Annotated in this window: 52 protein-coding genes and 1 tRNA gene; 19 read left to right on the top strand and 34 right to left on the bottom strand. The window is 72.7% G+C overall.

Features of this window, described 5'->3' with window-relative positions:
- Positions 1-607: 607 nt before the first annotated feature.
- The 5 genes from ACIQIB_RS33665 (at position 608) to ACIQIB_RS33645 (ending at position 6,408) form a co-directional block, all read left to right on the top strand.
- Positions 608-1,843, top strand: coding sequence for a branched-chain amino acid ABC transporter substrate-binding protein (locus tag ACIQIB_RS33665; protein WP_363607378.1), 1,236 nt, complete (start codon positions 608-610; stop codon positions 1,841-1,843).
- Between the two features lie 131 nt (positions 1,844-1,974).
- A complete protein-coding gene (locus ACIQIB_RS33660; protein ID WP_363607377.1) occupies positions 1,975-2,904 on the top strand; it encodes a branched-chain amino acid ABC transporter permease in 930 nt (309 codons plus the stop codon).
- Between the two features lie 5 nt (positions 2,905-2,909).
- Entirely contained in the window at positions 2,910-4,844 is a 1,935-nt protein-coding gene (locus ACIQIB_RS33655; protein ID WP_400762662.1) for a branched-chain amino acid ABC transporter permease, read from the top strand.
- A gap of 8 nt (positions 4,845-4,852) precedes the next feature.
- Positions 4,853-5,695 carry an ABC transporter ATP-binding protein gene (locus tag ACIQIB_RS33650; protein ID WP_400656738.1) on the top strand — a complete coding sequence of 281 codons (843 nt, stop codon included), beginning with the start codon at positions 4,853-4,855 and terminating at the stop codon, positions 5,693-5,695.
- The gene (locus tag ACIQIB_RS33645; RefSeq protein ID WP_400762660.1) at positions 5,692-6,408 is read left to right on the top strand and encodes an ABC transporter ATP-binding protein; all 717 of its coding nucleotides are present in this window, start codon (positions 5,692-5,694) and stop codon (positions 6,406-6,408) included. The genes ACIQIB_RS33650 and ACIQIB_RS33645 overlap by 4 nt, the downstream gene beginning before the upstream one ends.
- Positions 6,409-6,462: 54 nt before the next feature.
- Here the strand turns inward: ACIQIB_RS33645 and ACIQIB_RS33640 are convergent, their stop codons facing one another.
- The gene (locus ACIQIB_RS33640; RefSeq protein ID WP_400656714.1) at positions 6,463-7,122 is read right to left on the bottom strand and encodes an ANTAR domain-containing response regulator; all 660 of its coding nucleotides are present in this window, start codon (positions 7,120-7,122) and stop codon (positions 6,463-6,465) included.
- 100 nt (positions 7,123-7,222) lie between these two features.
- On the opposite strand from ACIQIB_RS33640, the gene ACIQIB_RS33635 reads away from it, so the two are divergent.
- Positions 7,223-7,296, top strand: a tRNA-Leu gene (locus ACIQIB_RS33635).
- A 118-nt stretch (positions 7,297-7,414) separates the two neighbouring features.
- Entirely contained in the window at positions 7,415-8,188 is a 774-nt protein-coding gene (locus ACIQIB_RS33630; RefSeq protein ID WP_400762685.1) for a transcriptional regulator, read from the top strand.
- A 54-nt stretch (positions 8,189-8,242) separates the two neighbouring features.
- Here ACIQIB_RS33630 and pyk read toward each other — a convergent pair whose 3' ends face one another.
- Complete coding sequence (pyk, locus tag ACIQIB_RS33625; protein ID WP_363607373.1) at positions 8,243-9,673, bottom strand: pyruvate kinase; 1,431 nt, start codon at positions 9,671-9,673, stop codon at positions 8,243-8,245.
- A 279-nt stretch (positions 9,674-9,952) separates the two neighbouring features.
- Between pyk and ACIQIB_RS33620 the strand changes: the two genes are divergently transcribed.
- The 4 genes from ACIQIB_RS33620 to ACIQIB_RS33605 all read left to right on the top strand — a co-directional run bounded on the left by ACIQIB_RS33620 (position 9,953) and on the right by ACIQIB_RS33605 (position 13,898).
- Positions 9,953-11,041, top strand: coding sequence for a hypothetical protein (locus ACIQIB_RS33620; RefSeq protein WP_400762658.1), 1,089 nt, complete (start codon positions 9,953-9,955; stop codon positions 11,039-11,041).
- A gap of 14 nt (positions 11,042-11,055) precedes the next feature.
- Complete coding sequence (locus ACIQIB_RS33615; RefSeq protein ID WP_400762656.1) at positions 11,056-12,711, top strand: VWA domain-containing protein; 1,656 nt, start codon at positions 11,056-11,058, stop codon at positions 12,709-12,711.
- Positions 12,698-13,252 (top strand): hypothetical protein, encoded by a 555-nt coding sequence (locus tag ACIQIB_RS33610; RefSeq protein WP_400762654.1) that lies wholly within the window; start codon positions 12,698-12,700, stop codon positions 13,250-13,252. Before ACIQIB_RS33615 ends, ACIQIB_RS33610 begins: the two co-directional genes overlap by 14 nt.
- Before the next feature lie 217 nt (positions 13,253-13,469).
- Entirely contained in the window at positions 13,470-13,898 is a 429-nt protein-coding gene (locus tag ACIQIB_RS33605) for a phage tail protein (protein ID WP_363607369.1), read from the top strand.
- 51 nt (positions 13,899-13,949) lie between these two features.
- On the opposite strand, the gene ACIQIB_RS33600 is transcribed toward ACIQIB_RS33605, so the two are convergent.
- Positions 13,950-16,931 carry an AAA family ATPase gene (locus tag ACIQIB_RS33600; protein ID WP_400762652.1) on the bottom strand — a complete coding sequence of 994 codons (2,982 nt, stop codon included), beginning with the start codon at positions 16,929-16,931 and terminating at the stop codon, positions 13,950-13,952.
- Between the two features lie 574 nt (positions 16,932-17,505).
- Here ACIQIB_RS33600 and ACIQIB_RS33595 point away from each other — a divergent pair.
- The 3 genes from ACIQIB_RS33595 (at position 17,506) to ACIQIB_RS33585 (ending at position 21,056) form a co-directional block, all read left to right on the top strand.
- Positions 17,506-18,225: a LuxR C-terminal-related transcriptional regulator gene (locus ACIQIB_RS33595; protein ID WP_400762683.1), complete on the top strand. Its 720-nt coding sequence runs from the start codon at positions 17,506-17,508 to the stop codon at positions 18,223-18,225.
- Between the two features lie 290 nt (positions 18,226-18,515).
- Complete coding sequence (locus tag ACIQIB_RS33590; RefSeq protein WP_400762651.1) at positions 18,516-20,354, top strand: bifunctional metallophosphatase/5'-nucleotidase; 1,839 nt, start codon at positions 18,516-18,518, stop codon at positions 20,352-20,354.
- Positions 20,355-20,486: 132 nt separating this feature from the next.
- The gene (locus ACIQIB_RS33585; protein ID WP_400762649.1) at positions 20,487-21,056 is read left to right on the top strand and encodes a Uma2 family endonuclease; all 570 of its coding nucleotides are present in this window, start codon (positions 20,487-20,489) and stop codon (positions 21,054-21,056) included.
- Positions 21,057-21,069: 13 nt separating this feature from the next.
- On the opposite strand, the gene ACIQIB_RS33580 is transcribed toward ACIQIB_RS33585, so the two are convergent.
- From ACIQIB_RS33580 to hisI, 20 genes are all read right to left on the bottom strand, one after another.
- Positions 21,070-21,861, bottom strand: a complete 792-nt coding sequence (locus ACIQIB_RS33580; protein WP_363607364.1) for a maleylpyruvate isomerase family mycothiol-dependent enzyme — start codon at positions 21,859-21,861, stop codon at positions 21,070-21,072.
- A gap of 152 nt (positions 21,862-22,013) precedes the next feature.
- Positions 22,014-23,471, bottom strand: a complete 1,458-nt coding sequence (locus ACIQIB_RS33575) for an aldehyde dehydrogenase family protein (RefSeq protein ID WP_400762648.1) — start codon at positions 23,469-23,471, stop codon at positions 22,014-22,016.
- A gap of 70 nt (positions 23,472-23,541) precedes the next feature.
- Positions 23,542-24,408 carry a helix-turn-helix transcriptional regulator gene (locus tag ACIQIB_RS33570; RefSeq protein WP_363607362.1) on the bottom strand — a complete coding sequence of 289 codons (867 nt, stop codon included), beginning with the start codon at positions 24,406-24,408 and terminating at the stop codon, positions 23,542-23,544.
- A 272-nt stretch (positions 24,409-24,680) separates the two neighbouring features.
- Positions 24,681-26,141: a glutamate synthase subunit beta gene (locus tag ACIQIB_RS33565; RefSeq protein ID WP_400762646.1), complete on the bottom strand. Its 1,461-nt coding sequence runs from the start codon at positions 26,139-26,141 to the stop codon at positions 24,681-24,683.
- A complete protein-coding gene (gene gltB / locus ACIQIB_RS33560; protein ID WP_363607387.1) occupies positions 26,134-30,735 on the bottom strand; it encodes a glutamate synthase large subunit in 4,602 nt (1,533 codons plus the stop codon). The genes ACIQIB_RS33565 and gltB overlap by 8 nt, the downstream gene beginning before the upstream one ends.
- A gap of 530 nt (positions 30,736-31,265) precedes the next feature.
- Entirely contained in the window at positions 31,266-32,003 is a 738-nt protein-coding gene (locus ACIQIB_RS33555) for a VIT1/CCC1 transporter family protein (RefSeq protein WP_400762644.1), read from the bottom strand.
- A gap of 144 nt (positions 32,004-32,147) precedes the next feature.
- Positions 32,148-33,146 carry a prolipoprotein diacylglyceryl transferase gene (gene lgt / locus ACIQIB_RS33550; protein ID WP_400762643.1) on the bottom strand — a complete coding sequence of 333 codons (999 nt, stop codon included), beginning with the start codon at positions 33,144-33,146 and terminating at the stop codon, positions 32,148-32,150.
- Positions 33,147-33,284: 138 nt separating this feature from the next.
- Positions 33,285-34,148, bottom strand: a complete 864-nt coding sequence (locus ACIQIB_RS33545; RefSeq protein ID WP_363607358.1) for a thioredoxin domain-containing protein — start codon at positions 34,146-34,148, stop codon at positions 33,285-33,287.
- A 52-nt stretch (positions 34,149-34,200) separates the two neighbouring features.
- The gene (locus tag ACIQIB_RS33540; protein WP_400762640.1) at positions 34,201-34,713 is read right to left on the bottom strand and encodes a MauE/DoxX family redox-associated membrane protein; all 513 of its coding nucleotides are present in this window, start codon (positions 34,711-34,713) and stop codon (positions 34,201-34,203) included.
- Positions 34,714-34,838: 125 nt separating this feature from the next.
- Positions 34,839-35,114: a hypothetical protein gene (locus ACIQIB_RS33535; protein WP_400762638.1), complete on the bottom strand. Its 276-nt coding sequence runs from the start codon at positions 35,112-35,114 to the stop codon at positions 34,839-34,841.
- 230 nt (positions 35,115-35,344) lie between these two features.
- The gene (trpA, locus tag ACIQIB_RS33530) at positions 35,345-36,154 is read right to left on the bottom strand and encodes a tryptophan synthase subunit alpha (RefSeq protein WP_363607355.1); all 810 of its coding nucleotides are present in this window, start codon (positions 36,152-36,154) and stop codon (positions 35,345-35,347) included.
- 2 nt (positions 36,155-36,156) lie between these two features.
- Complete coding sequence (trpB, locus tag ACIQIB_RS33525; RefSeq protein ID WP_363607354.1) at positions 36,157-37,407, bottom strand: tryptophan synthase subunit beta; 1,251 nt, start codon at positions 37,405-37,407, stop codon at positions 36,157-36,159.
- Between the two features lie 49 nt (positions 37,408-37,456).
- Positions 37,457-37,606 (bottom strand): tryptophan biosynthesis modulator TrpM, encoded by a 150-nt coding sequence (gene trpM, locus ACIQIB_RS33520; RefSeq protein WP_400656683.1) that lies wholly within the window; start codon positions 37,604-37,606, stop codon positions 37,457-37,459.
- Positions 37,607-37,616: 10 nt separating this feature from the next.
- On the bottom strand, positions 37,617-38,423 hold the full coding sequence (gene trpC / locus ACIQIB_RS33515; RefSeq protein ID WP_363607353.1) for an indole-3-glycerol phosphate synthase TrpC: 807 nt from the start codon (positions 38,421-38,423) through the stop codon (positions 37,617-37,619).
- Positions 38,424-38,616: 193 nt separating this feature from the next.
- Positions 38,617-39,057 carry a DUF2752 domain-containing protein gene (locus ACIQIB_RS33510; RefSeq protein WP_363607352.1) on the bottom strand — a complete coding sequence of 147 codons (441 nt, stop codon included), beginning with the start codon at positions 39,055-39,057 and terminating at the stop codon, positions 38,617-38,619.
- Positions 39,058-39,145: 88 nt separating this feature from the next.
- A complete protein-coding gene (locus tag ACIQIB_RS33505; RefSeq protein ID WP_363607351.1) occupies positions 39,146-39,391 on the bottom strand; it encodes an HGxxPAAW family protein in 246 nt (81 codons plus the stop codon).
- Between the two features lie 161 nt (positions 39,392-39,552).
- Positions 39,553-40,179: a TIGR02234 family membrane protein gene (locus ACIQIB_RS33500; RefSeq protein ID WP_363607350.1), complete on the bottom strand. Its 627-nt coding sequence runs from the start codon at positions 40,177-40,179 to the stop codon at positions 39,553-39,555.
- Positions 40,176-40,676, bottom strand: coding sequence for a Uma2 family endonuclease (locus tag ACIQIB_RS33495; protein WP_363607349.1), 501 nt, complete (start codon positions 40,674-40,676; stop codon positions 40,176-40,178). Before ACIQIB_RS33495 ends, ACIQIB_RS33500 begins: the two co-directional genes overlap by 4 nt.
- Before the next feature lie 32 nt (positions 40,677-40,708).
- Positions 40,709-42,229, bottom strand: a complete 1,521-nt coding sequence (locus tag ACIQIB_RS33490) for an anthranilate synthase component I (RefSeq protein ID WP_363607348.1) — start codon at positions 42,227-42,229, stop codon at positions 40,709-40,711.
- A gap of 40 nt (positions 42,230-42,269) precedes the next feature.
- Positions 42,270-42,641, bottom strand: a complete 372-nt coding sequence (gene hisI / locus ACIQIB_RS33485; protein ID WP_363607347.1) for a phosphoribosyl-AMP cyclohydrolase — start codon at positions 42,639-42,641, stop codon at positions 42,270-42,272.
- 153 nt (positions 42,642-42,794) lie between these two features.
- On the opposite strand from hisI, the gene ACIQIB_RS33480 reads away from it, so the two are divergent.
- Both ACIQIB_RS33480 and ACIQIB_RS33475 read left to right on the top strand, forming a co-directional pair.
- Complete coding sequence (locus ACIQIB_RS33480; RefSeq protein ID WP_363607346.1) at positions 42,795-43,358, top strand: hypothetical protein; 564 nt, start codon at positions 42,795-42,797, stop codon at positions 43,356-43,358.
- Between the two features lie 82 nt (positions 43,359-43,440).
- On the top strand, positions 43,441-44,079 hold the full coding sequence (locus ACIQIB_RS33475) for a TIGR03085 family metal-binding protein (RefSeq protein WP_400762635.1): 639 nt from the start codon (positions 43,441-43,443) through the stop codon (positions 44,077-44,079).
- A gap of 68 nt (positions 44,080-44,147) precedes the next feature.
- Here the strand turns inward: ACIQIB_RS33475 and hisF are convergent, their stop codons facing one another.
- The 8 genes from hisF to hisD are packed head-to-tail and all read right to left on the bottom strand — an operon-like array spanning position 44,148 to position 49,915.
- The gene (gene hisF, locus ACIQIB_RS33470; RefSeq protein WP_400762633.1) at positions 44,148-44,918 is read right to left on the bottom strand and encodes an imidazole glycerol phosphate synthase subunit HisF; all 771 of its coding nucleotides are present in this window, start codon (positions 44,916-44,918) and stop codon (positions 44,148-44,150) included.
- Entirely contained in the window at positions 44,915-45,346 is a 432-nt protein-coding gene (locus ACIQIB_RS33465; protein ID WP_363607343.1) for a RidA family protein, read from the bottom strand. The genes hisF and ACIQIB_RS33465 overlap by 4 nt, the downstream gene beginning before the upstream one ends.
- On the bottom strand, positions 45,343-46,068 hold the full coding sequence (gene priA / locus ACIQIB_RS33460) for a bifunctional 1-(5-phosphoribosyl)-5-((5-phosphoribosylamino)methylideneamino)imidazole-4-carboxamide isomerase/phosphoribosylanthranilate isomerase PriA (protein WP_363607342.1): 726 nt from the start codon (positions 46,066-46,068) through the stop codon (positions 45,343-45,345). The genes ACIQIB_RS33465 and priA overlap by 4 nt, the downstream gene beginning before the upstream one ends.
- A gap of 22 nt (positions 46,069-46,090) precedes the next feature.
- A complete protein-coding gene (gene hisH / locus ACIQIB_RS33455) occupies positions 46,091-46,726 on the bottom strand; it encodes an imidazole glycerol phosphate synthase subunit HisH (protein ID WP_363607341.1) in 636 nt (211 codons plus the stop codon).
- Between the two features lie 37 nt (positions 46,727-46,763).
- Complete coding sequence (locus ACIQIB_RS33450) at positions 46,764-46,916, bottom strand: hypothetical protein (RefSeq protein ID WP_363607340.1); 153 nt, start codon at positions 46,914-46,916, stop codon at positions 46,764-46,766.
- Positions 46,913-47,506, bottom strand: coding sequence for an imidazoleglycerol-phosphate dehydratase HisB (gene hisB / locus ACIQIB_RS33445; protein WP_363607339.1), 594 nt, complete (start codon positions 47,504-47,506; stop codon positions 46,913-46,915). Before hisB ends, ACIQIB_RS33450 begins: the two co-directional genes overlap by 4 nt.
- A 7-nt stretch (positions 47,507-47,513) precedes the next feature.
- Positions 47,514-48,611, bottom strand: coding sequence for a histidinol-phosphate transaminase (locus tag ACIQIB_RS33440; RefSeq protein ID WP_400656662.1), 1,098 nt, complete (start codon positions 48,609-48,611; stop codon positions 47,514-47,516).
- Positions 48,608-49,915, bottom strand: coding sequence for a histidinol dehydrogenase (gene hisD / locus ACIQIB_RS33435; protein WP_363607337.1), 1,308 nt, complete (start codon positions 49,913-49,915; stop codon positions 48,608-48,610). Before hisD ends, ACIQIB_RS33440 begins: the two co-directional genes overlap by 4 nt.
- A 91-nt stretch (positions 49,916-50,006) precedes the next feature.
- Between hisD and ACIQIB_RS33430 the strand changes: the two genes are divergently transcribed.
- The 3 genes from ACIQIB_RS33430 to ybaK all read left to right on the top strand — a co-directional run bounded on the left by ACIQIB_RS33430 (position 50,007) and on the right by ybaK (position 52,957).
- Entirely contained in the window at positions 50,007-51,587 is a 1,581-nt protein-coding gene (locus tag ACIQIB_RS33430; protein ID WP_363607336.1) for an oxidoreductase, read from the top strand.
- Positions 51,588-51,642: 55 nt separating this feature from the next.
- A complete protein-coding gene (locus ACIQIB_RS33425) occupies positions 51,643-52,380 on the top strand; it encodes an LON peptidase substrate-binding domain-containing protein (protein WP_400656734.1) in 738 nt (245 codons plus the stop codon).
- Between the two features lie 82 nt (positions 52,381-52,462).
- Positions 52,463-52,957 (top strand): Cys-tRNA(Pro) deacylase, encoded by a 495-nt coding sequence (gene ybaK, locus ACIQIB_RS33420; RefSeq protein WP_400656659.1) that lies wholly within the window; start codon positions 52,463-52,465, stop codon positions 52,955-52,957.
- 16 nt (positions 52,958-52,973) lie between these two features.
- Here the strand turns inward: ybaK and ACIQIB_RS33415 are convergent, their stop codons facing one another.
- The 3 genes from ACIQIB_RS33415 to ACIQIB_RS33405 all read right to left on the bottom strand — a co-directional run bounded on the left by ACIQIB_RS33415 (position 52,974) and on the right by ACIQIB_RS33405 (position 55,795).
- Complete coding sequence (locus ACIQIB_RS33415) at positions 52,974-53,864, bottom strand: hypothetical protein (RefSeq protein ID WP_400762631.1); 891 nt, start codon at positions 53,862-53,864, stop codon at positions 52,974-52,976.
- Between the two features lie 64 nt (positions 53,865-53,928).
- Positions 53,929-54,741, bottom strand: coding sequence for an ABC transporter permease (locus ACIQIB_RS33410; RefSeq protein ID WP_363607332.1), 813 nt, complete (start codon positions 54,739-54,741; stop codon positions 53,929-53,931).
- 55 nt (positions 54,742-54,796) lie between these two features.
- Complete coding sequence (locus ACIQIB_RS33405; RefSeq protein WP_363607331.1) at positions 54,797-55,795, bottom strand: ABC transporter ATP-binding protein; 999 nt, start codon at positions 55,793-55,795, stop codon at positions 54,797-54,799.
- Positions 55,796-55,974: the final 179 nt, after the last annotated feature.

Here is a 55,974-nt window from a genome sequence, read left to right as displayed (position 1 = left end):
GGAGCAGCGGAGGCCGCAGGCGCAGCAGAAGATGCCGTTCGCCGCGAGCGCGGGGCTTCCGGTTCCGACTGATCGTCACATCCCTTGTCCGCCCCCTTGTTTGACCTCCATCTGCCCTGGGCAGGCGTTGGAACAGACAAGGGGGCGGTGACATGTTCACACACTTGCAAAGATGTAACAGTACGTAACAAGTAGGAAATCCAAGCATTCGGCGGCTCCAGGGCCTCTCGGCCACCTCGGAGCCCCTCTCCAGCCCCTCCACTGTCCGATATCCGGACACCTGAGTTCGGCGCCAGTGCGGCGGACAGGCATGTCCGATTATCGAACAAGCCAGTAGTCACAAGCATTTCTGGGCCTTACAGTCGGCTACTGTCGAGTAGATCCCCGGCAGTTCCGGGTCGATCGAGCCAGAACGACCACATAATGAGACAGCTGCTCTGTGTGCTCATAACAAGAGAATCACAGCCTCGCCACATCACTGCCCGAGTAGCCCAGAGGCATCTAGAGTCACGGCCAGTCACCGCGCCACCGGATTGGGCCAGGCCCATCGCGCACCCCGGCTCCCGCCACTCAGGCGCGGCGCCTTCCTGAACCGAAGGGGACCCTCGTGCGTCATCGTTCAGCAGTTGTCGTGAGCATTGCCGTGATCGGCGCTCTCAGCCTCAGCGCCTGCGGCTCCCGCGACGATAAGAAGTCCGGTGACGGCAACAACACCGGCGGGGCCACCACCACCGTCACCATCGGCATCGACGCCCCGCTCACCGGCGACCTCTCCGCCCTCGGCCTCGGCATCAGGAACTCCGCCGAACTCGCCGTCAAGCAGGCCAACGAGAAGAACGAAGTCCCCGGCGTCACGTTCCAGATCAAGGCCCTCGACGACACCGGCAAGCCCGGCCCCGGCCAGCAGAACGCCACCCAGCTGGTCGCCGACAAGAGCGTCGTCGGCGTCGTCGGACCGCTCAACTCCAGCGTCGCCCAGTCGATGCAGCAGATCTTCAACGACGCCAACCTGGTCGAGGTCTCCCCCGCCAACACCGGCGTCGCCCTCAGCCAGGGCGAGAACTGGGCCACCGGCACGAAGGTCCGCCCCTTCAAGTCCTACTTCCGCACCGCCACCACCGACGCCGTCCAGGGCCCCTTCGCCGCCCAGTTCCTGGTCAACGACGCCAAGAAGACCAAGGTCTTCCTCATCGACGACCAGAAGACCTACGGCGCCGGCCTCGCCGCCACCTTCAAGGGCGAATTCACCAAGCTCAAGGGCACCATCGTCGGCGAGGAGCACGTCAACCCCGACGACCGCGACTTCTCCGCCATCGCCACCAAGGTCAAGAGCTCCGGCGCCGAAGCCGTCTACTACGGCGGCGAATACCCCGCCGCCGGCCCCCTCTCCCTCCAGCTCAAGGAAGCCGGCGTCAACATCCCCCTGATGGGCGGCGACGGCATCCAGAGCGGCGACTTCATCAAGCTCAACCCCAAGAGCCAGGGCGACTACGCCACCGCCGTCGGCCTCCCCGTCGACCAGCTCCCCACCGCCGCCAAGTTCATCGCCGACTACAAGGCCGCCGGCTACAAGGACGCCTACGAGACCTACGGCGGCTACGCCTACGACAGCAGCTGGGCCATCATCCAGGGCGTCAAGAACGTCGTGACCGCCAACGGCGGCAAGCTCCCCGCCAACCCCCGCGCCAAGGTCGTCGAAGCCGTCCAGAAGGTCACCTTCGACGGCGTCACCGGCAAGGTCTCCTTCGACGAGTTCGGCGACACCACCAACAAGCAGCTCACCGTCTACACCGTCAAGGACGGCAAGTGGGCCGTGGAGAAGTCCGGCACCTTCAACGGCTGAGCCTGACCAACCGTCAAGCCGCCCACCACACACAGGAACAACCCGCGCGGGGGCACCACCAGTGCCCCCGCGCGCACCCACATCCCACCACCCACGCGGACCCACGCGACACGCACAACGGAGGCCCAGCGGTGCACGATCTACCGCAACAGCTGGCCAACGGCCTGATCCTCGGCGCCCTCTACGGGCTCGTCGCGATCGGCTACACGATGGTCTACGGCATCGTCCAGCTCATCAACTTCGCCCACGGCGAGATCGTCATGGTCGGCGGCTTCGGCGCCCTGACCGCCTACCTCGCCCTCCCCGGCGGCACCACACTCTGGCTGGCCCTACCGCTGATGCTGCTCACCGGCATCCTGGTCTCCACGCTCACCGCCGTCGCCGCCGAGCGCTTCGCCTACCGGCCGCTGCGCACCGCACCCCGACTCGCCCCGCTGATCACCGCGATCGGCCTGTCGATCGTCCTCCAGCAACTCGTCTTCTCCTTCTACCCCGACGCCAAGAAGGCCCGGGTCTTCCCCAAGATCCCCGGCGACCCCTTCGAACTCGGCTCCGTCACCATCCAGCGCAGCGACATCTTCCTGATCATCGCCGCCCCGCTCTGCATGCTCGCCCTCGGCTGGTTCGTCACCCGCACCCGCTCCGGCCGCGCCATGCAGGCCACCAGCCAGGACCCCGACACCGCCAAGCTCATGGGCATCGACACCGACCGGATCATCGTCATGGCCTTCGCCATCGGCGCCGCCTTCGCCGCCGTCGCCGCCGTCGCCTACGGACTGCGCAGCGGCCAGGTCGACTTCCGGATGGGCTTCATCCTCGGCCTCAAGGCCTTCACCGCCGCCGTCCTCGGCGGCATCGGCAACATCTACGGCGCCATGCTCGGCGGCCTCGCCCTCGGCCTCGCCGAAAGCCTCGCCACCGGCTACATCCAGCACCTCCCCGGCATGCACCTCTTCGGAGGCGGCGCCTGGAAGGACGTCTGGGCCTTCGTACTCCTCATCGTCGTCCTGCTCGTCCGACCCCAGGGCCTGCTCGGCGAGCGCGTCGCGGACAGGGCGTGACCACCATGACCACCACCCCGGGCACCGAGACCACCCCGGTCATCCCGCTCCCCGCCCGCGCCGCCGCCCTCCTCACCGGCCTCGGCGCCACCACCACCGCCGCCTCCGCCCTGATGTCCTGGACCTGGACCTCCGACTTCCCCGGCGACCTCACCTACTACGGCTCCCCCGCCGGCCTCCAATGGCTCGCCCTCACCGGCGGCCTGCTCACCCTCGCCCTGCTGCTCGCCACCCACGGCACCCCCGGCCTGCGCTGGGCCGCCCCCGCCCGCAGCCACAACGCCGTCCTCCTCGCCGCCGTCGGCGCCTTCGCCGTCAGCTGGTTCTCCGTCATCGCCATCGCGGCCCACCTCGGCGGCCTCGCCAACCTCGACCCCGGCGGCTGGGTCGCCGCCCTCGGCTCCCTGCTCGCCCTCGCCGGCAGCCTCGCCCTCCCCCTCGACCGGCGCGACCGGGTACCGCTGCGCCTCCTCGACCGCAGGCTCTTCCTGCTCGTCCCCGCCGCCCCGATCGCCTGGTTCGGCGCCCACGCCGTCCCCGGCGACAAGCCGGTCGCCCCCGTCCTCACCGCCCTCGCCGGCGCCCTGCTGATCGCCGCCGGTCTCGTCGTCCTCATCCAGCTCGGCCACCTCGCCCACACCTGGCTGCGCCCGGGCACCGTCCGGCGCCCGCTCCCCGCCGCCCGTGAACTCCCCTCCTGGGCCGAGGTGCTGCTCATCGTCGCCGCCTTCGCGGTCGGCCTGTTCGCGATCACCTTCGGCATCGACACCGAGTACGGCGAACTGTTCACCGGCTACCTGCTGCTGGCCGCCGGCGTGGTCGCCGCGCTCGGCAAGGCCGGCCTGCTGGCCCGGCTGCGCGCGCTCACCGTCAAGCACCGCCCGGTCACCACCGGCGCCGCCTTCGCCGCCGCCGCCGGCTTCCCGTTCACCCAGACCAGCGACCAGTACACCTCCGTCGCCGCCAACATCCTGATCTTCGCCACCGTCGCCCTCGGCCTGAACATCGTCGTCGGCCTGGCCGGCCTGCTCGACCTCGGGTACGTCGCCTTCCTCGGCGTCGGCGCCTACGCCGCCGCCCTGGTCTCCGGCTCCCCCGCCTCGCCGATCCACGTCCAGTTCCCGTTCTGGGCCGCCATGCTGACCGGCGCCGCCGTCTCCATGGTCTTCGGCGTCCTCATCGGCGCCCCCACCCTGCGGCTGCGCGGCGACTACCTCGCCATCGTCACCCTCGGCTTCGGCGAGATCTTCCGCATCACCATGCTCAACCTCAACGGCACCACCGGACCCAAGGTCACCAACGGCTCCAACGGCATCCCGCGCATCCCCGACCTGGAGATCTTCGGCTTCGACCTGGGCAAGCCGCACACCGTCGCCGGCGTCGAACTCGGCCGGTTCTCCAACTACTACCTGCTGATGCTGCTGGTCACCGCCTTCGTCGTGCTCGTCTTCGCCCGGGTCGGCAACTCCCGGATCGGCCGCGCCTGGGTCGCCATCCGCGAGGACGAGACCGCCGCCGAGGCCATGGGCATCAACGGCTTCCGGCTCAAGCTGCTCGCCTTCGCCCTCGGCGCCTGCCTGGCCGGCCTCGCCGGCACCGTCCAGGCCCACGTCAGCTACACCGTCACCCCCGACCAGTACACCTTCGCCGAAGCCCTGCCGCCGAACTCCGCCTTCCTGCTCGCCGCCGTCATCCTCGGCGGCATGGGCACCATCAGCGGCCCGCTGGCCGGCGCCACCCTGCTCTTCCTCATCCCCAAGAAGCTCGAATTCCTCTCCAACTACCAGCTGCTCGCCTTCGGCATCGCGCTCATCGTGCTGATGCGGGTCCGCCCCGAGGGCCTCATCCCCAACCGGCGGCGGCAGCTGGAGTTCCACGAGGCCGACATCCCGGCGCAGGCGTCCGGCGACGCGGTCGCACTCACCAAGGCAGGGGCGTGACCAGCCAGATGACCACCACCGACGCCCCCGCCGCGGCCGGTACTCCGGCCGCCCCCGCCAAGCCGCTGCTGGAGGTCTCCGGCGTCACCATGCGCTTCGGCGGCCTCACCGCCGTCAACAACGTCTCCCTCACCGTCGGCGAAGGCGAGATCATCGGCCTCATCGGCCCCAACGGCGCCGGCAAGACCACCTTCTTCAACTGCCTCACCGGCCTCTACGTCCCCACCGAGGGCCGGGTCGCGTACCGGGGCACCGTGCTCCCGCCCAAACCCCACCTGGTCACCCAGGCGGGCATCGCCCGCACCTTCCAGAACATCCGGCTCTTCGCCAACATGACCGTCCTGGAGAACGTCCTGGTCGGCCGACACACCAGGACCCGCGAGGGCCTGTTCTCCGCCATCCTGCGCGGCCCCGGCTACCACCGCGCCGAGGCCGAGAGCCGGGCCCGGGCCATGGAGCTGCTGGAGTTCACCGGGCTGGCCGACAAGGCCGAACACCTCGCCCGCAACCTCCCCTACGGCGAGCAGCGGAAGCTGGAGATCGCCCGGGCCCTCGCCTCCGACCCCGGGCTGCTGCTGCTCGACGAGCCGACCGCCGGCATGAACCCGCAGGAGACCCGGGCCGCCGAGGAACTCGTCTTCGCCATCCGCGACCAGGGCATCTCCGTCCTCGTCATCGAGCACGACATGCGGTTCATCTTCAACCTCTGCGACCGCACCGCCGTACTCGTCCAGGGGCAGAAGATCGTCGAGGGCGACCGCGAAACCGTCCAGAGCGACGAACGCGTCATCACCGCCTACCTCGGCGCCCCGCTCGAAGGCACCACCGCCGCTACGGAGACCGACCAGTGACCGCACTCCTCGACGTCCAGGACCTCCGCGTCGCCTACGGCAAGATCGAAGCCGTCAAGGGCATCAGCTTCACCGTCAACCAGGGCGAGGTCACCACCCTGATCGGCACCAACGGCGCCGGCAAGACCACCACCCTGCGCACCCTGTCCGGGCTGCTCAAGCCCACCGGCGGGACGATCACCTTCGACGGGCAGGACCTCACCGCCGTCCCCGCCCACAAGATCGTCGCCCTCGGCCTCGCCCACTCCCCCGAAGGCCGGCACATCTTCCCCCGCATGACCATCGAGGAGAACCTCCTCCTCGGCGCCTTCCTGCGCAGCGACACCGCCGGCATCACGGCCGACGTCGAACGCGCCTACGGCCTCTTCCCCATCCTCGGCGAACGGCGCGGGCAGGCCGCGGGCACGCTCTCCGGCGGCGAACAGCAGATGCTCGCCATGGGGCGGGCGCTGATGTCCCGGCCCAAACTGCTGATGCTGGACGAGCCGTCGATGGGCCTCTCGCCGCTGATGATGCAGAAGATCATGGCGACGATCGTGGAGCTGAAGGCCTCCGGCACCACCATCCTGCTGGTCGAACAGAACGCCCAGGCGGCGCTCTCGCTCTCCGACCACGGCTATGTGATGGAGACCGGCCGGATCGTCCTCAAGGGCACGGGGGCGGACCTGCTGCACGACGAGTCCGTGCGGAAGGCCTACCTCGGCGAGGACTGAGCACCACGACGCGCCAGGGCCCGGCAGGCGTACCTGCCGGGCCCTGGACCTGTCTCAGCCCTCGGACCCGGCCTCCTCGGCCTTCTTCTTGTCCTGGGCCTCGCCCTCCTCGATCACGGCCTCGGCGACCGCCGCCATCGTCATCCGGCGGTCCATCGAGGTCTTCTGGATCCACCGGAACGCGGCCGGCTCGTTCAGGCCGAACTTCGTCTGCAGCACGCTCTTCGCCCGGTCCACCAGCTTCCGGGTCTCCAGCCGCTGGGTGAGATCCGCGATCTCCTCCTCCAGCGTCCGCATCTCGGTGTACCGGGAGACGGCCATCTCGATCGCGGGCACCAGGTCGCTCTTGCTGAACGGCTTCACGATGTACGCCATCGCGCCCGCGTCCCGCGCCCGGTCCACCAGCTCCCGCTGCGAGAACGCCGTCAGCATGAGGACCGGCGCCAGGTGCGCCTCGTGGATCCGCTCGGCCGCCGAGAGGCCGTCCAGCACGGGCATCTTCACGTCCAGGATCGCCAGATCCGGGCGGAGCTCCTCGACCAGCCGGAACGCCGTCTCGCCGTCACCGGCCTCGCCGACGACGGTGTACCCCTCCTCTTCGAGCATCTCCTTCAGGTCGAGGCGGATCAGCGCCTCGTCCTCGGCGATCACAATTCGGGTGATCTGGGGCATTTCGGTCTCAAGCGGCTCGGGCTGCTCGTCGGCGGTGCTCACGGGGCTCCTCGTTCCGGCGGGGTACTGCATGCACGAGGGTACCTAGACACGGTATGTTTGAACTCAAGCAGGGTCGGGGGCAACCTTCGAATCTGCGGATGCCCCGGTAGCCCAGAGGTGAGAGGCACGGCGCTCAAACCGCCGACAGCGTGGGTTCGAATCCCACCCGGGGTACTTTCCTTCGGTTCGAAGGTGACAGAGGTCGGCCCTACGGTTGGCGATCTTCACCACTTCGAATGAGCTCGTGAGCGTTCTTCAGCGCTCTCCGCCCACGGGGCGCAGGCTCGACCGCATGTACGACATGGCCACACGGCAGCGAGCCGTCCAGCTCCACGCATCCGGGCTGACCTTCAGCCAGGTGAGCCGCGCAACCGGCATCTCACGCTTCGCGATCCGCGCGTGGACGGCCGGTACGACGCCGAGCCCACGGATGACCGCCGAGTGTCCGCTCCGCCACCACAAGCTGGACCCGTCATGTCCCCGCGCCGACTACGCCTACCTGCTAGGCCTCTACCTCGGCGACGGCTGCATCAGCGAGGGCCGCCGCGGAGTCCACGCCCTCCGCATAGCCTGCGGCGACGCCTGGCCCGGACTCATCGACGAGTGCGCACGGGCCATCGCCGCCGTCATGCCACACAACAAGGTCCGGCGCGTCCGCGCCACCGGTTACACCAGTGTCGTCAGTACCAGCAAGCACTGGCCCTGCCTCTTCCCCCAGCACGGCCCCGGCCCGAAGCACCTGCGCCGGATCGCCCTGGAACCCTGGCAGCAGGCCATCATCGACGCCCACCCATGGGAGTTCCTGCGCGGCCTGATCCACTCCGACGGCTGCCGCATCACCAACTGGACCACCCGCACCGTCGGTGGCGTCCCGAGGCGGTACGAGTACCCGCGCTACTTCTTCACCAACACCTCGACCGACATCATCCGCCTCTTCACCGACACCCTCGACGCCGTCGGCGTGCGGTGGAAGGCCGTCGCCCGTCCCGGTGGCGCCGTCAACGTCTCCGTCGCCCGCAAGCCCTGCGTCGCCCTCATGGACGCCCGCATCGGGCCCAAGTACTGACGGGGGCGCGGCCCCGCCCCCGGGGGAGGGAGGCCGCGCCGGCGTCAGGGGCGGTCAGGTGTCCAGCGTCCCCACGTGGTGGACGCGGACGAGGTTGGTGGAGCCGGTGAGGCCGGGCGGGGAGCCGGCCGTGATGACGACGATGTCGCCCTTCTGGCAGCGGCCCAGGGAGAGGAGGGCCGCGTCGACCTGCTCGACCATCTCGTCGGTGGTGGGGGCGAACGGGCCGAGGAAGGTCTCCACGCCCCAGGTGAGGGCGAGTTGGCTGCGGACGGCGGGTTCGTAGGTGAAGGCGAGGACGGGAATGGGCGAGCGGTAGCGGGTGAGACGGCGGGCGGTGTCGCCGGACTGGGTGAAGGCGACGAGGTACTTGGCGCCCAGGAAGTCGCCGATCTCGGCCGCCGCGCGGGCCACCGCGCCGCCCTGGGTGCGGGGCTTGCTGCCCGCGGTGAGCGGGGGGAGGCCGACGGCGAGGACGTCCTGTTCGGCGGCCTCGATGATCCGGCCCATGGTCTTGACCGTCTCGACCGGGAACTTGCCGACCGAGGTCTCACCCGAGAGCATCACCGCGTCGGTGCCGTCGAGGACGGCGTTGGCGACGTCGGAGGCCTCGGCCCGGGTGGGGCGGGAGGTGTTGATCATCGAGTCGAGCATCTGGGTGGCGACGATGACCGGCTTGGCGTTGCGCCGGGCCAGCTTGACGGCGCGTTTCTGAACCATCGGGACCTGTTCGAGGGGCATCTCCACGCCCAGGTCGCCGCGGGCCACCATGATGCCGTCGAAGGCGTCCACGATGGATTCCAGGTTCTCGACCGCCTGCGGTTTCTCCACCTTGGCGATGACCGGGACGAAGCGCCCCTCCTCCGCCATCACCCGGTGGACGTCCTCGATGTCGCGGCCGCTGCGGACGAAGGAGAGCGCGATCAGGTCGGCACCGGCCCGCAGGCCCCAGCGCAGGTCGGCGACGTCCTTGTCGCTGAGCGCGGGTACGGAGACGGCGACGCCGGGGAGGTTGAGGCCCTTGTGGTCGGAGACCAGGCCGCCCTCGATGACGATGCAGTGGACGCGCGGCCCGTCGACGTGGGTGACCTCCAGGGTGACCCGGCCGTCGTCGACGAGGATCCGCTCACCGCGCGACACGTCCGCGGCGAGGCCCGGATAGGTGGTGCCGCAGATGTCCTTGTCCCCCACGACGCCGTTGTCGGTGGAGATGGTGAACTCGTCGCCGCGTTCGAGAAGTACGGGCCCGTCCGCGAAGGTGTCGAGCCGGATCTTCGGGCCTTGAAGGTCGACGAGCACGCCGACACTGCGGCCCGTCTCGTCGGCGGCCTTGCGGACCCGGTGGTACCGCTCCTCGTGCTCAGCGTGGGAGCCGTGGCTCAGATTGAATCGGGCGATGTCCATCCCGGCGTCGACCAGGGACTTGATCTGGTCGTACGAGTCGGTGGCGGGCCCGAGAGTACAGACGATTTTTGCTCGGCGCATACTGCTGAGGGTAGGCATTACCCGCGCGTAACAACGACGTTCGCCCGGTCAGCGGGATGACCTTTGCCGGAAGGTGAGTTGAACAATCTGACACATCCTCGGACCGGTGTGCGACCCGGGGTGGCGTCACGGCCGGCGAACCCTCCGTCGATGCGATTCCGTGAAGGGGTGTTCACCTCCGGTTCATCGTGACTTCGGCCGCCGCTCGCGGCCCGGCGGGACGCTCGTCACCCGGGTGGACACCCGGGCGACGGATCGGACGAGGGGGAAACGTTCGGTATGAAGCGTGCATTCGGGGTGCTCGCGGCACTGCTGCTGCTCGGCGGGGTGGCGTATGCGCTGCTGAAGCCGTCCGACTCCGACCCGGCCGACGGGGCCGTCACGGTCACCGGCGTGATCGGGTCGGAGAAGCGTGCCTTCTTCCAGGATCCCGACGTGATCGCCGAGTTGGCCAAGCAGGGCCTCAAGGTGAACACCGAGACCACCGGTTCATGGCTGATGGGAGAGGTCAAGCTCAACACGATGGACTTCGCCTTCCCGGCCAGCATCTCGGCGGCCGAGGCACTCCGGAACCAGCTGACGATCAAGGACGCGCCGGTGCGCCCGTTCTACTCACCCCTGGTGATCCTGGCCCACGGGCCGGTGGCGGAGGTCCTGGCGCAGAACGGGCTGGCCAGCGTGGACCCGGCCACCAGGGTGTGGACGTTCAAGATGGACGCCTATCTCGACGCGGTCAAGGCCGGGCGCAAGTGGCAGGAGCTGAAGGGGGCGGACGCGCATCCGGAGCTCTCCGGCTCCGTCTACCTGACCACCACCGACCCCGCCTCGTCCTCCTCGGGGGCGCTGTACCTCGCGGTCCTCTCCTACCTTCAGAACAACCACCAGGTGGTGTCGGACCCGGCCGGGGTGGCCGCCACCAAGGACGTGCTGCGCACGGTGACCACCATGCAGGGCGACCAGAAGAGCAGCAGTGACGAGCCGTTCAAGGACTTCGTCTCCGGCTTCGGCAACCCGCTGGTGCTCGCCTACGAGTCCCAGGCGGCCGAGCTGGCCGTGAAGGAGACGCCGACGGGCGACATGGTGGTGCTGTACCCGGACACCACCGTCTCCTCCGACCACACCATCGTCGGGCGCACCGAGGGCGGGCGGAAGCTGGCCAACCTGCTGCGCGACAACGCCCGGCTGCGTGAGCTGGAGGCCCGGTACGGCTTCCGTCCGCAGGCCGACCCGGCCGCGTTCGCCACGGCGGTGAAGGGCAGGACGAACCCGACCTTCGCCCCCGATCTCGCGGCGGCGAAGCTGAAGCAGGCCCCGGTGCCGTCGTCCGAGGTGCTGACCATGCTGACCGACGCGGCCAAGGGGAAGTGAGGGTGAAGAGCCTGATGAAGCACAGGGGTTGGAAGGGTTCCGGGCAACTGCTCGCGGCGGGGCTGACGCTGCTGCTGGTGACGGCGTGCACGTCCGGCGGGGACGGCCCGCCGAGCCCCCGGCCGAGCGACCCGCCCGCGCCGACCGCGAAGGCGGGGGTGCTGCGGATCCTGGCCGGCAGTGAACTCCAGGACATGGCACCGGTGCTGGAGGAGGCGCGGAAGGCCACCGGGGTGACCGTCCAGTTCTCCTGGACCGGTTCGCTGGACGGTGCGGACACCGTCTCCTCCGGCCGGGCGGACGGCAAGTACGACGCGGTCTGGTTCCCGTCCAACCACTATCTGCGGCTCGACGACGGCGGGAGGTCCAAGCTGCTCTCCGAGACCCCGGTGATGGCCTCGCCGGTGGCGGTGGGCGTGCGCGCCTCGGTGCTGGGCGAGTTGGGCTGGGGCGACGGTTCGAAGGTCACCTGGGCGCAGCTCGGGGACGCGGCCTCGGCGGGCAAGTTGTCGTACGGGATGGCCGATCCGTCCCGTTCGAACTCGGGTTTCTCGGCGCTGGTGGCGGTGGCGTCGGCGTTCTCGGGCGCCGACTCCGCGCTCACCGAGGCGGATGTGCGGAAGGCGACGCCGTCGCTGAAGCAGTTCTTCACCGGGCAGAAGCTCACCTCCGGGTCCTCGGGCTGGCTGGCGCAGGCGTACGGCCGGGCGGAGCCGGGCCGGGTCGGGGCGCTGGTCAACTACGAGTCGGTGCTGCTGTCGTTGAACAAGTCGCTCGCCCCGGAGCAGCAGTTGACGGTGGTGCGGCCGCTGGACGGGGTGGTGTCGGCGGACTATCCGCTGTCGTTGCTGGGTTCGGCCGCGCAGAGTGAGCGGGATTCGTTCAAGCGGCTCACCTCGTATCTGCTGAAGGAGGACGTGCAGCGCCGGATCTCGGAGCTGACGCTGCGCCGTCCGGTGACGCCGGGTGCGGCGGCGGCGTCGTCGCTGCCCTCGGACCGGCGGCGTGAACTGCCGTTCCCGGGCAGCAAGGTGGTCGCGGACGGGCTGTTGGCCTCGTACCAGAACGAGCTGCGCCGCCCGTCCCGGACGGTGTACGTGCTGGACACCTCGGGTTCGATGGCGGGTGACCGGCTGGCCGCGCTGAAGGCGGCGCTGGGGCGGCTGACGGGGGCGGACGACACCCGGTCGGTGCGGCGGTTCCGGGACCGGGAGGAGGTCACGCTGATCTCGTTCGCGTCCAGGGTGAAGTACGCGAAGACGCACGCGGTGCCGGCGACGGGTACCCAGCCGGGCCCGCAGGCCGAGCTGGCGGCGATCAACGCGGATGTGCAGGCGCTGTCGGCGGACGGCGGGACGGCGGTCTACAGCTCGCTGGAGGAGGCGTACCGGGTGATCGAGCGGCAGCAGGCGGCGGCCGCGGACGACCGGTTCACGTCGATCGTGCTGATGACGGACGGGGAGAGCAACGAGGGCGCCACGGACGGCGACTTCAGGAAGTTCCATCAGGAGCTGTCCTCGGCGCAGAAGGCGGTGCCGGTGTTCCCGATCCTGTTCGGGGACGCGGCGAAGAGCCAGTTGCAGGGGATCGCGGATCAGACCGGCGGCAAGCTGTTCGACGGCACGGGTTCGCTGGACGGGGCGTTCGAGGAGATCCGTGGCTACCAGTAGCGGTGGCGGTTCGGGCGGCCGGCGGGTGCTGGGGTATCTGGAGTCCACCCGCAATCTGGTCGGCTGCGCGGCCGGTGCGGGCGGGCTGGGGCTGCACTTCGCCGGGCTGGGCGGTTCGTGGTGGCCGGGGGTGGTGGTCGCGCTGTACGGCGCGGGCGCGCTGCTGACGCCGGGGGGCCGCCGTGCCGAGGGCCTGGACGCGGGCCGGGGCGGGGTCGAGGAGTCGGCCGGTTCCGGTCCCCTGGAGCGGGTCGTCCCGCCGTCCTCCGTGCCCGCGCTGGCGGCGGAGGTGGACGCGCTGGCCGAGGCGCTGCGCGGGGTGCCGCTGCCGGACTCGGCGAAGCTCCCCGAGCTGCTGGAGCAGTTGCGGGCCGCGGCGCCGGGGCCGGAGGCGGAGCGGATCGTCCGGTACCGGCTGCCGGTGGCGGTGGACGGCTACCTCCGGGCCCGGACCTGGCAGCGCTGGACGCCGGGCGCTCCCGACCCGGGGGCGGAGCTGGACCGCGAGATCGAGCGGATGACGTCCGGGCTGGCCGGCTGAGCCGTCGGCCGGGCCGGTGCCTGGCTGTGCCGGCCCGTCGTGGGCCGTCCGGGTTGCCCGATCGGGCAGCGGGGACGGCCCACGACGGCGTCCGGAGGTCCCTGGCGGTGGGCGGGGGGCAGCGGGGAGGCTGTTGCCCGGCAGCGGCTCGGCCCGGAGCGCGCGGGCCGCGGCCGCTGACGAAGACGCACGCCCCTGTCTCCGAGAGAGCCCGCCCGTGACCCTCCCCCACTCCGGTACCGCCGTCCATTTCCAGCTGCAGATCGGCGGCATCGATCTGGGCGACTTCTCCACCTGCAGTGGCCTCGGCGCCCAGGTGGAGGTCGAGCAGCGTCAGGAGGACGGCAACGACTCCTTCGTCTGGCAGCAGCCGGCCCGGATCACGTACCCGAATGTGACGCTGTCGCGCGGGCTGACGCCGGACACGGCCAAGGTGGCGAGGTTCCTGGCCACCCTGTCGACCAGGGTGACCAGGGGAATGGCGCAGATCACCGCGCTGACGCCGGCCCTGGCCACCGGGCCGGTACTGGCGACGTGGGCGCTGCGCGAGGCGGTGCTGGTCCGCTGGACGGGCCCGTCCTTCGAGCCGGGGCGCTCCGGGGTCGCGACCGAGAGCATCGAGCTGGCCCACCACGGCTTCCTCTGAGCCCGTCGGCCCCGGCTGCCGACCACCGGGCCCGCCGCCCGCCCGGCCCGCTCACCCCTCCAGGGCCCCGGCCAGTTCGGCCCGCCGCCGCACCCCCAGCTTGCGGAAGCTGTTCGTCAGATGCGTCTCCACCGTGCGCACCGCCACATGCAGGATCCCGGCGATCTCCGCGTTGGAGTGCCCGGCCGCGGCCAGTCGGCAGATCCGCAGCTCGCTGTCGGTGAGCGCCTCCGTGCCGGCCTGCCCGCCCCGGGCGATCCGGGCGCCGGAGGCCCGCAGGAACTCCAGCGCGACCCCTCGCAGCCGCTGGGCGCCGAGCCGTTCGGCCCGGCCGGCGGCCTCCCGGAGGGTCCGGCGGGCGGCGCCGCGCCGGCCGCTCTCGCCGAGCAGCCGCCCGTGGGTGATCAGCGCGGGGATCAGCTCGGTCTCCACCTCGGCGCCGCGCAGGAGTCCGACCGACTCGGCGGCGAGGTCCAGCCCGTGCCGGCCGCCGGTGGCGGCGGCGAGGGCGCGCAGGGCCCGGCCGACGGTGCGCGGGGTGCCCCAGACCCGGGCGAGCCGCAGCTCCTCCTCGGCGAGGGCGACGGCCGGGCCGGGCTCGCCGAGCAGCGTGTGGCAGTCGGCGGCGGCGGAGCGCCAGGGGGTGACGATCGGGCTCCAGACCTGCCGCTCGTCCTGTCGGCGCCCGCACTCCAGGAGGTCGGCGAGCGCGTCGGCCGGGGCCCCGGAGGCGAGGTGGAGCAGGCCGCGGGCGTACAGGAACTCGTTCCACTCCCAGGAGCCGCACACCCGGTCCTCGCCGGCGGCGCGGGCGAGCCCGTGGGCCTGCCAGAGCCGCCCGGTCTCGGTGAGGGCGATGACGGCCTGCGCGACCAGGTGGGCGTTCTCCTTGCCGAACAGCCCGGCGCAGCGGACGGGGGCCGGCCCGGTGTCCGCCGGGTCGCCGTGCCACCAGGACGGCTCGCCGTCCGCGAGACCACCCGCGCGGCCACCCGCGTTGCCGCCCGGGTGACCGCCCCCGCCGCCCTGCCCCGCCGGTGGGACGGGGGCGGTGAGCGCGAACTCGTCCAGCAGGGCCTGGTATTCGCCGCGCATCACCAGCAGTTCGGCGTGGACGCTCAGCAGGCACTGGTAGCCGGGCTCCAGGGAGGACGACGGGTAGGCGGCCATGCCGCGCTCCACCAGCCGTTCCGCCTCGGGGAGCAGGTCCGCCCACTGGGCCAGGGTGGCGGCGGAGACCAGGACGTACGAGCGGCCGAGCGGGTCGAGCCGGCAGTCGGCCAGCTCCCGGACGCGCTCGGCCACCTCGGCGGCGGAGAGCACGCCGCTGGTCGAGTCGAACTCGGTGAGCAGCGCGTACGCGGGCGGGGCGAGGCGGTGCGGGGAGCGGACGGCGATCCGGCGCAGGCCCTCGACCACCTGGAGCCAGCTCTGGCCGTCGTGCGCGGCGATCAGCGCGGCGGCGCCCTGGACGGCGTGGACCAGGTCCTCGTGGCCCGCGAAGCGCTCGGCCAGCTCCTCCATCACCTCCAGCGCGGCGGGGGTGTCGCCGCGGGCGGCCAGCGCGGCCCCGAGCGTGTTGGCGGTGTGGAAGACCCCCTCGTCGGACTGCTGGAGGTGGACGGCCTCGGCGAGGTGCCGCACGCCCGCGGTGCGCTCGGCCCGGCCCAGGGTGACTTCCAGCCGGCCGAGTTCGGTGAGGACGAGGCCGCGCCGGCGCTCGCCCAGCGGCTCGGCGAGGACGCGGCGCAGCAGGGCGACGGCCTCGGCGGGGCGGTCGGCCCGCGCGGCCGAGCGGGCGGCGCGGCGCAGGGCGTCGACGGCCCAGCGGGGGGCCGGGGCCGGGGTGAACAGCAGGTGCCCGGCGACGAGTTCGTCGGGTTCGCCGTTGCGGTGGAGGAAGTCGGCGGCGGCGAGGTGGACCGTGGCGCGGTGGTCGGGGCCGCTGCCGGCGAGGACGGCGTGGGCGAGGAGCGGGTGCGCGAACCGGGGCCAGTGGCCGGGCCCGGGGGTGTCCAGCAGTCCCTGGGCGGTGAGTTCGGCCAGCCAGCCGGTGATCTGCTCGGGGTCGGTGCCGGCGAGTTCGGCGAGCATCGACGCGGGGTCGCAGTGGCCGGTCGCCGGTTGCCGCGGGGCCTGGGCGGCGGGGTGTTCCTGGAGCCGGGCGAGGGCCCGGGCGGCGGTGACGGCCCGGTCGCCGCCGCCGCGCAGCCACTCTTCGACGGCCTCGGGGAAGGCTCCGCCGGGCAGTCCGGCGCAGCTGGCGGGCAGCGCCGGGAGGCCGGGTCCGCCGGGGTGCTCGCCGAGGTCGTCGAGCAGGGCGCCGAGCAGCAGGGGGTTGCCGCCGGTGGCGCGGACGCAGTCGGCGGCGAGTCCGGGGGGTGCGGCGGGCCCGAGCCGGTGGCCGGCCAGCCGGACGGCGGCGGGTGTGCCGAGCGGTTCGAGCCGGCAGGTCTCGGCCAGTTCGGGGGACAGGCCGTGGCCGAACCGCGCGGGCACCGCGCCGAGGCCGCGCTGTCGGCGTTCGGTGACCAGCAGCAGGACGGGCAGGCGGTCGATCCGCCGGCCGACCTGGAGCAGCCAGCGCCGGGAGGGCTCGTCGGCGAACTGGATGTCGTCGATCGCCAGCAGCAGCGGGCTGTGCGCGGTGTGCAGGCGCAGCAGCGACCAGAGGGCGGCCTCGGTGTCCGGCCCCCGGGAGGCCGCCGCCGGGGCGGTCTGCGCCCGGTAGGGGTGGGGGCCGGTCTCGAACAGCTGGCGGGCGGCGGCGTGGGCGGTGGCCGATTCGTCGGCCGAGCAGCGGGCCCACAGGACGGTGCTGCCGCGGGCGGCCTCCTGGCGGGCGGCCTCGCCGAGCAGGGCGCTGCGGCCGGTGCCGGCGGCGCCGGTGAGCCGCAGGACGCTGCCGGTGCCGGCCCTGGCGCGTTCGGCGAGGTCGGCGATCAGCTGCAACTGTGCTTGGCGTTCGACAAGTTGACGGGTCGCGGGCGCGGACCGACCGGGCTGCCGCCCGCGCGTGCTGACGGTACTCATCTGCTGTTCCTTCCCCCGGGCCCGCGCCTGGGGTGACCGATCGGGCACTTATCGCTAAGACGCCGGGAAGCGGCTTGACGGTTCGTCAATGTGTCGGTTACGGGTGTGATTCTCGTCGCATCCCGGCCGCTCGTGAGCGTCGCCCGGTCGGCGGCGGCGGATCCGTTGGCTCCCCCTCCCCCGCCGGGGCCCGGAGCGCGGCCGTCCGTTCCGGCACCGGGGCCGGTCGGCCCGGTCCGTCCGGCGCGACGCCGCCGCCGCGGCGCCCGTCCCGCGGTCGGCGGCGGCCCGATCTCGTGGGGCACCACGATGGCCGGGGGGCGCCTGGGGCGGGGAGCATGGGGTCCTGACCGGGCGACCATCGAGCCCGGCCACATACCGCCGCACGGCCCACCACCTGTCGGATACATGCCACGCCCCCCAGTGCGGAGGCCCGACCACCCCGGTGGCGGGCCCGACTCTCCAGGAGGGGGCCAGATTGACTGTCCTGCACACCGGACACGACCCGCGCGGTACCACCCGGCGCACCGCCGCCGGGCCGGCCGCGTCCGGCAAACCACTCGCACCGGCTCCACTGCGCGAGACGGCACGCGTCGTCCCGCCGCAGCGCCCCGCACCCGCCCAGCACGCCACCGCGCACACCGCACCCCCGCGCGCCGGTGCCGGCACCGGCGCCCGGACCAGTGTCGCGGTCCACGCCGCCGATCCGATCTCGCGGGCCGGCGCCGAGGCCCAGCTGCGCCAGTGTCCCGGCCTGGAACTGGCCGAACAGGAGACGGCCGGCACTCCCGGCGCGGTCACCGTGGTGATCGCGGAGGCCGTCGACGCCACCACCACCGCCAGCCTGCGCCGCCTGGTCCGCGGCGACCAGCGGGTCGTCCTGGTGGTCGAGCGGATGCGCGAGGGGGAGCTGCTGGACGCCGTGGAGTGCGGGGTCGCGGCGATCCTCTGGCGCCGCGAGGCGACCGCCGCCCGGCTGGGCCAGGCGGTGCTCGCCGCGGCGCGCGGCGACGGCGACCTGCCGGCCGACCTGCTCGGCCGGCTGATCGCCCAGATGGGGCGGCTGCAGCGCAGCGTCCAGAAGCTGCCCGGCTACACCCCGCCGGGCCTGTCCGAACGCGAGTCCGACGTCCTGCGCCTGGTCGCCGAGGGGTGGGACACCGCGGAGATCGCGGCGAAGCTGTCGTACTCCGAACGCACGGTCAAGAACGTGCTGCACGGTCTGACCACCCGCCTCCACCTGCGCAACCGGGCGCACGCCGTGGCCCACGCCCTGCGCGAGGGCTACATCTAGGCCGCCGGACCGCCGACGCCCGGTACGGCCCCGTCCGCCCCCACTCCCCCATCGCCCCGCCGCGCCCTCCCCACGGGCCGGCGGGTGCCGCCGTCCCGGCCGGGACACCCCGTGCCCGCCCGTCTCGGCGTCACGAACGAGTCGCCAAGATCTCACTTGCCGGAAACGTCGGGGGGCTATCAATCCGGCAGGTCGCGCGGCACACTTCTACGCGCGTCCTTCTACGCGCGTCGCTGCGTCACACCCACCAGTTGACGGTCCATTCGCAGTCCCACCCGGGAGAGTCGTCCATGCCCCTGAACCGCCGTGACTTCGTCACCCGGTCCGCCGCCACCGCCGCCGGCGCCGCCCTGGCCGGCAGCGCCGGCCTCGCCGCCGTCTCCCCCGCCGCGGCCGCCGCGGCCGCCGGGCCGGACGACGCCCGCGCCAAGGGCAAGAGCCCCAAGAAGCAGGCCTTCACCGTCATGGGCACCACCGACCTGCACGGCCGGGTGCTCAACTGGGACTACTTCACCGACGCGGTCTACGCCGACAAGGCGCACAACGAGGTCGGCCTCGCCAAGATCTCCACGCTGGCCAAGCAGGTCCGCGAGGAGAAGGGCTGGGACCGCACCCTGCTGATCGACGCCGGCGACACCATCCAGGGCACCCAGCTGACGTACTACTACGCCCGGGTCGACCCGATCGCCACCGACGCCGACACCGCGCCCGAGCACCCGATGGCGCTCGCCATGAACACCATGGAGTACACCGCCGCCGCGCTCGGCAACCACGAGTTCAACTACGGCATCGACACCCTGCGCGCCTACGAGGAGCAGCTGGACTTCCCGCTGCTGGGCGCCAACGCGCTGCACGCCAAGAACGACAAGCCGGCCTTCCCGCCGTACGTGATCCGCAAGATCAAGCTGAGCGGCGGCCCGGCCGTCAAGGTCGGCATCCTGGGCCTGACCAACCCGGGCATCGCGATCTGGGACAAGGCGAACGTCTCCGGCAAGATGACCTTCCCGGGCATCGTGGAGACCGCCCGGATCTGGGTCCCCAAGCTGAAGGCGGCCGGCGCGGACGTCGTCGTGGTGGCCTGCCACTCGGGCATGGACGAGGCGACCTCGTACGGCGACCAGCTGCCCTGGGCCGAGAACGCCTCGGTCGCCCTGGCCGAGCAGGTCGCGGGCATCGACGCGGTGCTGGTCGGCCACGCGCACAAGGAGATCGCGCAGCGGCTGGTCGTCAACAAGGAGACCGGCAGGACCGTCGTGCTCTCCGAGCCGCTCTGCTGGGGCCAGCGGCTGACCTGCTTCGACTTCGAGATGGAGCTCGACAACGGCACCTGGAAGGTCGCCTCGCTCTCCTCCCGGGTGCTGAACTCCAACACCGTCCCGGAGGACCCGGAGATCGTCGACCTGATGACCGACCAGCACAAGAAGGTGGTCGAGTACGTCAACCAGGTCATCGGCACCGCGAAGACCGAGCTGTCGATCGCCGAGGCCCCGTTCAAGGACGTCCCGATCATCGACCTGATCGGCCGGGTCCAGGCCGACGTGGTGAAGGCCGCGCTGGCCGGCGGCCAGTACGCCAAGCTGCCGGTACTGGCCCAGGCCGCGCCGTTCAACCGCACCGCGGTCATCCCGGCCGGCCAGGTCAAGCTGCGCGACGCGGCCGGCCTCTACATCTACGAGAACACCCTGGAGGCCCGTGTCCTGACGGGCGCCCAGCTCAAGGACTACCTGGAGTTCTCAGCCCGGTACTACAACCAGCTCGCCCCGGGCGCGCCGGTCGACAAGGCCACCCTCACCAACGCGCAGAACACCCCGGACTACAACTACGACTCGGTGTACGGCCTGAGCTACGACATCGACATCGCCCAGCCGATCGGCTCGCGGATCGTCAACCTCTCCTTCGAGGGCAAGCCGATCGACCCGACCGCCCAGTTCGTGCTCGCGGTCAACAACTACCGGGCCAACGGCGGCGGCAACTTCCCGCACGTCGCGGCCGCGCAGAAGATCTGGGCGAACTCGGACGAGATCCGCAACGCGATGATCGCCTGGGTCAAGGCCAAGGGTGTCATCGACCCGGCCGACTTCGCCACCGAGTCCTGGCGCCTGGTCCGCGCCGGCCGGCCGGTGTTCTGAGTCCAGCCGTTCCGACGGGCAGCCCCGGGCCGTGCGGCCCGGGGCTGCCCGGTTTCCACGCCACCCGGCCCTCACCCGCCACCGGAACGGCGCTCACCCCGTGCGCGGGCCCGGCGGTGCGAGGATGACGGCATGACCGAGTTCCACGTCCCCGAACGGCATACCCAGCTCCTGGCGTACGCGCGGAGCCTGACCCCGCCGTCGGGATGGAAGATCGAGATGTCCGGTGACGAGATCATCATGATGGCCGGTCCATCGGTGATCCATCAGCGGAACCTGCTGATCGTCCGGGAGCAGTTCGACGCACACCGGCCCGCCGACCTGATGCCGAGCGAGAACACCGGCCTCGCGTCGCCGAACGTCGGCAAGCTCCGCAACCCGGACCTGACCTACATCCCGGTCTCGGTGGTCGAGTTCGGCGGCAACGACGTGCCGGCCGAGCTGGCCACGATCGCCGTCGAGATCGTCTCGCCGCCGAACCCGGAGAACGACCTGGTCGGCAAGGTTCGCAACTACCCGCTGACGCACATCCCGCTGTATCTGCTGATCGACCCGCGCGATGGCGTGCTCGTCCTCTACTCGGCCCCCTCCGGAGGCGTCTACCACCAGCGGTGGAGCGGCAGGTTCGGCGACCGGGTGCCGATCCCGGAGCCGTTCGCGTTCGACCTCGCCACCGACGCACTGATCCGCTACCCGGCCTGACCGCCGTACCCGCTCACCCGAAGCTGACCCGCTCCAGCCAGAAGTCGAGCAGGGCCGCGTCGCCGGCCACCTCGACGGCCCCGCCCCCGGCGGGGCGCCGCTTGTAGACCAGCAGCAGCAGGTCGGTCAGCGGAGCCCGCACGGTGACGGCGGCCGGCTCCCCGGAGCGGCGCCAGGCGAGGGCGTCGCCGGTGAGGTCCACCAGCCAGCCGGCCGCCGGCCCGGGCGGCAGATCGGTGGCCCGGAAGGCCAGGGTGCGGCCGGGGCCGAGCAGTTCGCGCATCCCGGGGCGGATCTCCAGGAGTACCGGCAGCGCACCGAGCTCCATCCACTCGTCAAGACCGTCCAGGGCCACCTCCCGGTCGACGGCGAACTCCGCGCCGAGGGCCAGGGTCGCGTCGGCCCGGTGGATGACGGTCTCGTGCAGGAACCGGCGCGCGTAGAAGGGCGCGCCGCCGCCCGGGACGGGCGACCACAACGCCGCCCCCGGGTCGGCGGCCCGCAGGGTGGCGGCGAGCCGCTCGGCGCCCTCGGCGAGCCAGGGGCCGAGTACGGCCGGGTCCTCGTCCGTGTAGGCGGAGAGGTCGCGGAGGTCGCCGTCGGGGACGGGCGCGGTGGCCCGGGTCCGCACGATCGTCTCGGCCCAGCGCTGGGCCCCGCCGAGGTGACGCAGCAGCTGGCCGACGTTCCAGTCGGGGCAGGAGGGGACCGGGACGGTGAGATCGGCGCCCTCGATCCGGGCCGCCAACAGCCCGGTCTGCGCGGCGATTTCGGAACAGAAGCGGTCATAGTCCAGAGAGCTCATGACGCCACGGTAGATCGAACAGCGGAAGCGCGACACCACCGGCGGCCCCGGCCGGGTCCGGAACGGCAACGGCCCGCCGCCCCAGGAGGGGTGACGGGCCCTTGGACGCCCCGGCGCACCGGTACGCAAGGCCGCTCGGAACGGGAAGCGGCTCAGAACGGGAAGCGGCTGCGCCCGTGCTGGACGGAGATCCACTTCACCGTGGTGAACGCGTCCACCGTCGACTCGCCGTTCAGCCGGCCCACGCCCGAGTTCTTCTCGCCGCCGAAGGGGACGACCGCCTCGTCGGCGATGGTGCCGTCGTTGACGTGGATCATGCCGGTCTCGATCCGCTTGGCCACCCGGACGCCACGCTCGACGTCCGCGGTGTGCACCGCGCCGCTGAGGCCGAACGGGGTGTCGTTGGCGAGCCGGACCGCCTCGTCCTCCCCGTCGAACGGGACCACCAGCACGACCGGGCCGAACAGTTCGCGCTGGAGGATCGGCGCGCCGGCCGGCAGGCCACCGAGCACGACCGGGTCCATCAGGCTGCCGCTGGTCCCGCCGCGCAGCAGCGCGGTGGCGCCGGAGGCGATCGCCTGGTCGACCTGGACGGTGAGGGAGTCGGCCTGGACGGGGTTGATCAGCGGGCCGATCTGGGTGGCCGGGTCCTTCGGGTCGCCGACCTTCAGCGAGGCGACCTTGCGGACGAACTTCTCGGTGAACTCGGCCTCGATGCCGCGGTCCACCAGCACCCGGTTGGCGGCCATGCAGACCTGGCCCTGGTGGGCGAAGCGGCTGAACACCGCCGCGTCCACCGCGTAGTCGACGTCGGCGTCGTCCAGCACGATCAGCGCGCTGTTCCCGCCGAGTTCCAGTACCGTCCGCTTGAAGTGCGAGGCGGCGACGGTGGCGACGTGCCGGCCCACCTTGTCGGAGCCGGTGAAGGAGATCACCTTGGGCACGGGGTGCTCGATGAAGGCGTCGCCGATCTCGGCGATGTCGGTGACCACGACGTTCAGCAGGCCGGCCGGCAGGCCCGCCTCCTCGAAGATCCTGGCGATCAGGGTGCCGCCGACCACCGGGGTCTCCTGGTGCGGCTTGAGCACCACGCCGTTGCCGAGGGCCAGGGCCGGGGCGACGGCCTTCAGCGACAGGAACAGCGGGAAGTTGAACGGGCTGATCACACCGACCACGCCGACCGGGAGGCGGTAGAGGCGGTTCTCCTTGCCGTCCACCGGCGAGGGCAGCAGCCGGCCCTCGGCGCGCAGTGACAGCTGCATCGACTCGCGCAGCATGTCCTTGGTGAGGGCGAGTTCGAACCCGGCCTTGAGCGCGGTGCCGCCCAGCTCGGCCATGATGGCCTCGGTGATCTCCTGCTCGCGCTCCTCGACGATGCGCAGCGCGCGCTCGAAGACCAGCCGGCGGGCGTAGGGGTTGGTGGCGGCCCACTCCTTCTGCGCCCGCTCGGCGGCCCGGTACGCCTGGTCGATCTCCTCGACGGTGGCGACGGTGATGGCGGCGATCTTGTCGCCGGTGAAGGGATCCACGTCGACGATGTCCCAGGATCCGCTGCCGGCCCGCCACTCGCCGTCGATGTACTGCAGCGCCAACTCGGAAAGGTACGACATCTGATCCCTCTCGTGCCGATTGGGGAAAACCCTACGATCAGATCTGATCGGCACTCATCGTACTGACGCTTTACAGTTCTTGGCGTACGGAGCGAAGAAGTTCCCGTGTCCGCTCGGGGGACAGGCCGTCGCCCAGCAGGCCGTTCATCGCGTCCGTGTACTCGGCCACCTCGGCGGGCTTGTCCAGATAGAGCGCGGTGGTGAACTGCTCCAGGTAGACCACGTCGGAGAGCTCCGGCTCGGCGAAGCTCAGCACCGAGAACGCGCCGCCCTCCGCGCGCAGGCCGCCGAAGCCCAGCGGCATCACCTGCAGCACCACGTGCGGCAGTTCGGTCAGCTCCAGCAGCCGGTCGATCTGCGCCCGCATCACCCCGGATCCGCCCCAGGGGCGGCGCAGCGCGGCCTCGTCCAGGACGGCCAGCAGCCGGGGCGCCCGCTCGGCGGTGAGCACCTCCTGGCGCTTGAGCCGGACCTCCACCCGCCGTTCGATCTCCTCGGCCTCGGTGACATGGCCGCCGACGGCGATCACCGCCCGCGCGTAGTCGGCGGTCTGCAGCAGGCCGTGGACGAACTGGACCTCGTAGCTGCGGATCTCGGCGGCGGCCTCCTCCAGTCCGACGTAGGTCTGGAACCAGCCCGGCAGGACGTCGCCGTACCCGTGCCACCAGGACGTCGCGTTGGCGTCCCGGACCAGCCCGAGGACGGAGGCCCGCTCCTGCTCGGCCTCGACGCCGTACAGGGTGAGCAGGTCGGCGACGTCGCGCTCCTTGAAGCCGACCCGGCCGAGCTCCATCCGGCTGATCTTCGACTCGGAGGCCCTGATCGAATAACCGGCCTCCTCCCGGCTGACACCCCGGGCCTCGCGCAGCCGGCGCAGCTGGGATCCCAGCAGCAGGCGCCGTACCGTGGCACCCCCGCCTGCCTGAGTCGTGCTCATCGCGTGAACCTCCGCACCTCGCGCAGCCCCCCGGCCGTCGGCGGCAGTCTGCCACCTGGCACCGACAAACAACAGCCCGTGAGCACAGGCGCTCACGGTGTGCTAATCATCAACCCCACCGCACCCCGGTGACCTGGCCCGCAGCACAGAACGGCGCCTGCCCTCCACTGGTCGGGGAGAGGGCAGGCGCCAGGGACCGCGTTGGCCCGGCGACGCTGACGGGAGAGCGGCTCATGTTGCCCGGCGATGCGGCGCCGGACGTTCAGGGGGTGTCAGACCACCAGGGGGCGGTCGGTCGGGCGGATCGGGGCGGGCAGCGGGGTCTTGCCGCCGAGGTACCGGTCCACCGCGGCCGCGGCCGAGCGGCCCTCCGCGATGGCCCAGACGATCAGCGACTGTCCGCGCCCTGCATCACCGCAAACGTACACGCCGTCCACGGTGGTGGCGAACTTGCCGTCCCGCGCGACGTTGCCACGGGCGTCCAGCTCGACGCCGAGCTGCTCGACCAGGCCGTTGCGGACGTCCGTGCCGGTGAAGCCCATGGCCAGGGTGACCAGCTGCGCCGGGATGGCCCGCTCGGTGCCGGGGACGGGCTCGAACCGGCCGTCCTTGAACTCGACCTCGACGAGGTGGAGCTCCTGGACGTTGCCGTCCTCGTCGCCGGTGAAGCGGGTGGTGTTCACGGCGTAGATCCGGTCACCGCCCTCCTCGTGCGCGGAGGTGACCTTGTAGGTCATCGGCATGGTCGGCCAGGGCTGGTGGCCGGGGCGCTCGTCGGCCGGCCGGGGCATGATCTCCAGCTGGGTGACGGAGGCCGCGCCCTGGCGCAGCGCGGTGCCGAGGCAGTCGGCGCCGGTGTCGCCGCCGCCGATGACGACGACGTGCTTGCCCTTGGCGCTGATCGGGGACTCGACGAAGTCGCCCTCCTGCACCTTGTTGGCCAGCGGCAGGTACTCCATGGCCTGGTGGATGCCCCTGAGCTCGCGCCCGGGCACCGGCAGGTCGCGGGCGGTGGTCGCACCCGCCGCGACCACGACGGCGTCGAAGCGCTCGCGCAGCTGCTGGCCGGTGATGTCCTCGCCGACGTGGACACCGGTGCGGAACCGGGTGCCCTCCGCGCGCATCTGCTCGACGCGGCGGTTGATGTGGCGCTTCTCCATCTTGAACTCGGGGATGCCGTAGCGCAGCAGGCCGCCGATGCGGTCGGCGCGCTCGTACACCACCACGGTGTGCCCGGCCCGGGTGAGCTGCTGGGCGGCGGCGAGTCCGGCCGGGCCCGAGCCCACCACGGCGACGGTCTTGCCGGAGAGCCGCTCGGGGATCTGCGCGGCGACGCCGCCCCGGTCCCAGGCCTTGTCGATGATGGTGACCTCGACGTTCTTGATGGTCACCGCGTCCTGGTTGATGCCGAGGACGCACGCGGACTCACAGGGCGCGGGGCAGAGCCGCCCGGTGAACTCCGGGAAGTTGTTGGTCGCGTGCAGGCGCTCGATGGCGCCGGACCAGTCGTCCCGGTAGGCGAGGTCGTTCCACTCGGGGATGAGGTTCCCGAGCGGGCAGCCGTTGTGGCAGAACGGGATGCCGCAGTCCATGCAGCGGCCGGCCTGCTTGGTGACGATCGGCAGGAGGCTGCGCTCGACGTAGACCTCGTTCCAGTCCCGCAGACGCACGTCCACGGGCCGGCGCTCGGCCAGCTGCTTGCCGGTGGTCAGGAAGCCCTTGGGGTCAGCCACGTGCCGCCTCCATCATCTTGCGAGTGGTCTCGGACTCGGAGAGTCCATCGCGCTCAGCGGCGTCCTTGGCGGCGAGCACAGCCTTGTAGTCGGTCGGCATGATCGTGGAGAAGCGGGAGACCCCGCTGCCCCAGTCGGCCAGGAGCTCGGCGGCCACGGTGGAGCCGGTCTCCTCGTAGTGCTGCTGCACGGTCGCGCGCAGCCAGTCGCGGTCGTCGGCGCTCGGGGCCTCGATGCCCACCATGCCGTCGTTGACGTTCGCGGGGCGCAGGTCCAGCACGTAGGCGACACCGCCGGACATGCCCGCCGCGAGGTTGCGTCCGGTCTCGCCGAGGATGACGACCCGGCCGCCGGTCATGTACTCCAGGCCGTGGTCGCCCACGCCCTCGACGACCAGGGTGGCACCGGAGTTGCGGACGGCGAAGCGCTCGCCGGCCTTGCCGCGCAGGTGGATCCGGCCGCTGGTGGCGCCGTAGCCGATGGTGTTGCCGGCGATGACGTGGTTCTGGGCGTCGTTGCCGATGGCGGCGGCGTCGCGGGCCGGGCGGACGATCACCACACCGCCGGAGAGGCCCTTGCCGACGTAGTCGTTGGCGTCGCCCTCCAGGCGCAGGGTGATGCCGCTCGGCACGAAGGCGCCGAAGGACTGCCCGGCCGAGCCGGTGAAGGTGACGTCGATGGTCCCCTCCGGCAGGCCCTCGCCGCGGTACCGCTTGGTCACCTCGTGGCCGAGCATGGTGCCGACGGTGCGGTTGACGTTGCGGATCGGCAGCTGGATGCGGACGGCGTCGCCGTTCTCCAGCGCGTCCTGGGCGAGCACGATCAGCTGGTTGTCGAGGGCCTTGTCGAGCGCGTGGTCCTGCGTGGTGGTGCGGTGCAGGGCCGCGCCCTCGGGCAGCTCGGGGACGTGGAAGAGCGGGGCCAGGTCGAGCCCGGCGGCCTTCCAGTGGTCGATCGCGGACTCGGCGTTGATGTGCTCGGCGTGGCCGACGGCCTCCTCGATCGTGCGGAAGCCCAGCCCGGCGAGGATCTCGCGGACCTCCTCGGCGATGAACTCGAAGAAGTTGACCACGAACTCGGGCTTGCCGGAGAAGCGTTCGCGCAGCACCGGGTTCTGGGTGGCGACGCCGACCGGGCAGGTGTCGAGGTGGCAGACGCGCATCATGATGCAGCCGGAGACGACCAGCGGCGCGGTGGCGAAGCCGAACTCCTCGGCGCCGAGCAGCGCGGCGATGACCACGTCACGGCCGGTCTTCAGCTGGCCGTCGGTCTGCACCACGATGCGGTCGCGCAGGCCGTTGAGCAGCAGGGTCTGCTGGGTCTCGGCGAGGCCGAGCTCCCAGGGGCCGCCGGCGTGCTTGAGCGAGGTGAGCGGCGAGGCGCCGGTGCCGCCGTCGTGGCCGGAGACCAGCACCACGTCCGCGTGCGCCTTGGAGACGCCCGCCGCGACCGTGCCGACGCCGACCTCGGAGACCAGCTTCACGTGGACGCGGGCCGCCGGGTTGGCGTTCTTGAGGTCGTGGATCAGCTGGGCCAGATCCTCGATGGAGTAGATGTCGTGGTGCGGCGGCGGGGAGATCAGGCCGACGCCCGGGGTGGAGTGCCTGGTCCTGGCGACCCACGGGTAGACCTTGTGGCCGGGCAGCTGGCCGCCCTCGCCGGGCTTGGCGCCCTGGGCCATCTTGATCTGGATGTCGTCCGCGTTGACCAGGTACTCGGAGGTGACGCCGAACCGGCCGGAGGCGACCTGCTTGATCGCCGAGCGGCGCTCCGGGTCGTACAGGCGGTCCGGGTCCTCGCCGCCCTCACCGGTGTTGGACTTGCCGCCGAGGCGGTTCATCGCGATGGCGAGGGTCTCGTGCGCCTCACGGGAGATGGAGCCGTACGACATGGCGCCGGTGGAGAAGCGCTTGACGATCTCGGAGACCGGCTCGACCTCCTCGACCGGGACGGGGGTGCGGCCGAGGGCGTCCAGCCGGAACAGGCCGCGCAGCGTCATCAGACGCTCGGACTGCTCGTTCACCCGGTCCGTGTACTGCTTGAAGATGTCGTACCGGCGGTTGCGGGTGGAGTGCTGGAGCCGGAAGACGGTGTCCGGGTCGAACAGGTGCGGCTCGCCCTCGCGGCGCCACTGGTACTCGCCGCCGATGTCCAGCGCGCGGTGCGCGGCGGGGATGCCGGAGGCCGGGTAGGCCTTGGCGTGCCGGGCGGCGGTCTCCTTGGCGATCTCGTCCAGGCCGATGCCGCCGAGCTTGGTGGTGGTGCCGGCGAAGTAGGCGCGGACCAGCTGCTCGGAGAGGCCGATCGCCTCGAAGACCTGCGCGCCGCGGTAGGAGGCGACGGTGGAGATGCCCATCTTGGACATGACCTTGAGCACGCCCTTGCCCAGCGCCTTGATCAGGTTCCGGATGGCCTTCTCGGGCTCGATGCCGGTCAGGAAGGTCCCCTGGGCGACCAGGTCCTCGACGGACTCCATGGCCAGGTACGGGTTGACCGCGCCGGCGCCGTAGCCGATCAGCAGGGCGACGTGGTGGACCTCGCGGACGTCGCCGGCCTCGACCAGCAGCGACACCTGGGTGCGCTGCTTGGTGCGGATCAGGTGGTGGTGGATCGCCGAGGTGAGCAGCAGCGAGGGGATCGGGGCGTGCTCGGCGTCGGAGTGCCGGTCGGAGAGGACGACGATCCGGGCGCCCTCGGCGATCGCCGCGTCGGCCTCGGCGGCGATCCCGGCCAGGCGGGCGGCCAGTCCCTCGCCGCCGGTGGCGACCTTGTAGAGGCCGGAGAGCGTGACGGCCTTGAGGCCGGGCTGGTCGCCGTCGGCGTTGACGTGGACGAGCTTGGCCAGCTCGTCGTTGTCGATCACCGGGAAGGTGATGCCGACCGAGCGACAGGAGGCGGCCTCGGCGGCCAGCAGGTTGCCCTCCGGGCCGAGGTTGCTCAGCAGCGAGGTGACGAGCTCCTCGCGGATGGCGTCCAGCGGCGGGTTGGTGACCTGCGCGAAGAGCTGCACGAAGTAGTCGAAGAGCAGTCGCGGCTTCTCGGAGAGCGCGGCGATCGGGCTGTCGGTGCCCATCGAGCCGAGCGCCTCGCCGCCGGTCTTCGCCATCGGGGCGAGGATGACCCGCAGCTCCTCCTCGGTGTAGCCGAAGGTCTGCTGACGGCGCGTCACCGAGGCGTGGGTGTGGGCGATGTGCTCGCGCTCGGGGAGCTTGGCGAGCTGGATCTGGCCGGCCGCGACCCACTCCGCGTAGGGGTGCTCGGAGGCCAGCGCGGACTTGAGCTCCTCGTCCTCGACGATGCGGTGCTCCGCGGTGTCGACGAGGAACATCCTGCCGGGCTGGAGCCGGCCCTTCCTGACGACCTTCTCCTGCTCGATGTCGAGGACGCCGACCTCGGAGGAGAGGACGACCAGGCCGTCCTCGGTGATCCAGTAGCGGGCCGGACGCAGGCCGTTGCGGTCCAGGACGGCGCCGATCTGGGTGCCGTCGGTGAAGGTGACGCAGGCCGGGCCGTCCCAGGGCTCCATCAGGTTGGAGTGGTACTGGTAGAACGCGCGGCGGGCCGGGTCCATGGTGGCGTGGTTCTCCCACGCCTCCGGGATCATCATCAGCACCGAGTGCGGCAGCGAGCGGCCGCCGAGGTGGAGCAGCTCCAGGACCTCGTCGAAGGAGGCCGAGTCGGAGTGGTCCGGGGTGCAGACCGGGAAGATCCGCTCCAGGCCCCGCCCGTCGGCGGAGGCCGGGATGAGGTCGGTGGCGAGCTGGGACTCGCGGGCGGTCATCCAGTTCCGGTTGCCCTTGACCGTGTTGATCTCGCCGTTGTGCGCGACGAAGCGGTACGGGTGGGCGAGCGGCCAGCTCGGGAAGGTGTTGGTGGAGAAGCGCGAGTGCACCAGGCCGAGCGCGGAGGCGTAGAGCCGGTCCGACAGGTCGGGGAAGAAGGGCTCCAGCTGGCCGGTGGTCAGCATGCCCTTGTAGACGATGGTGCGGGCGGAGAGCGACGGGAAGTAGACGCCCGCTTCGCGCTCGGCGCGCTTGCGGACGACGAAGGCGACCCGGTCCAGCTCGATGCCGGCCTTCTCCGGGTGCGACAGGAAGACCTGGCGGAAGCGCGGCATCACGCTGCGGGCGGTCGTGCCCAGCAGGTCCGGGGTGACCGGGACGTCGCGCCAGCCGAGGACGGTCAGGCCCTCCTCGGCGGCGATCGCGTCGATCCGGGCGACGGCGGCCGCGTCGGCCTCGTCGGCGTCCGGGAGGAAGGCGATGCCGACGGCGTAGGAGCCGGCCGCGGGCAGCTCGAAGGGGACCTTGGCGCGCAGGAAGGCGTCCGGGATCTGGGTGAGGATGCCCGCGCCGTCACCGGAGTCCGGCTCGGCGCCGGTGGCACCGCGGTGCTCCAGGTTGCGCAGGACGGTCAGCGCCTGCTCGACGATCTTGTGATCGGCGATGCCGGTCAGCGTGGCGACGAAGCCGACGCCACAGGCGTCGTGCTCGTTCCGCGGGTCGTACAGGCCCTGAGCAGCAGGTCGCGCATCCGGAACGAGCGCGTACGGCGGGCGGACCGCGCCGGCCTGGGGCTCGTTGGCGGAGTGCATGGATGCAGACAGCATCGGCTCTCCCGTCGTCGTCTTGAGCAATGAGCTTGGGCAATAGGGACGACGTTGGCCCTCTGCGAGTTGGTGCAGATTACATGATGCCGAAGATCCCGGGGAGTGGGACATCACGTCCATATAGCGGACATGACCCCAGGTCAGAGGCTATTACCTGCTAGTAGTCCGGGTGGCGGGAGACAGCTGTCCGGCCACGCGCTCCCTCAAGTGTGCCCCCACCCCCGGGGACCGAAACAGGGGCGAAATCCCCCGTCGGCACGACCGCCCCTAGAGCGCCTTCGATTCGATCCCCCGAAACCGGCCCGGCGATGGAAACCCTCGAAAGGGCGGGCTCGCGACCCACGACCAAAAAAGCGGGCCGTCCGACCCGTGTGCGGAACGTCACGCAGTACACGGCATAACCATGCAGTCACCGCGCGCCGGTCCCGCACCCCTCCGCGCCCCCGCCGGCCCGTCCACCACCTCCACCGCCCCCGGCCCCCGCCTCCGGCCCGCCGACCCGCCGCCCGCCGGCCTCAGCCGACGTGCCCGCCGATCAGCCAGCCCAGCAGATACGTCACCCCGGCCGCCGCACCGCCCAGCACCAGCTGCCGCAGCCCGCTGTACCACCAGTTGCGCGCCGTCACCCGGGCCACCACCGCACCGCAGGCGAACAGGCCGACCACCGCGATCAGCAGCGCCGGCAGCAGCAAGGTCGCGCCCAGCAGGTACGGCAGCAGCGGCAGCAGCGCGCCGACCGCGAAGCAGACGAACGAGGAACCGGCCGCCACCCACGGCGAGGGCAGGTCGTTGGGGTCTATGCCCAGCTCCTCCCGGGCGTGGATCTCCAGCGTCTGGTCCGGATCGGCGGAGAGCTGCCGCGCCACCTCGTGCGCCAGCGCCGGCTCCACCCCGCGGGCCACGTACAGCTGTGCCAGCTCGGCCAGCTCGCCGTGCGGGTTGCGGTGCAGCTCCAGCCGCTCGGCCTCGATCTCGGCCTGCACCAGCTCGCGCTGCGAGGCCACCGAGGTGTACTCCCCCGCGGCCATCGAGCAGGCGCCGGCCGCCAGGCCCGCGAGGCCGGTCAGCACCACCGTGCCGCTGGAGACCGCACCGCCGACCACACCGGTCATCAGCGCGAAATTGGAGACCAGCCCGTCCATCGCGCCGAACACGGCGGGCCGCAGCCAGCCGCCGTTCACATCGCGGTGGTGCCCCGCAGCAGGGATGCGGGGGTGGTTCCCGGCCTCGGGCTCAAGGGTGGTCGCACTCACTTTTTCGGGCCTCCGTTCGATCGTCTGACCTGAACGTAGCCCGCCCGACCTGGGCATTTCCAGCAAAGTAAGGCTGTCCGAACAGCGCTCCGGCCGCCCTGCGCACGCGGTGCGGGGGCGGCCGGAGAGAGAAGAGGTCGCAGGTCAGGTGAGGTTCTTGGCGTCCTTGCCGGCCTTGTCGGCGGCCGCACCGGCGGGCGCCGCGTCCACCTTTTCGTCCGAGGACCGGGACGGCTTGCCCGCCGCGGCCTTCGCCTTCGAGTCCTCGACGGCCGCGACGGAGGCGGCGGGAGTGCCCGCGCCCTCGGCGTCGTTCGCGGCCGGATCGATACTCGCCGGGTCCTCCCGGCCGGGCCGCTTCCGGCCGACGATCACGAGGTAGGCGACGGCGCCCAGGAAGACCGCGATCGCGGTCCAGTCGTTGATCCGCAGACCCAGGACGTGGTGGGCTTCGTCGATCCGCAGGTACTCGGTCCAGAACCGGCCCGCCGTGTACGCGGCCGCGTACAGCGCGAAGGCCCGGCCGTGCCCGAGGGTGAACCGGCGGTCCGCCCAGATCACCAGCAGCGCGACTCCCACGCACCAGAGCGACTCGTACAGGAAGGTCGGGTGGTAGATGCCCTTGACCACCTCGCCGCCGGGCAGGGTCTTGTCGATCTCCAGCCCCCACGGCAGCGTGGTCTCCCGGCCGTACAGCTCCTGGTTGAACCAGTTGCCCCAGCGGCCGAACGCCTGGGCGAGCGCGATACCGGGCGCGATGGCGTCGGCGTACGCGGGCAGCGGCACGCCCCGGCGGCGGGCGCCGATCCAGGCACCGACCGCGCCGAGCGCGACGGCACCCCAGATACCGAGGCCGCCCTCCCAGATCTTGAAGGCGTTCCAGGGGTTCTTGCCGTCACCGAAGTAGAGCTGGTGATCGGTGATCACGTGGTACAGCCGACCGCCGACCAGGCCGAACGGCACGGCCCAGACGGCGATGTCGCCGACCGTGTGCTTGGCACCGCCCCGGGCGACCCAGCGCTTGCTGCCGAGCCAGACGGCCACGACGACACCGAGGATGATGCAGAAGGCGTAGGCGCGCAGCGGGATCGGTCCGAGGTACAGGACGCCCCGCGACGGGCTGGGAATGTAGGCGATATCCATGGCAGCTCCGACGCTACAGGGTCGACGGCCCGCGCCGGGCACCCCCGGGGTCACAGATGCCGAACAACGGGGTGCGGAAGGCGCCGCCCCCTCCGGACGGGAAGGGGACGACGGTGGCCGACGAGCGGGGCGGGTGCCTCAGCCGGCGTTCGGCGACGGGTTGTTGGCCTCCGAGGCGGTACTGCTCGGCGCCGGGGACTGCCCGTGCGATCCGGGTGTCCCCAGCTGCTTGCCCTGGTTGGCGGCGTCCACCCACTTCACCAGGTTCTCCGGGGTGATCTCCTCGTTGCCGTTCTTCGGGTAGATCGGCTGGCCGTTGAGCAGCACCGTCGGCGTGGACTTGTAGCTGGACTTGTCGAAGTCCTGCTGCACGGCGGAGACCCAGCCGCCGAACTTGTTCTCGTTGACGCAGGCCTCGAAGGCCGGCGTGTCCAGGCCGTTGACCTGCTTGGCCAGGTTGATCAGGGTGGCCTTGTTGCCGAAGGCGTCGTTGGTCTCTTCCGGCTGGTTGCGGTAGAGCACGTCGTGGAAGTCGCGGTAGTGCCCGGCGTCCTGGGCGCAGGCCAGCGCGTTGGCGCCGTACTTGGAGCCCTTGCCCGACACGGCCCGGTCGATGAACGAGACGACGTGGGCGTTGGTGTAGATCTTGCCCTGGTCCTCGAGCTGGTCGATGGTGGGGGCGAGCTCGCGCTCGAAGATGCCGCAGGCGGGGCAGCGCGGGTCCTCGTAGACGGTGAGGACGGACGGGGCGTCGGCCGCGCCGACCGGGATGACCAGGTTCTTGTCGCCGATCGTGCCGGCCGGGGCGGCGGTCGGGGTCTCCGGCTTGGAGCGCTCGTTCTGTACGACCACGCCGGTGACCACGGCGGCGGCGATCACCGCCAGGACCACCCCGCCGATCACCAGCTTCTTCTTCTTCCTGGTGCGGGCCTCGTCGGCCACCCGCTCCGCCTGCATCCGCTCGCGGGCGGTGCGCTTGCCTTCTCGGTTCTTCTCGCTCATTGCCTTGGGTCCAGGGTCGGGGTGCGGGTGGGGTGGGGGTGGGATGTGCCGGTCAGCTCGCCAGCCAGCCGTCCACCGAGAGCCTGGTCCGGGGCCGCCGGAGCAGCCACCCGGCCAGCAGCAGGAACCCGGTGTCGCGCAGGATCTCCTGCAGGTACTCGGTCTGCGAGGCGTCCACCGCTCCGCCGCCGCCGAAGCAGCCGCAGTCGATGGAGATGCCGCGCGCCCAGGCGGAGGCGATCCCGGCGATGAAGGCGAGCAGCAGCAGGGCGGAGACGCCCGCGACCAGCCGGACACCGAAGCCGATGACCAGCAGCAGGGCGAGCGCCAGCTCCAGGAACGGCAGGGCGTAGCCGACCGGCTTGACCAGCGCCTCCGGCAGGATCTCGTAGGCGCGCACCGCCTGGGCGGCCTCGGCCGGGTCGGCGATCTTGGCCAGACCGGCCCAGCCCCAGACCACGGCGAGGCCCAGCCGGACGGCCGTACCGAGCCATTCGGTCCAGGCCGGCCAGACCCGCCGTACCGTGGGCGCGGTGCCGCTCCGCTGCGCTGCCGAGCCGGCCATCGGGAAACCCCCCTCGGGAAACTCGTTCACTTCCTGATGAACCGTAAGGGATGAAGGACGGTTCCTCCATTTTCAGGAATTAAGCCGGATGAGTGACACCTGATGACGGTGTGTCCGAATCCGTTCTAACGCCCGTTCGGCCCGCACTCCGGCGGCCGTCCCAGCTCGTCCGCGGCGGGCCGCCCCCGCGGGTACGAGCGCGCCGCCCGGGCCACCACGTCCGCCCGGGCCACCGCGTCCGCCCGGGCCGCCCCGGCGCAGACGGACGCGTCCCGCTCGGCCCGCTCCGCACCCCGCCTGGCCAGCGCCTGCCCGACCTCGGTGTCGGCCCCGACGGCGGCGCTCAGCGCCAGCACGGCCGCGGCCGCCCGCAACAGGACGGCTCGCTGGAGACCAGGCACCGGCAGACCCCTTCGCTCGCTCCGTGCCCGCCGCAAGCCGCCGGGCACGTCGTTCGTGCACTCGTCCCTCCACTCAACGCCGGTCAACCCCGCCTGATGCGTCTCCCCCGCACTGTTCACCCGTTCGGGGTCCGACCGGCCCCGGCGGGACCGCCCCGGAAACGCCCGACGGCCCGCCACCCCGGGCGGGGTGGCGGGCCGTCGGGCACGAATGCCGTCGGCGGGTGCCGTCAGCGGCGGCGGACGCCCTCGGCCAGCTCGCCGGCCAGCGCGCGCACGGCCGCCAGCGCGGTCGGCTCGTCGCCGTCGGCGTCCAGGATGCGCTGGACGAACGCGGAGCCCACGATCACGCCGTCCGCGAAGCCGGCCACCTCGGCGGCCTGGTCGGCGGTCGAGACGCCGAGGCCGACGCAGACCGGCAGCTCGGTGGTGGCCCGGGTCCGGGCGACCAGGTCCTCGGCGAGGTTGCCGACCTGGGCCCGGGTGCCGGTCACGCCCATCACGGCGGCCGCGTAGACGAAGCCGCTGCCGGCCGCGGTCACCTCGGCGAGGCGCTTGTCCTTGCTACTGGGGGCGACCACGAACACGGTGTCCAGACCGTGCTCGTCCGCCGCCTTGCGCCACTCCTCGGACTCCTCCACCGGCAGGTCCGGCAGGATGCAGCCCGCGCCGCCCGCGGCGGCCAGGTCCGCGGCGAAGCGCGCGGTGCCGTAGCGGTCGACCGGGTTCCAGTACGTCATGACCAGCACCGCCGCCTCGGGGTGCGCGGTGGCGACCTCCTGGACGGTGTGCAGCACGTCCTTGATCCGCACCCCGCCCCGCAGCGCGATGTCGTCGGCGGTCTGGATGGTCGGGCCGTCCAGCACCGGGTCGGAGTGCGGCAGGCCGACCTCGACGATGTCGCAGCCGCCCTCGATCAGCGCGTTGACGGCGCGTACGCCGCCGTCCACGCTGGGGAAGCCGGCCGGCAGGTAGCCGATCAGCGCGGCGCGGTGCTCCGCCCCGGCCGCCGCCAGAATGCCACTGAGCTTCGAAGCCATGGTCACTTACCCCCGTTGGCGGCGCCGTCGGCAGCCTCGTCGTACAGGCCGAAGTACTGGGCCGCGGTGTGCATGTCCTTGTCGCCACGCCCGGAGAGCGAGACCAGGATGGTGGCCTCGGGGCCGAGCTCGCGGCCCAGCTCCAGGGCGCCGGCCAGCGCGTGGGCGCTCTCGATGGCCGGGATGATGCCCTCGGTGCGGGACAGCAGCCGCAGCGCCTGCATGGCGGCGTCGTCGGTGACCGGGCGGTACTCGGCCCGGCCGGTGTCCTTCAGCCAGGCGTGTTCCGGGCCGACGCCCGGGTAGTCGAGGCCGGCCGAGATGGAGTGCGACTCGATGGTCTGCCCGTCCTCGTCCTGCAGGACGTAGGTGCGCGAGCCGTGCAGCACACCGGGGTCGCCCTTGGTGAGGGTGGCGGCGTGCCGGGGGGTCTCGGCGCCCTCGCCGGCCGCCTCGCAGCCGATCAGGCGCACACCGGCGTCCGGGATGAACTCGTGGAAGATGCCCATCGCGTTGGAGCCGCCGCCGACGCAGGCGACCACGGCGTCCGGGAGCCTGCCGGTGCGGTCGAGGACCTGCTGGCGGGCCTCGACGCCGATGACCCGGTGGAAGTCCCGGACCATCATCGGGAACGGGTGCGGGCCGGCCACGGTGCCGAACAGGTAGTGGGTGGAGTCGACGTTGGCGACCCAGTCGCGGAACGCCTCGTTGATGGCGTCCTTGAGGGTGCGGCTGCCGGACTTGACGGCCACCACCTCGGCGCCGAGCATCCGCATCCGGGCGACGTTCAGCGCCTGGCGCTCGGTGTCGACCTCGCCCATGTAGACGGTGCAGTCGAAGCCGAACAGCGCGCAGGCGGTGGCGGTGGCCACGCCGTGCTGGCCGGCGCCGGTCTCGGCGATGATCCGGGTCTTGCCCATCCGGCGGGTGAGCAGGGCCTGGCCCAGCACGTTGTTGATCTTGTGCGAGCCGGTGTGGTTGAGGTCCTCGCGCTTGAGCAGGACGCGCGCGCCGCCCGCCTCGGCGGAGAAGCGGTGCACGTCGGTCAGCGGGCTGGGACGGCCGGTGTAGTCCTTGAGCAGCGCGTTCAGCTCGGCGGCGAAGGCAGGGTCGGCCTTCGCCTTCTCGTACTCCTCGGCGACCTGTTCGACGGCGGCGACCAGCGCCTCCGGGATGAAGCGGCCACCGTAGGCGCCGAAGTAGCCGCGGGCGTCCGGTACCTCGGCACCGGGCAGGTAGTCCTTCTCGGACATGGTGAAGTCCTTCTGGAAGATGACGGCAGTGACGTCGGAACGGCTGGGATCAGCCGGGCGTCCTGCGCCATCGGCGGCCCTGCACCTGCCCGGGCTCGCAGCCGATCACATAGCGCACCCGCCTGCCCAGCACCCGGCGTGCGGGCGCGCGGCAGCCGCGCGGGCGGCAACCGGGGGCGAGACGGGAGGCGAGTTTCATGGCGGCGGGGTCAGTCCTTGTGCCGCAGGGCGGGGTGGGCGCCGGCCGCGACCAGGTCGGCCACGGCGGCCCGCGGGTCCTTGCCGGTCACCAGGGACTCGCCGACCAGCACCGCGTCGGCGCCCAGGTTGGCGTACGAGATCACGTCCAGCGGGCCGCGCACGCCGGACTCGGCGACCTTGACGACACCGTCCGGGATGGCGTGGACGACGTTGCCGAAGGTGTTGCGGTCCACCTCAAGGGTCTTGAGGTTGCGGGCGTTGACGCCGATGATCCGCGCGCCGGCGTCCACCGCGCGGGCGATCTCCTCCTCGTCGTGCACCTCGATCAGCGGGGTGAGGCCGATCGACTCGGCGCGCTCGATCAGCGACACCAGGGCCGGCTGCTCCAGCGCGGCGACGATCAGCAGGGCCAGGTCGGCGCCGTGGGCGCGGGCCTCCCAGAGCTGGTAGGCGGTGACGATGAAGTCCTTGCGCAGCAGCGGGGTGTCCACCGCGGCCCGGACGGCGTCCAGGTCGGCCAGCGACCCGCCGAAGCGGCGCTGCTCGGTCAGCACGCTGATCGCGGCGGCCCCGCCGGCCGCGTAGTCGGTGGCCAGGGCGGCCGGGTCCGCGATCGCGGCCAGGGCGCCCTTGGACGGGCTGGAGCGCTTGACCTCGCAGATCACGCGTACACCGTCGCCCTTGAGGGCGGCGACGCCGTCCTTGGCGTCCGGGGCCTTGGCCGCGAGCTCCTTGAGCTCGTCCAGCGAGACCAGGGCCTGCCGCTCGGCGAGGTCCTCACGGACACCTTCGATGATCTTGTCGAGCACACTCACTCTTGCGCCCCCATCATGTTCTGCTAGTTCGGCTGGCGAAGAGCCGGACGGCCAGTGGGTCGGCCGGCTCTTCGATGGTATCGGCACCGGGGAGCGCGGGGCGCGGCAGCCCGGCGCGCGTCTCGCGGGCCGGACGCCCCCCACCTCGGCCGATCCCTCACGAACACCCCGGACGCGACGCCGGTACCGGGCCTCAGACCAGCGGTGGCGCCAGTCCCGCCCCGACCGGCAGATTGCGCACCACCGTGAAGACCAGCACCAGCAGGGCGATCAGCGCCCAGCGCCGCGCCCCGACCGAGACCCGGGGCGCCGGACCGCCGCTCACCGCGGCCCACACCCAGCGGAGCCACAGCACCGCCAGGACGGCGAACAGCAGGACGGCGGGCGCGTTGTCGTGCAGCGCGCCGGTCAGGTCCCCGTGGCTGAGCGCGTGGACGCAGCGCAGGCCGCCGCAGCCCGGGCACCACCAGCCGGTGGCGGCCAGGAACGGGCAAGTCGGGTAGTGACCGGGGGCGTTGGGATCCACCACCGCGATGTACACGGTGGGGAGGGCCACCGCGGCCAGGGCGGCCAGCGGAGGGCCCAGCCGGCGCACTGCGGGCGGCCGGGCGGAGGCGGTGGGGGCGGCGTTCACGCCCCTGATTGTGCCCGTTCGGTGCAAGCGGGGAGCAGAACGAAACGGCGGGCGTGGCGCCCGCCGTTCAGCCGTGCGAACTCCGGGGTCAGGCGGTGACGGCGGCGGCCGCGCGGTCCTCGGCGGTCTCCACGTTGACGCTCGGCTGCTTGCCCATGCCCGCCATCGACATGGCCTTGCCGACCACGCCGCCGAGCAGGATGACCGCCAGGCCGCCCCAGACCACCGGCACGGACGGGAGGATCATGGCGACGCCCGCGATCGCGAAGCCGATGAAGGAGATGGTCACGCCGGTCCAGGCGGCGGGGGTGTGGCCGTGTGCTGCTGCCGACATCTGATGGTGCTCCTTGCTTCTCCGGGCCCCGGCCGGGCCTGCGGGCCCCTCGCGGGTTGACGTGTTCCATTGTGCCGGGCCACACACCGGCACCCCAAAGGGGGTGGCGGGTCTATCGCGTCACAGCGCCCGGCCCGCCCCGGACGCCCCGGGCGGGCCGCTCAGACGGCCGTCGGGTCCTCGCCCCGGTCCAGCGCCTTCCACAGGTCGGCCGGCGTCTCGGCGGCCTTCGCCGGGGCCTTGCGGGTCGGCGCCTCGTAACGGCTGCCCATGGCCGGCCAGGACCGGCCGAAGCGGACGGTGAGCAGCCCGGCCGCGGCCAGCAGCAGCCCGCCGAACAGGGCGAGCCACGGCCAGGCCGAGCGGCTGACCTCGGTGGCCGTCGTCCCGGAGAGCGCGAGGATCCGGGCCGCCTCGCTGTCCAGCGCGGCGCTGTCGCCGGCGCCCGCCGCCGCGCTCGCGGCCGCGCCGAGACCGGCCAGCAGCGTGAGCACGCCGACCGCGACCCGCCCTGCGCCGCGGACCGCGAACACCGCGACCGCCGCCGCCAGCGCCACCAGCGCCAGCCCGCCGGGCAGTTCGGAGATCCGGCCGCCGGTGACGGACACCGCCAGCGTCCCGGCCCGGCCCTCGGCCCAGACCCGGCTCACCGCGGTCAGCACCAGGACGGCGCCCAGCGCGGTCAGCAGCAGCATCAGGCCGAGCGTCCGCCGCCCGGCCTTGGCGGGGGCGGCGGCGGGGGCGGGGGCGGGCCCGGCGTCGGGGCGGGGCTGGGGAGAGGCGCTCACCCGTCCACTATCCCCCGGCCGCCGCCCGGCTCCGCATCCGGGGTGGCCGGCCCGACCGGGAAGTCGTCGGTCCGCAGCACCAGCGTCCGCTCCGCCAGCGGCAGGAAGAGGTCGTTGCCGAACGGCACCCGCTCCGCCTCCCGGTACGTCCCGCCCGGCTGCGGCGCGCTGTGCACGGTGCAGACCGCCGCCACCGGGTCGACCACCACGTACAGCGGGATCCCGCACTCGGCGAGGAAGCGGTGCCGGCCGGCCGGGTCACCGGCCCGCCGCGACCGGTCGGTGACCTCCAGCACCGCCTCCAGGTCGGCGGCCCGGTAGCCGCCTCCGGCGGCGTGTTCCGCACCCGGCGCGACCACCGCGAGCTCGGCGGCCCGCCCGCTCCGCCCGGACGGCGCCCGGACGACGACGTCCTGGCGGACCGCGCCCCGGCCGGCCAGCTGGCCGTCGATCTGGGCCCTGGCCGCGGTGACGATCTGCTGCCGTTCGTCCGGCATCCTGCTGCTCCTTCGGCCCCGCGCCGCCGGTCCTACACCGTCGGCGTGCGCAGCGTATTGGCGGTGGCGACGGCGCGCAGGACGGCGGCCGCCTTGTTGCGGCACTCGGTGTCCTCGCCGTGCGGGTCGGAGTCGGCGACCACTCCCGCGCCCGCCTGGACGTAGGCGGTGCCGTCGCGCAGGACGGCGGTGCGGATGGCGATCGCGGTGTCGGAGTCCCCGGCGAAGTCCAGATAGCCGACGCAGCCGCCGTACAGGCCCCGGCGGGTGGGCTCCAGCTCTTCGATGATCCGCATCGCGCGCGGCTTCGGCGCGCCGGACAGGGTGCCGGCCGGGAAGCAGGCGGTCAGCACGTCGAAGGCGGTCCGCCCGGGCGCCACCCGGCCGGTGACGGTCGAGACGATGTGCATGACGTGGCTGTAGCGCTCGACCTGCATGAAGTCGACCACCTCGACGCTGCCCGGCTCGCAGACCCGCCCGAGGTCGTTGCGGCCCAGGTCCACCAGCATCAGGTGCTCGGCCCGCTCCTTCGGGTCGGCGAGCAGCTCGGCGGCCAGCTCGGCGTCCTCGTGCGGGGTGGCGCCGCGGTGCCGGGTGCCGGCGATCGGGTGCACCATCGCCTCGCCCTCGGTGACCTTGACCAGCGCCTCCGGGCTGGAGCCGACCACGTCGAAGCCGCCCTCGGCGGTGCCGTCCGGGCCGGGGAAGCGGAACAGGTACATGTACGGGCTGGGGTTGGTGGTCCGCAGCACCCGGTAGACGTCCAGCGCGGAGGCCGGGCAGGGCGCCTCGAACCGCTGCGAGGGCACGACCTGGAAGGCCTCGCCCGCCCGGATCCGCTCCTTGACCTCCTCGACGGCGGCCCGGTACGGCGCCCCGCCGAACGGCGAGCGGACGTCACCGGGGCCGGACGGGGTGAAGGTGGCGAGCCCCGGGTCGACCGGCTTGAGCAGGTCGGTCTCCATCGCGTCGAGCCGGGCCACCGCGTCCGCGTAGGCCTCGTCGACGCCGCTGGCCAGGTCGTTGTGGTTGACCGCGTTGGCGATCAGCAGCACCGTGCCGTCGACGTGGTCGAGCACGGCCAGGTCGGTGGCGAGCAGCATGGTCAGCTCGGGGAGCTTCAGGTCGTCCGGGTTGAGGTCGGGCAGCTTCTCCAGCCGGCGGACGATGTCGTACCCGAGGTAGCCGACCAGGCCGCCGGTGAGCGGGGGCAGGCCGTCGTCGGTACGGCGCGGGGTGTGCAGGGCCTCCAGCGCGGCGCGCAGCACCTGGAGCGGGTCGCCGGTGGTGGGGATGCCGACCGGCGGGGTGCCGAGCCAGCGGGCGGTGCCGTCCGGCCCCGCGGTCAGGGTGGCGCCGCTGCGGACGCCGACGAAGGAGTAGCGGGACCAGCTGCGGCCCTGCTCGGCGGACTCCAGCAGGAAGGTGCCGGTGCGCTCGGCCGCGAGGCTGCGGTAGAGGCCGATGGGGGTGAGACCGTCCGCGAGGAGCCTGCGGGTGACCGGGATGACCCGGGTGTCGACGGCGAGCTTGCGGAAGGTTTCGAGATCCATGGGGAGCGGCACCGTTTCTGGTCGTTTCGGCGGGGCGGGGTCAGGCGAGCGGGAGCACGTCGGCGTCGAAGCAGGTGCGGTCGCCGGTGTGGCAGGCGGCGCCGGTCTGGTCGACCCGGACCAGCAGGGTGTCGCCGTCGCAGTCCAGCGCGACGGACTTGACCTGCTGGACGTGGCCCGAGGTGTCGCCCTTCACCCAGTACTCCCGGCGGCTGCGGCTCCAGTAGGTGCAGCGGCCGGTGGTGAGGGTACGGTGCAGCGCCTCGTCGTCCATCCAGCCGAGCATCAGCACCTCGCCGGTGTCGTACTGCTGCGCGATGGCCGGGAGCAGACCGTCCTCGGTCCGCTTGAGGCGGGCGGCGATCGCGGGAGCCAGGGCGGTGGTGCCGGGGGCGGCGGGTGTGGAGGACATGGGTCCCATTGTGTCAGCCCGGCGCGCCGGGCTCCCGGTCCGGGCCTGTCGGGCGCACCCGGCCCCTCCGGTGCTATCTGTCCGACCGATCCGCTCGTACGAGTTGTGCCAACCGCCTGCCGGAAAGCCCCGGCGTGGGTCATTCTCGTGGCCATGACCTCCGAGCCGCCGCCCGAACCCGCCGCCACCCGCCCGTCGCGGGGCCTGGTCCTCGCCGTCGTGGCCGTGCTGGCCGTGCTGCTCGCGGTGGTGGCCACCGTGCTGCTCTGGCCCGAGAAGAAGCCGGCCGCGCTGCCACCCCCGCCCTCCCCCACCGCGACCCCGACGCCGACCCCCACGCCGAGCCCGACGCCCAGCCGGGTGGTGCCGTACACCTTCCTCCCGGTCGGCTCCTGCTTCGACCACCCGCAGCTGAGCAAGACGATCACCAAGCCCGAACCGCGGCCCTGCGAGGGCGAGCACGACGGCGAGGTGATCGCCGACCAGCTGCTGCCGGACGGCCTGACCGGCGACAACCAGCTCGCCAAGGCGATGCGGGAGGGCTGCAAGGAGACGCTGGCCGCCGCCGAGGCCCGCCAGGGCGGCGGCGGACCGTACTACGGCTACCCGTTCGGCCCGTCCATGACCTACTACCAGCAGGGCTGGCGGGACTACACCTGCACCATGACGGCGAGCAACCGTCAGGGCTCCACCAAGCTCAGCGGCCACCTGCGCTGACGGCCCGTGGGAGGAACCCGGGGCGTGTCCGACGATTCGCGCGCGCGGCGGGAGCCGTCAGGCACGCCCTAGGCTGAGCGGCATGTCGAACCATGCCCTCGCCGAGCGCCACCGGCTGACCGAACTCCTGGCCGCCGCCGGGCCGGACGCCCCCACCCTCTGCACCGGGTGGTCCACCCGGGACCTCGCCGCCCACCTGGTGGTCCGGGAGCACCGGCCGGACGCGGCGGCCGGCATCCGCGTCGGCGCCCTCGCCGACTGGACCCACCGGGTGCAGGCCGGCTACGCCGAGCGCCCGTACGAGGAGCTGCTGCGGCTGTTCCGGGCCGGCCCGCCGCTGCTCTCCCCGTTCGCGCTGCCCGGCGCCGACGAGGCCGCCAACACCGTCGAGTACTTCGTGCACGCCGAGGACGTCCGCCGGGCGGGCGAGGAGTGGCCGCCGCAGCCGGTGCCGCCCGGGCGGGCCGAGGCGCTCTGGCGCCGGCTGCCGCTGCTCGCCCGGCTGGAGGCGGGCCGCCGCTCCCCCGTCCGGCTGGAACTGCGCCGCCCGGACGGGCAGAGCCTGACGGTCGGCCCCGCCGGGTCGCCGACCGTGCGGATCACCGGCGAGCCGGGCGAGCTGGTGCTCTTCGTCTACGGCCGCGGCGCCCGCGCCGAGCTGGCCGTGGACGGCCCGCCGGACGCCGTCACCGCGCTGCGTCACGTGCTGCCGCTGCCGTAGGGCGGCGCCGTCCTACGGGGCCCGCCTCCCACACCGGGGGCGGGCCCTGCCGCGGTCGGTGGACGCGGTCAGCGGACGGGGTGCCCGGCCTCCCGCAGCGCGTTCTTGACCTCGCCGATCCGCAGATCGCCGAAGTGGAAGACGCTGGCGGCGAGCACCGCGTCCGCGCCGGCCGCCACGGCGGGGGCGAAGTCGGCGAGCTTCCCGGCGCCGCCGGAGGCGATCACCGGGATGGAGACGGTCTTGCGGACGGCCCGGATCAGCTCCAGGTCGTAGCCGTCCTTGGTGCCGTCCGCGTCCATCGAGTTGAGCAGGACCTCACCGGCACCCAACTCGGCCGCGCGGCCCGCCCATTCGACGGCGTCCAGGCCGGTGCCCTGGCGCCCGCCGTGGGTGGTGACCTCGAAGCCGGAGGCCGTCTCGGTGCCCTCCGGGCAGCGCCGGGCGTCCACCGAGAGCACCAGCACCTGGCGGCCGAAGCGCCGGGCGATCTCCCGGATCAGCTCCGGGCGGGCGATCGCCGCGGTGTTGACGCCGACCTTGTCGGCGCCGGCCCGCAGCAGCTTGTCGACGTCCTCGACGGCCCGGACGCCGCCGCCGACGGTGAGCGGGATGAAGACCTGCTCGGCGGTGCGGCGGACGACGTCGTAGGTGGTCTCGCGGTCCCCGGAGGAGGCGGTGATGTCGAGGAAGGTCAGCTCGTCGGCGCCCTCGGCGTCATAGAGCTTGGCCATCTCCACCGGGTCGCCGGCGTCCCGCAGGTTCTGGAAGTTGACGCCCTTGACCACCCGGCCGGCATCGACGTCCAGGCAGGGGATGACACGTACTGCGAGGGTCACGGCTGTTTGCCTTCCAGAGTGCTAGCGAGCCCGGCACGGTAGGCGTCGAGTTCGACCTCGACCATCATCCGGGAGTCGATCAGGCCCTCGACCACCACCATGGTGGCCGCCGGGCGCGCGACGTCGAAGAGCGCGTGGTGGGCACGGCCCACCTCGTCGGCGTCGCGGACGTGGGTGATGTACATCCGGGTGCGGACCACGTCGTCCGCCGTCAGACCGTACGCGGCCAGGGCCTTGAGGCCGACGCCGAAGGCGGCGAGGGTCTGGTGGTACGGGTCGCCCTCGTGCTCGATCTTCCCGTCCACCCAGGCCGTGGAGCCGGCCACGTGCACGTGGTCCCCGGCGGCGACCGCCCGCGAGTAGCCGAACTGCTCCTCCCAGGGGGAACATCCGGCGACCCGACCGCGCACGATCCGACGTTCCGTCATCCTGAAACCGCCTCCAGGGCCTCTTCGAGGGTGAACTTCTGCTCGTAGAGTGCCTTGCCCACGATCGCGCCTTCGACACCCTCGCCGACGAGCGTGGCGATGGCCCGCAGGTCGTCGAGCGAAGAAACACCGCCGGAGGCGACGACCGGGCGGTCGGTGGCGGCGCAGACGTCGCGCAGCAGCTGGAGGTTGGGGCCGGTCAGGGTGCCGTCCCGGTTGACGTCGGTGACGACGTAGCGGGCGCAGCCCTCGGCGTCGAGGCGGGCCAGCACGTCGAAGAGCTGGCCGCCGTCGCGGGTCCAGCCGCGGCCGCGCAGGGTGGTGCCGACCACGTCCAGACCGACGGCGATCTTGTCCCCGTGCTCGGCGATGACCTTGGCGACCCACTCGGGGCTCTCCAGGGCGGCGGTGCCGAGGTTGACCCGGGTGCAGCCGGTGGCGAGGGCGGCGGCCAGCGACTCGTCGTCACGGATACCGCCGGACAGCTCGACCTTGATGTCCAGCGCGCCGGTGACCTCGCGGAGCAGGTCACGGTTGCTGCCGGTGCCGAAGGCGGCGTCGAGGTCGACCAGGTGCAGCCACTCGGCGCCGGCACTCTGCCAGGCGAGGGCGGCGGCGAGGGGCTCGCCGAAGGAGGTCTCGGTACCGGACGCGCCCTTGACCAGGCGGACGGCCCGGCCGTCCCGGACGTCGACGGCGGGGAGGAGTTCGAGGCGGCTCATCGTGTTGGCAACTCTCAGCTAGTCAGAGGGTGTTGACCCAGTTGGTCAGCAGGGCGGCGCCGGCGTCGCCGGACTTCTCGGGGTGGAACTGGGTGGCCCAGAGCGGGCCGTTCTCGACGGCCGCGACGAACGGCTGCCCGTGGGTGGCCCAGGTGACGAGCGGGGCGTGCATCCGCGCGCTGTGGACCTCCAGCTCCCAGTGGCGCACCCCGTAGGAGTGCACGAAGTAGAAGCGGGTGTCGGGGTCGAGGCCGGCGAAGAGCCGGCTGCCCTCCGGGGCCTGGACCGTGTTCCAGCCCATGTGCGGGACGACCGGGGCGTCCAGCGGCTCGACGGTGCCCGGCCACTCGTCGCAGCCGGCCGTCTCCACCCCGTGCTCGACCCCGCGCTCGAACAGGATCTGCATCCCGACGCAGATGCCCAGCACCGGGCGGCCCCCGGCGAGCCGGCGGCCGATGATCTGCTCGCCGCGGACGGCCTTCAGCCCGCGCATGCAGGCCTCGAAGGCGCCGACGCCGGGCACCAGCAGACCGTCCGCGTCCAGCGCGGCCTGGAAGTCGGAGGTGACGGTGACGTTCGCCCCGGTGCGCTCGACGGCGCGCTGGGCGGAGCGGAGGTTGCCCGACCCGTAGTCGAGTACGACGACGTTCTTGCCCATGTTCAGGTGTCCATGTCTGTGGGGTCTCTCGACGGGTTCAGATGCGCATGACGCCGGAGGCCAGGCAGAGCACCGAGCCTATGGCGAGCACCGCGATGACGCCCTTCGGGATCTTCTGCTTCCAGAACGAGATCACGCCGCCGGCCAGGAAGAGCCCGACGAAGATGAGGACGATCGCGGCCTTGCTCACAGCGCACCCTTGGTCGACGGGAGGATGCCGGCCGCGCGCGGGTCGCGCTCGGCGGCGTAGCGCAGGGCCCGGGCCAGCGCCTTGAACTGGCACTCCACGATGTGGTGCGCGTTGCGCCCGTACGGCACGTGGACGTGCAGGGCGATCTGCGCCTGGGCCACGAAGGACTCCAGGATGTGCCGGGTCATCGTGGTGTCGTAGCTGCCGATCATCGGCGCGATCCGCTCCGGCTCGGTGTGCACCAGGTAGGGGCGGCCGGAGAGGTCCACGGTGACCTGGGCGAGCGACTCGTCCAGCGGGACGGTGCAGTTGCCGAAGCGGTAGATGCCGACCTTGTCGCCGAGCGCCTGCTTGAAGGCGGCGCCCAGGGCGAGGGCGGTGTCCTCGATGGTGTGGTGGGTGTCGATGTGCAGGTCGCCGTCGGTCTTCACGGTGAGGTCGAAGAGGCCGTGGCGGCCGAGCTGGTCGAGCATGTGGTCGTAGAACCCGACGCCCGTGGAGATGTCGGTCTTGCCGGTGCCGTCGAGATCGATCTCGACGAGGACCGAGGTCTCCTTGGTGGTGCGCTCAACGCGTCCGATACGGGACATGGCGGATCTACAGCTCCTTGATCACGGTGCGGACGGCGTCCAGGAAGGCGTCGTTCTCGGCGGGGGTGCCGGCGGTCACCCGCAGCCACCCGGGGACGCCGTTGTCCCGGACCAGGACGCCCTGGTCGAGGATGGCCTGCCAGACGGCGTGGGTGTCGGCGAAGCGGCCGAACTGGACGAAGTTGGCGTCCGAGTCGGTGACGTCCAGCCCGAGGCCGCGCAGCGCGTCCACCAGCCGGTCGCGTTCGTCCTTGAGCCGGCCGACGTACCCGAGCAGGGTGTCGGTGTGCTCCAGGCAGGCCAGCGCGGTGGCCTGGGTGACGGCCGACAGGTGGTACGGCAGCCGGACCAGCTGCACGGCGTCCACCACGGCGGCGTCGGCCGCCAGGTAGCCCAGACGCAGCCCGGCCGCGCCGAAGGCCTTGGACATGGTGCGGCTGACCACCAGGTTGGGGCGGCCCTCCAGCAGCGGCAGCAGCGAGGCGCGGTGCGAGAACTCGACGTACGCCTCGTCCACGACCACCAGGCTGGGCCCGGCGGCCTGCGCGGCCCCGTACAGCCGCAGCACGGCGTCGGCGGCGACGGCGGTGCCGGTCGGGTTGTTCGGCGAGCAGATGAAGACCACGTTCGGCCGGTGCTCGGCGATGGCCTTCTCGGCGGCCGCCAGGTCGATGGTGAAGTCCTCGTTGCGCGGGCCGGAGATCCACTCGGTGCCGGTGCCCCGGGAGATCAGGGCGTGCATCGAGTAGGAGGGCTCGAAGCCGAGCGCGCTGCGGCCGGGCCCGCCGAAGGTCTGGAGCAGCTGCTGCAGCACCTCGTTGGAGCCGTTGGCCGCCCAGACCTGCTCGCGGGTGCGGGCGAACCCGGTGGTCCGGGTCAGGTAGCCGGCCAGGCCCTCGCGCAGCTCGACCGCGTCCCGGTCGGGGTAGCGGTTGAGGTGGCGGGCGGCCTCGGCGACGCGCTCGGCGATCCGGGCCACCAGCTCCTCGGGCAGCTGGTACGGGTTCTCGTTGGTGTTCAGCTGGACGGGCACGTCGAGCTGCGGCGCACCGTACGGGGACTGCCCGCGCAGCTCGTCACGGATGGGGAGATCGTCAATCCTCATGAACCGGGAACCGTCCACTCGAAGCGGGCCTTGATCGCGTCGCCGTGACCCGGCAGGTCCTCGGCCTCGGAGAGGTTGACCACGTGCGCGGCGATGCCGGCCAGGGCCTCGCGGTCGTACTCGACGACCTGGACGCCGCGCAGGAAGGTCTGCACGGACAGCCCCGAGGAGTGGCAGGCGCAACCGCCGGTCGGCAGCACGTGGTTGGAGCCGGCCGCGTAGTCGCCGAGCGAGACCGGGGTGTACCGGCCGATGAAGATCGCGCCGGCGTTGCGGACCCGGGCGGCGACCGCGTGGGCGTCGCGGGTCTGGATCTCCAGGTGTTCGGCGGCGTAGGCGTTGACCACCGCGAGGCCCTGGTCGAGGTCGTCGACCAGGATGATGCCGGACTGCCGGCCGCCCAGCGCCTCGGCCACCCGCTCGCTGTGCCTGGTCCGGGCGACCTGCGTCTTCAGCTCGGCCTCGACGGCCTCGGCCAGCGCGGGCGAGTCGGTGACCAGCACCGAGCCCGAGGTCGGGCCGTGCTCGGCCTGGCTGATCAGGTCGGCGGCGACCTCCGCCGGGTCGGCGCTGTCGTCCGCGAGGACGGCGATCTCGGTCGGCCCGGCCTCCGAGTCGATGCCGATCCGGCCGGCGAAGTAGCGCTTGGCGGCGGCCACGTAGATGTTGCCCGGGCCGGTGACCAGGTTGACCCGCTCGCACTCCTCGGTGCCGAGGGCGAACATGGCGACCGCCTGGGCCCCGCCGACCGCGTACACCTCGGTGACGCCCAGCAGCGCGCAGGCCGCCAGGATGGTCGGGTGCACCCGGCCGCCGAACGCCTTCTGCGGCGGCGAGGTCACCGCGATGCCGGTGACGCCGGCCTCCTGCGCGGGCACCACGTTCATCACCACGGACGACGGGTAGACGGCGAGGCCGCCCGGCACGTACAGGCCGACCCGGTCCACCGGCACCCAGCGCTGGGTGACGGTACCGCCCGGCACGACCTGGGTGGTGTGCCCGGCGCGGCGCTGGTCGGCGTGGACCAGGCGGGCGCGGCGGATCGACTCCTCCAGCGCGGCACGCACCTTCGGGTCCAGCGTCTCCAGGGCCTCGGCGATCTGCTCGGCCGGCACCCGGGTGGACTCCAGCCGCACACCGTCGAACCGCTCGGTGATCTCGATCAGCGCCGCGACCCCACGATGGCTCACGTCCTCGGCGATCGGCCGCACCTTCTCCAGGGCGGCCGCCACGTCGAACTCGGCACGGGGCAGCAGGTCACGCGGGTCGTCGAGCGAGCCGCGCAGGTCGATTCGAGAGATCACGCCACCCAGTGTAAGGAGTGGCCGGAACCACCGGCCCCGCATTTCAGTCCGTGATACGAAAGGCGAGACGACCGGGGGAAGCGGGGGGACCATGGCAGAACCGGCACCGGACGGCTGGAGTCCGGTCGAACAGGGCCTCTGGGAGGCGTTCCGGCAGGGCGAGGTGTACGACCTGAGCACCGGCGACGCCGAGCTGGACGCCCCCTTCGGCACCGCCGTCTGGGGGCCCGGGCGCAGCGTACGCGCCGAGGTCCTGGCCCACCTGCTGCTGGACGGTCCCGCCCCCGCCCCGGGCCGGGTCGCCTCGCTCCGGCTCACCGGCGTCCGGATCACCGGCCCGCTGAACCTGGCCGGCGGCACCATCCGGCAGTACGTCGAACTGCGCGACTGCCGCTTCGAGCGGAAGGTGCTGATCTCCGAGGCCGACGCCGCCACCCTGCGCCTGGTCCGGTGCCTGATCCCGCGGCTGGAGGCCTCCCGCCTCGTCACCTCGGGCGATCTGCACCTCGCCCGCTGCCGGCTCCCGCAGGGCCTGCGGCTCACCGACGCCCGGATCGGCACCGACCTGCTGCTCAACCAGGCCGTCCTGGGCGGTGACCGGTTCGGCCGGGCGCTGTCCGCCGACGGCATGGCGGTCCACCAGGACTTCGAGGCCGACCGGCTGGAGTCCCGCGGCGAGATCAGCCTGCGCACCGCGCGGATCGGCGGCCGGCTCTCCCTGCGCGGCGCCCAGCTGCACGCCGTCCCGGAGAACCGCAACGCCCTCAACGCGGTCCGAATAACCGTCGGCCACACCCTGTACCTCAGCGGCTCGGCGGACGGCGGCTGGTACGGCTCGCAGTCCTACTACGGCTCCGGCTACGGCGAACTCCCGCCACCCGGCTCGCCCAGCACCCCGTTCCGCGCCTTCGGCCAGGTCCGGCTCTCCGACGGCCGGTTCGAGAACGCCTGTCTGCTCTCCGACGCCGAGTTCCACCTCGGCCCGGACGACGAGGTCACACTGCGCCGCATCCAGACCCCCGAACTGCGCTTCACCTGCCGCTTCCCGAACGAGGGCGCCGTCTCGCTCTCCCGCGCCCGGATCGGCAACCTGGTCGACGCCCCCGGCTCCTGGCCGCACGGCCGCAGCCTCGGTCTGACCGGCTTCACCTACGAGTGCCTGCGCCCGGCCGTCCCGTTCACCGTCCAGCAGCGGATCGCCTGGCTGGAGGGCTCCTCGGTGGAGTTCCAGCCCGAGTCGTACGAGCAGCTGGCCACCGCCCTGCGCCGGGACGGCGCCGACGACGACGCCCGCGAGGTGCTCTACGCCAAGCAGCGCCGCCGCCGGCAGAGCCTGCCGCTGCCCGCCCGGGTCTGGGGCCGGATCCAGGACGTCACCGTCGGCTACGGCTTCCGCCCCGGGCGGGCCGCGCTCTGGCTGCTGCTCGCCTGGGCGCTGGGCAGCCTCTACTTCGCCACCCACCGGCTCGAACCGCTGAAGGCCGACGAGCGCCCGCACTGGAACCCGGTCCTCTACGCGCTCGGCCAGCTGCTCCCGGTCGTCGACCTCGGCCAGCAGGGCTGGAACCCCGGCGGCACCGCCCAGTGGGTCTCCTCCGGTCTGGTGATCGTCGGCTGGGTGCTCGCCACCACGGTCGCCGCCGGCGCCACCCGGATGCTCCAGCGCGGATGACCCCGGATGCGCCGGTGGAGAACCCGGGAGCACTCGCCCGCTCCGGGGAACTACGCTGTCCGCCGTGACAGAACGGCTGCCGCTCTTCCCGCTGAACACCGTGCTCTACCCGGGCCTGGTGATGCCCCTCAACGTCTTCGAGGAGCGCTACCGCCGTCTGGTCGCCGACCTGCTCGCCCTCCCCGAGGACCAGCCGCGCCGGTTCGGCGTGCTCGCCATCAAGGACGGCCGTGAGGTCGCGCCGGTCCGCGCCGACGACGGCCCGGCCGGGCCGCTGGACGGCCTGGGCACCGCCACCGGCGACCCGCTGGAGGCGCTGTACCACATCGGCTGCGTGGCCGACCTCGCCTCGGCGCAGGAGCAGCCGGACGGGCAGTACGAGCTGCTGGTCACCGGCACCACCCGGTTCCGGCTGCGCTCGGTGGACACCGGCGGCCCCTACCTGACGGGCGAGACCGAAACGGTCGAGGAGCAGTCCGGCGAGGGGGCGGGGGCCCTGGCCGCGGGCGTCGAGCGGGCCTTCCGGACGTACCAGAAGCGGCTCGCCGGGGCCAACGAGGCCAGCACCGTCGGCCGGCAGGAGCTGCCGGCCGACCCGCAGGTGCTCTCCTACCTGGTGGCCGCGGCCACCGTGTTCGAGACCCCGGTCAAGCAGCAGCTGCTGGCCTGCCCGGACACCGCGCAGCGGCTGCGCTCCGAACTGGAGCTGCTGCGCCGCGAGACGGCGGTGCTCAGCTGGCTCCCGTCGCTGCCGGCGGTGGATCTCACCCGCCAGTCCTTCAGCCCCAACTGACCGGCCCGAACGACCAACCCGACCCGAGCACCCGACCGACCCGGCGGGCCCGTCGCGGCCCGCCCACCCCTGGAGAACCGGTATGGCCAAGAAGCCGAAGAAGGGCGGCCAGGGCACGCCCGCCACCGTGGCCCTGGAGAACGCCGCCGTGGCGTTCACCGTGCACGCGTACGAGCACGACCCGGCCGCCGCCTCCTACGGCGGCGAGGCCGCCGAGGTGCTGGGCGTCCCGGCCGACCGGGTGTTCAAGACCCTGGTCGCCGACGTGGACGGCGTCCTCACGGTGGGCGTCGTCCCGGTGGCCGGCCAGCTGGACCTCAAGGCCCTCGCCGCCGCCGTCGGCGGCAAGCGGGCCGCGATGGCCGACCCGGCCGCCGCCGAGCGCAGCAGCGGCTACGTCCTGGGCGGCATCTCGCCGCTCGGCCAGCGCCGCCCGCTGCGCACCGTCGTGGACGACAGCGCCCTGGCCCACCCCACGGTGTACGTCTCGGCCGGCCGGCGCGGCCTGGAGGTCGAACTCGCCCCCGCCGACCTGATCACCCTCACCGGCGCCCGGACCGCCCCGATCGGCCGCTAGGGCTGCTCAGGGCTGCTCAGGGCTTCCGCCCGTCGAACGGCTGCTCCACGGGGTGCGCCTGCGCCCCGTGGAGGGGCTGCTCCACGCCGCCGGGCCGGTCCACCGGGTGCGGCTGGTCCACCGGCGCACCGCCGGCCACCGCGGGCGGGCCACCCGCTCCGGGTGCCCCGTCCGTGGCCGCGGGCAGTCCGTACGGCCCGGCCCAGTACGGCGGCGGGTCCTCCTCGCGCTTGCCGAACGCGGCCGACAGGGCCAGCAGCACCACCATCGCGGCCATCGGCCAGACCAGCACGGCGCCGTACGCCCCGAGGTCCAGGTCGGCGCTGAAGTACCCGCCGTCGCCGACCTTCCGGGCCTGCGCGACCAGGTCACGGCTGGGGCCGAGCCAGCGGCCCAGCCCCCAGGCGCCCAGCGAGGCCAGCAGGCCGCCGACCGTCAGCCCGACCGCGACCGCGATGCCGCCGCCGCGCCGCCGGGTCACCAGGAACGCCCCGAGCGCGGTCAGGATGCCCAGGCCCAGCCCGATCAGCACGAAGACGCTGTCGGCCCCGGCCCGCTGCTCGCCCTCCGGGTCCCCGTAGAGGATCCGGTTGCCGTCCACCACCAGCGGCACCTTCGGCGCCAGCCAGACCCAGAGCCCGGCCATCGCCAGGCCCAGCAGCAGACAGACCAGCACCATGATCGCCCCGACCTGGAGCTCGGGCAGCAGCCGCCGCAGCGACGCCCGCGGGTCGGCCTTGCGGACGGGCGCGAACTCCAGGCCCGGCGGCGGCCCGTACGCGGGCGGCGCCCCGTACGGGTTCGCCGCGGCGGCCGGGGCCCGGTCGACGGGTGCGTCCGCGGCGGTTCCGGCGGTCGCGTCCGCGGCGGCCCGCGAGGGATCCGGAGGTGTGTTCGGTACGGTCACGGGGCCCATCGTTTCACGATCGCCGCCCGAACGGCCCCGGCACCCGTACCGCAGGATCGTTCCGCTACCGGGTGGTGGCCCGCCGGTACGCCCAGGTGGCGACGGCCAGCGACACCACGCCCACGCCGGCGCAGACCGCCAGGTCGCCCGCGACCAGCGCCCAGTCCGGATCGGCCGTGAACGTACGGGCGAACGCCTCGACGCCGTACGTGGACGGCAGCAGGTCGCGCAGCCAGAGCACCGGCTGCGGCAGGTGGTCCACCGGGAGCACGCCCAGCAGCAGCGCCGCCGACATGCCGAGCTGGCCCAGCATGGTGGCGATCTCCTGCCGGGGCGCGAGCAGCCCGCAGGCCGCGCCGAGCCCGGACAGCGCCGCGCCGGAGAGCGGCACCACGGCGAGCAGCACCCACAGGTGGGTCACCGGGAGCCCGAACATCCAGGCCCCGGCGGCGGCCGTCACCAGCGTGCCGGGCAGCGTGAACGAGGCGTACGCGGCGGCCGCCCCGAGCACCACCGAGGCCGCCGGGACGGGCAGCGTCGCGTAGTGGTCGAGGCCGCCGGTGGCCCGCAGCCGGCCGAAGTACTGGGCGAGCAGGTTGAGCGCGACGAACGCCACCACCAGCACGCTGGAACCGGCCACCACCGAGCGCGCGGCCGAGGTCTGCCCCGGGTCCACGACGCCGCGCATCATCACCAGGATGCCGAGCGACTGGAAGGTGGCCACGAACAGCAGCGGGATCCGCGCCACCTTGGCCCGGGCCAGCTGCGCCCGGTAGACGGCGGCCAGCGCGGGCAGCAGCCGGGCGGCGGGCGCCAGCGGGGCGGGCCCGCCGTCGGCGACGGCGGCGGCCTGCGGCGGCACCGAGAGCAGCGTCATCGGCGGCCATCTCCCCACACGCCGCCGGTGGCGCACCGGCGGCTCTCTCGCAGCATCACTTGGCCAGTCCTCCGTGGCGGCCGCCCAGCTTGAGGTAGGCGTCCTCAAGGCTCGGGGTGGCCAGGGTGAAGTCGTCCAGGGCGGCGAAGGCGGGGCCGGTGGTGACGGCCGCGACCAGTTCGCGGGCCTGCTCGGGGCTGGTGCGCACGGTCCAGCGGCGGCCGGTGCGCTCGGCCCGCTCGGCGAGGGCCGCGACGGCGGGCACGTCCAGCGGGGCCTCCGTCCGCCAGACCAGGTCCAGCCGGACGTCGCCGTCGACGAGTGCCTTGAGTCCGCCCGGGGTGTCGCAGGCGATGACCCGGCCCTCGTCCATCACCGCGACCCGGTCCAGGACGGTCTCCGCCTCGATCACGTTGTGGGTGACCAGCAGCACCGTCGTGCCGCGCTCGGCCCGGCGCCGGTCGACGGCGCTCCAGACGGAGCGGCGGGCGACCGGGTCCATGCCGGTGGTCGGCTCGTCCAGCACGAGCAGCGGCCGCTCCCCCACCAGCGTGGCGGCGAAGCAGGCGAGCCGGCGCTGCCCGCCGGACAGCTTGGCCAGCGGCCGGTGGGCGAGCGGTTCGAGGGCGAGCTCGGTGAGCACCTCGGCGGTCTCGGCGCGGGCGTGCGCCCGGCTGAGCCCGCGCAGCCGGCCGGTGGTCTCGGCGGCGAGCGCGACGGTCAGCTCGTCCAGCGCGGTGGACTCCTGACCCAGGTAGCCGAGCAGCCGGGCGGCCCGCTCGGGGTGGCGGACCACGTCGTGGCCGAGGAGTTCGATCGAGCCCGAGTCCGGGCGCAGCAGCCCGGTGAGCTGGCGGACCAGGGTGGACTTGCCGGCCCCGTTGGGCCCCAGCAGCCCGAAGATCTCGCCCCGCCGGACGGTCAGGCCGACGCCGTCATTGGCCCGGACCTCGGTGGCGGCGCCGCCGCGCCCGGCGCGGTACGTCTTGACCAGGTCCCGTACGGCACAGCACGGCGAGGTCTCCCGGGGTGCCCGCCTGGCCGTCTCACTCACGAGCGAAGACTCTACGCGGTGGAGCGCCCGAACCCGACGACGGGTCCTGATCACCGGAGGCGGGGCGGCCGTCCCTAGCCGTCCCTAGGGCGCGTATTCGGTCGTGATCAATCTGTGTGATTCACCTTCGCGGCGGGTCCTGATCCGGTAGACCGTGGTGTGTGACGCGAGCGCAACTG

This window comes from Kitasatospora sp. NPDC092286 (assembly GCF_044755565.1).
In the GTDB taxonomy this organism is placed as follows: domain Bacteria; phylum Actinomycetota; class Actinomycetes; order Streptomycetales; family Streptomycetaceae; genus Kitasatospora.
This window is presented reverse-complemented; position numbering and strand designations above follow the sequence as displayed.

What these genes read in the sequence shown, in the direction of transcription:
- ACIQIB_RS33655 (WP_400762662.1), top strand. Translation starts at nt 2,910, where the DNA reads ATGACCACCACCCCGGGCACCGAGACCACCCCGGTCATCCCGCTCCCC.
- ACIQIB_RS33650 (WP_400656738.1), top strand. Translation starts at nt 4,853, where the DNA reads ATGACCACCACCGACGCCCCCGCCGCGGCCGGTACTCCGGCCGCCCCC.
- ACIQIB_RS33630 (WP_400762685.1), top strand. Translation starts at nt 7,415, where the DNA reads ATGTACGACATGGCCACACGGCAGCGAGCCGTCCAGCTCCACGCATCC.
- pyk (WP_363607373.1), bottom strand. Translation starts at nt 9,673, where the DNA reads ATGCGCCGAGCAAAAATCGTCTGTACTCTCGGGCCCGCCACCGACTCG.
- ACIQIB_RS33620 (WP_400762658.1), top strand. Translation starts at nt 9,953, where the DNA reads ATGAAGCGTGCATTCGGGGTGCTCGCGGCACTGCTGCTGCTCGGCGGG.
- ACIQIB_RS33615 (WP_400762656.1), top strand. Translation starts at nt 11,056, where the DNA reads ATGAAGCACAGGGGTTGGAAGGGTTCCGGGCAACTGCTCGCGGCGGGG.
- ACIQIB_RS33600 (WP_400762652.1), bottom strand. Translation starts at nt 16,931, where the DNA reads ATGAGTACCGTCAGCACGCGCGGGCGGCAGCCCGGTCGGTCCGCGCCC.
- ACIQIB_RS33590 (WP_400762651.1), top strand. Translation starts at nt 18,516, where the DNA reads ATGCCCCTGAACCGCCGTGACTTCGTCACCCGGTCCGCCGCCACCGCC.
- ACIQIB_RS33585 (WP_400762649.1), top strand. Translation starts at nt 20,487, where the DNA reads ATGACCGAGTTCCACGTCCCCGAACGGCATACCCAGCTCCTGGCGTAC.
- ACIQIB_RS33580 (WP_363607364.1), bottom strand. Translation starts at nt 21,861, where the DNA reads ATGAGCTCTCTGGACTATGACCGCTTCTGTTCCGAAATCGCCGCGCAG.
- ACIQIB_RS33575 (WP_400762648.1), bottom strand. Translation starts at nt 23,471, where the DNA reads ATGTCGTACCTTTCCGAGTTGGCGCTGCAGTACATCGACGGCGAGTGG.
- ACIQIB_RS33570 (WP_363607362.1), bottom strand. Translation starts at nt 24,408, where the DNA reads ATGAGCACGACTCAGGCAGGCGGGGGTGCCACGGTACGGCGCCTGCTG.
- gltB (WP_363607387.1), bottom strand. Translation starts at nt 30,735, where the DNA reads ATGCACTCCGCCAACGAGCCCCAGGCCGGCGCGGTCCGCCCGCCGTAC.
- lgt (WP_400762643.1), bottom strand. Translation starts at nt 33,146, where the DNA reads ATGGATATCGCCTACATTCCCAGCCCGTCGCGGGGCGTCCTGTACCTC.
- ACIQIB_RS33545 (WP_363607358.1), bottom strand. Translation starts at nt 34,148, where the DNA reads ATGAGCGAGAAGAACCGAGAAGGCAAGCGCACCGCCCGCGAGCGGATG.
- ACIQIB_RS33540 (WP_400762640.1), bottom strand. Translation starts at nt 34,713, where the DNA reads ATGGCCGGCTCGGCAGCGCAGCGGAGCGGCACCGCGCCCACGGTACGG.
- trpA (WP_363607355.1), bottom strand. Translation starts at nt 36,154, where the DNA reads ATGGCTTCGAAGCTCAGTGGCATTCTGGCGGCGGCCGGGGCGGAGCAC.
- trpB (WP_363607354.1), bottom strand. Translation starts at nt 37,407, where the DNA reads ATGTCCGAGAAGGACTACCTGCCCGGTGCCGAGGTACCGGACGCCCGC.
- trpM (WP_400656683.1), bottom strand. Translation starts at nt 37,606, where the DNA reads ATGAAACTCGCCTCCCGTCTCGCCCCCGGTTGCCGCCCGCGCGGCTGC.
- ACIQIB_RS33505 (WP_363607351.1), bottom strand. Translation starts at nt 39,391, where the DNA reads ATGTCGGCAGCAGCACACGGCCACACCCCCGCCGCCTGGACCGGCGTG.
- ACIQIB_RS33495 (WP_363607349.1), bottom strand. Translation starts at nt 40,676, where the DNA reads ATGCCGGACGAACGGCAGCAGATCGTCACCGCGGCCAGGGCCCAGATC.
- ACIQIB_RS33490 (WP_363607348.1), bottom strand. Translation starts at nt 42,229, where the DNA reads ATGGATCTCGAAACCTTCCGCAAGCTCGCCGTCGACACCCGGGTCATC.
- hisI (WP_363607347.1), bottom strand. Translation starts at nt 42,641, where the DNA reads ATGTCCTCCACACCCGCCGCCCCCGGCACCACCGCCCTGGCTCCCGCG.
- ACIQIB_RS33480 (WP_363607346.1), top strand. Translation starts at nt 42,795, where the DNA reads ATGACCTCCGAGCCGCCGCCCGAACCCGCCGCCACCCGCCCGTCGCGG.
- ACIQIB_RS33475 (WP_400762635.1), top strand. Translation starts at nt 43,441, where the DNA reads ATGTCGAACCATGCCCTCGCCGAGCGCCACCGGCTGACCGAACTCCTG.
- ACIQIB_RS33465 (WP_363607343.1), bottom strand. Translation starts at nt 45,346, where the DNA reads ATGACGGAACGTCGGATCGTGCGCGGTCGGGTCGCCGGATGTTCCCCC.
- priA (WP_363607342.1), bottom strand. Translation starts at nt 46,068, where the DNA reads ATGAGCCGCCTCGAACTCCTCCCCGCCGTCGACGTCCGGGACGGCCGG.
- hisH (WP_363607341.1), bottom strand. Translation starts at nt 46,726, where the DNA reads ATGGGCAAGAACGTCGTCGTACTCGACTACGGGTCGGGCAACCTCCGC.
- hisB (WP_363607339.1), bottom strand. Translation starts at nt 47,506, where the DNA reads ATGTCCCGTATCGGACGCGTTGAGCGCACCACCAAGGAGACCTCGGTC.
- ACIQIB_RS33440 (WP_400656662.1), bottom strand. Translation starts at nt 48,611, where the DNA reads ATGAGGATTGACGATCTCCCCATCCGTGACGAGCTGCGCGGGCAGTCC.
- ACIQIB_RS33430 (WP_363607336.1), top strand. Translation starts at nt 50,007, where the DNA reads ATGGCAGAACCGGCACCGGACGGCTGGAGTCCGGTCGAACAGGGCCTC.
- ybaK (WP_400656659.1), top strand. Translation starts at nt 52,463, where the DNA reads ATGGCCAAGAAGCCGAAGAAGGGCGGCCAGGGCACGCCCGCCACCGTG.
- ACIQIB_RS33410 (WP_363607332.1), bottom strand. Translation starts at nt 54,741, where the DNA reads ATGACGCTGCTCTCGGTGCCGCCGCAGGCCGCCGCCGTCGCCGACGGC.